The sequence below is a fragment of the Silvimonas sp. genome (genome assembly GCF_031291215.1).
GTDB lineage: Bacteria > Pseudomonadota > Gammaproteobacteria > Burkholderiales > Chitinibacteraceae > Silvimonas > Silvimonas soli.
This window is the reverse complement of record NZ_JARLJK010000144.1, coordinates 169147-224660: the sequence shown is the minus strand read 5'-3', so window position 1 is coordinate 224660 and position 55514 is coordinate 169147. Positions and strand designations below refer to the sequence as shown.

General features: G+C 57.8%; 61 protein-coding genes and 1 riboswitch (2 of these 62 only partly in view). Of the genes, 33 read left to right on the top strand and 28 right to left on the bottom strand.

What is annotated here, in order from left to right; translation table 11 throughout:
* On the bottom strand, nt 1–191 hold the start of the coding sequence (locus tag P4L78_RS20340) for an acetate kinase (RefSeq protein ID WP_309330316.1). Its footprint begins 1003 nt before the window's first position; 191 of the gene's 1194 nt are visible here — the first part of the coding sequence; the start codon lies at nt 189–191; the stop codon falls past the left edge of the window.
* 373 nt (nt 192–564) lie between these two features.
* Here P4L78_RS20340 and P4L78_RS20335 point away from each other — a divergent pair, with 373 nt between their 5' ends.
* Nucleotides 565–1050, top strand: coding sequence for an E3 binding domain-containing protein (locus P4L78_RS20335; protein WP_283151331.1), 486 nt, complete (start codon nt 565–567; stop codon nt 1048–1050).
* Between the two features lie 18 nt (nt 1051–1068).
* On the opposite strand, the gene P4L78_RS20330 is transcribed toward P4L78_RS20335, so the two are convergent.
* The 4 genes from P4L78_RS20330 to P4L78_RS20315 all read right to left on the bottom strand — a co-directional run bounded on the left by P4L78_RS20330 (nt 1069) and on the right by P4L78_RS20315 (nt 4573).
* Complete coding sequence (locus P4L78_RS20330; protein ID WP_309330314.1) at nt 1069–2133, bottom strand: FUSC family protein; 1065 nt, start codon at nt 2131–2133, stop codon at nt 1069–1071.
* Between the two features lie 162 nt (nt 2134–2295).
* A complete protein-coding gene (aroG, locus tag P4L78_RS20325) occupies nt 2296–3366 on the bottom strand; it encodes a 3-deoxy-7-phosphoheptulonate synthase AroG (protein WP_283151329.1) in 1071 nt (356 codons plus the stop codon).
* Between the two features lie 301 nt (nt 3367–3667).
* On the bottom strand, nt 3668–4084 hold the full coding sequence (dksA, locus tag P4L78_RS20320; RefSeq protein ID WP_283151328.1) for an RNA polymerase-binding protein DksA: 417 nt from the start codon (nt 4082–4084) through the stop codon (nt 3668–3670).
* 180 nt (nt 4085–4264) lie between these two features.
* On the bottom strand, nt 4265–4573 hold the full coding sequence (locus P4L78_RS20315; protein ID WP_283151327.1) for a c-type cytochrome: 309 nt from the start codon (nt 4571–4573) through the stop codon (nt 4265–4267).
* A 164-nt stretch (nt 4574–4737) separates the two neighbouring features.
* Here P4L78_RS20315 and P4L78_RS20310 point away from each other — a divergent pair, with 164 nt between their 5' ends.
* The 3 genes from P4L78_RS20310 to ruvA all read left to right on the top strand — a co-directional run bounded on the left by P4L78_RS20310 (nt 4738) and on the right by ruvA (nt 6797).
* Nucleotides 4738–5601, top strand: a complete 864-nt coding sequence (locus tag P4L78_RS20310; protein WP_283151326.1) for an energy transducer TonB — start codon at nt 4738–4740, stop codon at nt 5599–5601.
* On the top strand, nt 5601–6122 hold the full coding sequence (ruvC, locus tag P4L78_RS20305; RefSeq protein ID WP_283151325.1) for a crossover junction endodeoxyribonuclease RuvC: 522 nt from the start codon (nt 5601–5603) through the stop codon (nt 6120–6122). The genes P4L78_RS20310 and ruvC overlap by 1 nt, the downstream gene beginning before the upstream one ends.
* Nucleotides 6123–6197: 75 nt before the next feature.
* Nucleotides 6198–6797 (top strand): Holliday junction branch migration protein RuvA, encoded by a 600-nt coding sequence (gene ruvA, locus P4L78_RS20300; protein WP_283151324.1) that lies wholly within the window; start codon nt 6198–6200, stop codon nt 6795–6797.
* Here ruvA and ribB read toward each other — a convergent pair.
* Entirely contained in the window at nt 6763–7449 is a 687-nt protein-coding gene (gene ribB, locus P4L78_RS20295; RefSeq protein WP_309330310.1) for a 3,4-dihydroxy-2-butanone-4-phosphate synthase, read from the bottom strand. The two genes, ruvA and ribB, sit on opposite strands and share 35 nt — an antisense overlap.
* Nucleotides 7450–7611: 162 nt before the next feature.
* A riboswitch (FMN riboswitch) is annotated at nt 7612–7923 on the bottom strand.
* 107 nt (nt 7924–8030) lie between these two features.
* Between ribB and ruvB the strand changes: the two genes are divergently transcribed.
* From ruvB to queC, 10 genes are all read left to right on the top strand, one after another.
* On the top strand, nt 8031–9077 hold the full coding sequence (ruvB, locus tag P4L78_RS20290) for a Holliday junction branch migration DNA helicase RuvB (RefSeq protein WP_283151322.1): 1047 nt from the start codon (nt 8031–8033) through the stop codon (nt 9075–9077).
* A gap of 132 nt (nt 9078–9209) precedes the next feature.
* Nucleotides 9210–9866, top strand: a complete 657-nt coding sequence (tolQ, locus tag P4L78_RS20285; RefSeq protein ID WP_283151426.1) for a protein TolQ — start codon at nt 9210–9212, stop codon at nt 9864–9866.
* Nucleotides 9867–9878: 12 nt separating this feature from the next.
* Nucleotides 9879–10292: a protein TolR gene (gene tolR, locus P4L78_RS20280; RefSeq protein ID WP_283151321.1), complete on the top strand. Its 414-nt coding sequence runs from the start codon at nt 9879–9881 to the stop codon at nt 10290–10292.
* Complete coding sequence (locus P4L78_RS20275; RefSeq protein WP_309330308.1) at nt 10292–11176, top strand: energy transducer TonB; 885 nt, start codon at nt 10292–10294, stop codon at nt 11174–11176. Before tolR ends, P4L78_RS20275 begins: the two co-directional genes overlap by 1 nt.
* A gap of 42 nt (nt 11177–11218) precedes the next feature.
* The gene (tolB, locus tag P4L78_RS20270; RefSeq protein ID WP_283151319.1) at nt 11219–12505 is read left to right on the top strand and encodes a Tol-Pal system beta propeller repeat protein TolB; all 1287 of its coding nucleotides are present in this window, start codon (nt 11219–11221) and stop codon (nt 12503–12505) included.
* 103 nt (nt 12506–12608) lie between these two features.
* Nucleotides 12609–13145, top strand: coding sequence for a peptidoglycan-associated lipoprotein Pal (pal, locus tag P4L78_RS20265; RefSeq protein WP_283151318.1), 537 nt, complete (start codon nt 12609–12611; stop codon nt 13143–13145).
* Between the two features lie 92 nt (nt 13146–13237).
* Nucleotides 13238–13960, top strand: a complete 723-nt coding sequence (locus P4L78_RS20260) for a YbgF trimerization domain-containing protein (protein ID WP_309330306.1) — start codon at nt 13238–13240, stop codon at nt 13958–13960.
* A 156-nt stretch (nt 13961–14116) separates the two neighbouring features.
* Nucleotides 14117–14770, top strand: coding sequence for a 7-carboxy-7-deazaguanine synthase QueE (queE, locus tag P4L78_RS20255; RefSeq protein WP_283151316.1), 654 nt, complete (start codon nt 14117–14119; stop codon nt 14768–14770).
* Nucleotides 14771–14780: 10 nt separating this feature from the next.
* The gene (locus P4L78_RS20250; RefSeq protein WP_309330303.1) at nt 14781–16130 is read left to right on the top strand and encodes a chloride channel protein; all 1350 of its coding nucleotides are present in this window, start codon (nt 14781–14783) and stop codon (nt 16128–16130) included.
* Between the two features lie 5 nt (nt 16131–16135).
* The gene (gene queC / locus P4L78_RS20245; RefSeq protein WP_283151314.1) at nt 16136–16837 is read left to right on the top strand and encodes a 7-cyano-7-deazaguanine synthase QueC; all 702 of its coding nucleotides are present in this window, start codon (nt 16136–16138) and stop codon (nt 16835–16837) included.
* A gap of 93 nt (nt 16838–16930) precedes the next feature.
* Here the strand turns inward: queC and P4L78_RS20240 are convergent, their stop codons facing one another.
* The 3 genes from P4L78_RS20240 to rsmD all read right to left on the bottom strand — a co-directional run bounded on the left by P4L78_RS20240 (nt 16931) and on the right by rsmD (nt 18206).
* Nucleotides 16931–17182 carry a YfhL family 4Fe-4S dicluster ferredoxin gene (locus P4L78_RS20240; protein WP_283151313.1) on the bottom strand — a complete coding sequence of 84 codons (252 nt, stop codon included), beginning with the start codon at nt 17180–17182 and terminating at the stop codon, nt 16931–16933.
* A gap of 115 nt (nt 17183–17297) precedes the next feature.
* Entirely contained in the window at nt 17298–17621 is a 324-nt protein-coding gene (locus P4L78_RS20235) for an excalibur calcium-binding domain-containing protein (protein ID WP_283151312.1), read from the bottom strand.
* Between the two features lie 36 nt (nt 17622–17657).
* Nucleotides 17658–18206, bottom strand: coding sequence for a 16S rRNA (guanine(966)-N(2))-methyltransferase RsmD (gene rsmD, locus P4L78_RS20230; protein WP_309330301.1), 549 nt, complete (start codon nt 18204–18206; stop codon nt 17658–17660).
* 68 nt (nt 18207–18274) lie between these two features.
* Here rsmD and ftsY point away from each other — a divergent pair, with 68 nt between their 5' ends.
* The 4 genes from ftsY to rpoH all read left to right on the top strand — a co-directional run bounded on the left by ftsY (nt 18275) and on the right by rpoH (nt 22057).
* Nucleotides 18275–19381 (top strand): signal recognition particle-docking protein FtsY, encoded by a 1107-nt coding sequence (gene ftsY, locus P4L78_RS20225; RefSeq protein ID WP_309330299.1) that lies wholly within the window; start codon nt 18275–18277, stop codon nt 19379–19381.
* A gap of 52 nt (nt 19382–19433) precedes the next feature.
* Entirely contained in the window at nt 19434–20087 is a 654-nt protein-coding gene (gene ftsE / locus P4L78_RS20220; RefSeq protein WP_283151309.1) for a cell division ATP-binding protein FtsE, read from the top strand.
* A gap of 12 nt (nt 20088–20099) precedes the next feature.
* Complete coding sequence (gene ftsX / locus P4L78_RS20215; protein ID WP_309330296.1) at nt 20100–21005, top strand: permease-like cell division protein FtsX; 906 nt, start codon at nt 20100–20102, stop codon at nt 21003–21005.
* 197 nt (nt 21006–21202) lie between these two features.
* Nucleotides 21203–22057 (top strand): RNA polymerase sigma factor RpoH, encoded by an 855-nt coding sequence (gene rpoH, locus P4L78_RS20210; protein ID WP_283151307.1) that lies wholly within the window; start codon nt 21203–21205, stop codon nt 22055–22057.
* Between the two features lie 81 nt (nt 22058–22138).
* Here rpoH and P4L78_RS20205 read toward each other — a convergent pair whose 3' ends face one another.
* From P4L78_RS20205 to P4L78_RS20175, 7 genes are all read right to left on the bottom strand, one after another.
* A complete protein-coding gene (locus P4L78_RS20205; RefSeq protein WP_283151306.1) occupies nt 22139–23269 on the bottom strand; it encodes a M14-type cytosolic carboxypeptidase in 1131 nt (376 codons plus the stop codon).
* A gap of 59 nt (nt 23270–23328) precedes the next feature.
* Nucleotides 23329–24723 (bottom strand): FAD-binding oxidoreductase, encoded by a 1395-nt coding sequence (locus tag P4L78_RS20200; RefSeq protein WP_309330294.1) that lies wholly within the window; start codon nt 24721–24723, stop codon nt 23329–23331.
* Nucleotides 24724–24763: 40 nt separating this feature from the next.
* Complete coding sequence (locus P4L78_RS20195) at nt 24764–24961, bottom strand: zf-HC2 domain-containing protein (RefSeq protein WP_283151304.1); 198 nt, start codon at nt 24959–24961, stop codon at nt 24764–24766.
* Nucleotides 24962–24989: 28 nt separating this feature from the next.
* Nucleotides 24990–25559, bottom strand: a complete 570-nt coding sequence (locus tag P4L78_RS20190) for a sigma-70 family RNA polymerase sigma factor (RefSeq protein WP_283151303.1) — start codon at nt 25557–25559, stop codon at nt 24990–24992.
* A 136-nt stretch (nt 25560–25695) separates the two neighbouring features.
* On the bottom strand, nt 25696–26637 hold the full coding sequence (locus P4L78_RS20185; RefSeq protein WP_309330292.1) for a homoserine kinase: 942 nt from the start codon (nt 26635–26637) through the stop codon (nt 25696–25698).
* A 95-nt stretch (nt 26638–26732) separates the two neighbouring features.
* Nucleotides 26733–27074, bottom strand: coding sequence for a DUF2782 domain-containing protein (locus P4L78_RS20180; RefSeq protein WP_283151301.1), 342 nt, complete (start codon nt 27072–27074; stop codon nt 26733–26735).
* Nucleotides 27075–27114: 40 nt separating this feature from the next.
* Entirely contained in the window at nt 27115–27849 is a 735-nt protein-coding gene (locus P4L78_RS20175) for a TIGR00730 family Rossman fold protein (protein ID WP_283151300.1), read from the bottom strand.
* A gap of 121 nt (nt 27850–27970) precedes the next feature.
* On the opposite strand from P4L78_RS20175, the gene polA reads away from it, so the two are divergent.
* The 6 genes from polA (at nt 27971) to P4L78_RS20145 (ending at nt 35460) form a co-directional block, all read left to right on the top strand.
* On the top strand, nt 27971–30709 hold the full coding sequence (polA, locus tag P4L78_RS20170; RefSeq protein ID WP_309330290.1) for a DNA polymerase I: 2739 nt from the start codon (nt 27971–27973) through the stop codon (nt 30707–30709).
* Nucleotides 30710–30892: 183 nt separating this feature from the next.
* The gene (locus tag P4L78_RS20165; protein ID WP_309330288.1) at nt 30893–31423 is read left to right on the top strand and encodes a hypothetical protein; all 531 of its coding nucleotides are present in this window, start codon (nt 30893–30895) and stop codon (nt 31421–31423) included.
* A 90-nt stretch (nt 31424–31513) separates the two neighbouring features.
* On the top strand, nt 31514–32461 hold the full coding sequence (gene hemC, locus P4L78_RS20160; RefSeq protein ID WP_309330286.1) for a hydroxymethylbilane synthase: 948 nt from the start codon (nt 31514–31516) through the stop codon (nt 32459–32461).
* Nucleotides 32462–32465: 4 nt separating this feature from the next.
* Nucleotides 32466–33227 carry a uroporphyrinogen-III synthase gene (locus tag P4L78_RS20155; protein ID WP_309330284.1) on the top strand — a complete coding sequence of 254 codons (762 nt, stop codon included), beginning with the start codon at nt 32466–32468 and terminating at the stop codon, nt 33225–33227.
* Nucleotides 33224–34270, top strand: coding sequence for a uroporphyrinogen-III C-methyltransferase (locus tag P4L78_RS20150; RefSeq protein ID WP_309330282.1), 1047 nt, complete (start codon nt 33224–33226; stop codon nt 34268–34270). Before P4L78_RS20155 ends, P4L78_RS20150 begins: the two co-directional genes overlap by 4 nt.
* The gene (locus P4L78_RS20145; RefSeq protein ID WP_283151294.1) at nt 34267–35460 is read left to right on the top strand and encodes a heme biosynthesis HemY N-terminal domain-containing protein; all 1194 of its coding nucleotides are present in this window, start codon (nt 34267–34269) and stop codon (nt 35458–35460) included. Before P4L78_RS20150 ends, P4L78_RS20145 begins: the two co-directional genes overlap by 4 nt.
* Nucleotides 35461–35536: 76 nt before the next feature.
* Here P4L78_RS20145 and P4L78_RS20140 read toward each other — a convergent pair whose 3' ends face one another.
* From P4L78_RS20140 to P4L78_RS20130, 3 genes are all read right to left on the bottom strand, one after another.
* On the bottom strand, nt 35537–36007 hold the full coding sequence (locus P4L78_RS20140; protein WP_283151293.1) for a histidine phosphatase family protein: 471 nt from the start codon (nt 36005–36007) through the stop codon (nt 35537–35539).
* A gap of 17 nt (nt 36008–36024) precedes the next feature.
* A complete protein-coding gene (gene ppk1 / locus P4L78_RS20135) occupies nt 36025–38106 on the bottom strand; it encodes a polyphosphate kinase 1 (RefSeq protein WP_390901580.1) in 2082 nt (693 codons plus the stop codon).
* Between the two features lie 215 nt (nt 38107–38321).
* On the bottom strand, nt 38322–38594 hold the full coding sequence (locus P4L78_RS20130; protein ID WP_283151292.1) for an oxidative damage protection protein: 273 nt from the start codon (nt 38592–38594) through the stop codon (nt 38322–38324).
* A gap of 256 nt (nt 38595–38850) precedes the next feature.
* Here P4L78_RS20130 and ugpQ point away from each other — a divergent pair, with 256 nt between their 5' ends.
* A complete protein-coding gene (ugpQ, locus tag P4L78_RS20125) occupies nt 38851–39597 on the top strand; it encodes a glycerophosphodiester phosphodiesterase (RefSeq protein ID WP_309330280.1) in 747 nt (248 codons plus the stop codon).
* Between the two features lie 498 nt (nt 39598–40095).
* Here ugpQ and P4L78_RS20120 read toward each other — a convergent pair whose 3' ends face one another.
* Nucleotides 40096–40917, bottom strand: a complete 822-nt coding sequence (locus tag P4L78_RS20120; RefSeq protein WP_283151424.1) for an SAM-dependent methyltransferase — start codon at nt 40915–40917, stop codon at nt 40096–40098.
* A gap of 262 nt (nt 40918–41179) precedes the next feature.
* On the opposite strand from P4L78_RS20120, the gene P4L78_RS20115 reads away from it, so the two are divergent.
* Nucleotides 41180–42553: an HD-GYP domain-containing protein gene (locus P4L78_RS20115; RefSeq protein ID WP_283151290.1), complete on the top strand. Its 1374-nt coding sequence runs from the start codon at nt 41180–41182 to the stop codon at nt 42551–42553.
* Here the strand turns inward: P4L78_RS20115 and P4L78_RS20110 are convergent.
* A complete protein-coding gene (locus tag P4L78_RS20110; RefSeq protein ID WP_309330277.1) occupies nt 42550–42858 on the bottom strand; it encodes a GIY-YIG nuclease family protein in 309 nt (102 codons plus the stop codon). The genes P4L78_RS20115 and P4L78_RS20110 overlap by 4 nt on opposite strands.
* A gap of 76 nt (nt 42859–42934) precedes the next feature.
* Between P4L78_RS20110 and P4L78_RS20105 the strand changes: the two genes are divergently transcribed.
* Both P4L78_RS20105 and P4L78_RS20100 read left to right on the top strand, forming a co-directional pair.
* On the top strand, nt 42935–44329 hold the full coding sequence (locus tag P4L78_RS20105) for an MATE family efflux transporter (RefSeq protein ID WP_309330275.1): 1395 nt from the start codon (nt 42935–42937) through the stop codon (nt 44327–44329).
* A 33-nt stretch (nt 44330–44362) separates the two neighbouring features.
* Nucleotides 44363–44854: a M48 family metallopeptidase gene (locus P4L78_RS20100; protein ID WP_283151287.1), complete on the top strand. Its 492-nt coding sequence runs from the start codon at nt 44363–44365 to the stop codon at nt 44852–44854.
* 94 nt (nt 44855–44948) lie between these two features.
* Here P4L78_RS20100 and P4L78_RS20095 read toward each other — a convergent pair whose 3' ends face one another.
* From P4L78_RS20095 to P4L78_RS20075, 5 genes are all read right to left on the bottom strand, one after another.
* Nucleotides 44949–45266, bottom strand: coding sequence for a BON domain-containing protein (locus tag P4L78_RS20095; RefSeq protein WP_309330273.1), 318 nt, complete (start codon nt 45264–45266; stop codon nt 44949–44951).
* 205 nt (nt 45267–45471) lie between these two features.
* Nucleotides 45472–46083 carry a DUF1294 domain-containing protein gene (locus tag P4L78_RS20090; RefSeq protein ID WP_309330271.1) on the bottom strand — a complete coding sequence of 204 codons (612 nt, stop codon included), beginning with the start codon at nt 46081–46083 and terminating at the stop codon, nt 45472–45474.
* Between the two features lie 136 nt (nt 46084–46219).
* Nucleotides 46220–46747 carry a BON domain-containing protein gene (locus P4L78_RS20085; protein WP_283151284.1) on the bottom strand — a complete coding sequence of 176 codons (528 nt, stop codon included), beginning with the start codon at nt 46745–46747 and terminating at the stop codon, nt 46220–46222.
* Between the two features lie 265 nt (nt 46748–47012).
* Nucleotides 47013–48380, bottom strand: coding sequence for an amino acid permease (locus P4L78_RS20080; RefSeq protein WP_309330269.1), 1368 nt, complete (start codon nt 48378–48380; stop codon nt 47013–47015).
* 138 nt (nt 48381–48518) lie between these two features.
* Nucleotides 48519–48752: an RNA-binding S4 domain-containing protein gene (locus tag P4L78_RS20075; RefSeq protein WP_309330267.1), complete on the bottom strand. Its 234-nt coding sequence runs from the start codon at nt 48750–48752 to the stop codon at nt 48519–48521.
* 254 nt (nt 48753–49006) lie between these two features.
* Here P4L78_RS20075 and P4L78_RS20070 point away from each other — a divergent pair, with 254 nt between their 5' ends.
* The gene (locus P4L78_RS20070) at nt 49007–50023 is read left to right on the top strand and encodes a class I SAM-dependent methyltransferase (RefSeq protein WP_309330265.1); all 1017 of its coding nucleotides are present in this window, start codon (nt 49007–49009) and stop codon (nt 50021–50023) included.
* 245 nt (nt 50024–50268) lie between these two features.
* Here P4L78_RS20070 and P4L78_RS20065 read toward each other — a convergent pair whose 3' ends face one another.
* Nucleotides 50269–51882, bottom strand: coding sequence for an NAD(P)/FAD-dependent oxidoreductase (locus tag P4L78_RS20065; protein ID WP_309330263.1), 1614 nt, complete (start codon nt 51880–51882; stop codon nt 50269–50271).
* A 327-nt stretch (nt 51883–52209) separates the two neighbouring features.
* Here P4L78_RS20065 and P4L78_RS20060 point away from each other — a divergent pair, with 327 nt between their 5' ends.
* Both P4L78_RS20060 and P4L78_RS20055 read left to right on the top strand, forming a co-directional pair.
* Nucleotides 52210–52626: a YccF domain-containing protein gene (locus tag P4L78_RS20060; RefSeq protein WP_283151279.1), complete on the top strand. Its 417-nt coding sequence runs from the start codon at nt 52210–52212 to the stop codon at nt 52624–52626.
* Nucleotides 52627–52696: 70 nt separating this feature from the next.
* Nucleotides 52697–53527 (top strand): DUF1223 domain-containing protein, encoded by an 831-nt coding sequence (locus P4L78_RS20055; RefSeq protein ID WP_309330261.1) that lies wholly within the window; start codon nt 52697–52699, stop codon nt 53525–53527.
* A gap of 365 nt (nt 53528–53892) precedes the next feature.
* Here the strand turns inward: P4L78_RS20055 and P4L78_RS20050 are convergent, their stop codons facing one another.
* On the bottom strand, nt 53893–54444 hold the full coding sequence (locus P4L78_RS20050; protein ID WP_283151277.1) for a hypothetical protein: 552 nt from the start codon (nt 54442–54444) through the stop codon (nt 53893–53895).
* Nucleotides 54445–54733: 289 nt separating this feature from the next.
* On the opposite strand from P4L78_RS20050, the gene P4L78_RS20045 reads away from it, so the two are divergent.
* Both P4L78_RS20045 and P4L78_RS20040 read left to right on the top strand, forming a co-directional pair.
* Entirely contained in the window at nt 54734–55120 is a 387-nt protein-coding gene (locus P4L78_RS20045) for a hypothetical protein (RefSeq protein WP_309330259.1), read from the top strand.
* Nucleotides 55111–55514, top strand: partial view of a hypothetical protein gene (locus P4L78_RS20040; RefSeq protein WP_309330257.1) — the 5' portion only. The gene runs 82 nt beyond the window's last position; only the first 404 of its 486 coding nucleotides appear in the window; its start codon is at nt 55111–55113; the stop codon falls past the right edge of the window. The genes P4L78_RS20045 and P4L78_RS20040 overlap by 10 nt, the downstream gene beginning before the upstream one ends.

Below are 55514 nucleotides of genomic sequence, written 5' to 3'. Positions count from 1 at the left end.
GGGGAATCCGCTGGCAGTTTTTCATCGGCCAGTTTGTCGCCAGCGGCATTCTTGGCAGAAAATTGCGGGTCGACGTAAATGCCTTCAACCTGACCCTTGTACAACAGCTCTGGATCAGCAGATGTTTGTGCAAACAGGGAAAACTTGATGCTGGATGAACCAGCGTTGATGATCAGAATCAGGTCATTCATGAGGCATTTCTCCTGGTTGGCATGCGGGCAGCTGGTGCTCCGGCATTCATGCCCGCGCCGCATGTAGCGGCGCATTGGGTGAGTTCCGCGATAAATCGCGCCAGCATCGCGGGTTGAACTGCTAAATCCAGTCGAACTATCGACCTTCGCCTGGGCATTACGGCGGCGATTCGCGGTCTGTAGGGCTGGCCCGGTTATACTGGCGCCTGATCGGTGAAGCTGATTTGCCATGCGCGCGTGTAATGCGATGGCATAAAATTACCGCTGCATATTTTATGACGCCATCAGAAGCAAATATTGGTACAGATCAATGCGCTTTGCGTAGATTTTTACCACGTCCAATGCGGGATACGACCGTTTACAGCGCCGAAGAATGATGACAAAAGAATATACGACCCATCTCATCTGTGCTCCCGAATTTGCGGGCCAGGCGCTGGTGGCCGAGCTGCATTCGGCCGTGGGCGCCGGTGTCAGTGCCGATGACTTGCTGGTGACCTTGCGCGCTGGCGATGACGAAATCGCCATCCACGCGCCGGCTGCCGGTTTTGTTGACCGCTATCTGGTCGAGACCGGTGATCAGATCGAGTCCACGGGCTTGCTGCTGATGATGGAAGTCGAGGACGAAGACGGCGACTGGCTGGAAATCTTGCCGCCGCCGGTGCAGCCCGGTGACGACGAACCGCCGGCGCTGGTGGCTGCTTATGTGGCCCGCCGGGATTACCTGGTCGCCAGCCTTAAAGCCGCACAACTGGCCGCACGTTTGGGTGTAGATCTGGCGGAAGTAGCAGGCACCGGTGCGCAAGGCGAAATCGAAGAACACGATGTGGAACGCCATGTGCGGGGCTTGTTGCGGCGCTAGCTAGTGCCGGGCAGCGCGTTATTTGCCAGGCAATCGATCGCGGACCTGTTGCACGAAATAACGCCGGGCTTGCTGGTTGAACGTCACCATGCCGATCAACGCGATCAGCGCACCCAATACCACGCCATGCAAACGGATTGCCAGGATGGCAACCCCCGCCGCCTGACCTTCCGGTAGCAGCAGAATATCGAACAGGATCATCAACATGGCGGTCATGAGGGCGTAGTGCGCCCAGAAATTGCGGGCCAGCGCCAGAGGGCGCAAAAACGCAAATAGCACAGCCCAGCCATACAAGGCGTAGGTTTCCGGGGTGAGATGCGTGACCAGCCAGGCCAGCGCCACTCCGATCAACGCGCCAAAGACACTGCGAAACAGCCGGGTGAGGCTATCGAGCCCGTCGGGCCGCGTGACAAACAACACCACTGCGGCCACCCAGGCGGGGCGCGGATAATGCGTGTGCTGGGCGATCCACAGCGCGGCGCAGGTCGTCACACTCAGGCCAATGGCATGCAGCAGTCCGGCACTGTGCCCGGAGCGGAGTTGGCGAAACGCATTTTTCAGACCGTTATGCTGCCGTGGTAGCGCGCGGGGCCACAGGCGGTCGTCGATCAATACACTGGCAACGCCCACGCCAATACCAATTGCCAGAAAGATAAATGCGGCGCCAGGTGGTGCGGGCAGATAGGCGTACAGCACCAGGGCCAGTGCGGCGAAGCGAAAGATGTTGTCCATTGCAACACCCAGACCGTCGCTCCAGCCGATAGCAAAAGTGAGCAACGCCAGCAGCACAAACATCATGACGTGATGCGGCCCCAGCCACAGACCCAAAGCGCCGCAGCCCAGGATCAGGCACAGGCCAAATGCCTGAGTCAGTAGTCGATGCCGTGCCGTGCCGCCGTAATCCAGCAACGTGGCATACAAGCCCCCGACTGCGCCCAGCAAGGCGCCAACAGGATTATTGGTAAGCAGGCCGATCAGCGCGGGCAGCCCAACTGCAATGCCCGACGATACGGCCTGGCGCCACGGCAAGGTGGCGTCGGCATTCAAGGCCAGCAGGTGAAGTGGAACGAGTGGTTGGCGCATCTCTGGGTAGCTGGGTATTGGCGGTTCACCATGAAACTACACTATCGACCACCGCACCGTGGTTCTGCTCACAAATAAACCAACCGGTAACGAAGCGTTGGCCAATAAAAAAACGCCCCTGACGAGGCGTTTTGTCGTGCGAGCTAATCGGCAACGTCCCGATCAGGCGCCGATTTTGCCCAAGGCGCGACGTTGTGCCACGGCGTTGGCCAGTTCTTGCAGGGTTTTTTCGGTGTCGCTCCAGCCGATGCAGGCATCGGTAATGGATTGGCCGTAGCACAGTGGCTGGCCTTCAACATGATCCTGGCGACCTTCCACCAGATGGCTTTCGATCATCACGCCGAAAATGGCTTTGTTGCCTTCGCCAATTTGCGCGCTGATATCTGACGAGACTTCCATCTGCCGGCGATAGTCTTTGCGACTATTGGCATGACTGAAGTCGACCATCAGTTTTTCTGGCAAACCGACTGCAGCCAGATCGGCCATGGCAGCGCGCACGTGGTTGGCGTCGTAATTCGGTTCTTTGCCGCCGCGCAAAATCACATGGCAATCCGGGTTACCGGCGGTGGCGACGATGGCGGAATGGCCCATCTTGGTTACTGACAAGAAATGATGCGGTGCCGAGGCGGAACGGATGGCATCAAGCGCAATACGCAGATTGCCGTCGGTACCATTCTTGAAGCCGACCGGACACGAAATCCCCGAAGCCAGTTCGCGGTGAACCTGAGATTCGGTGGTACGTGCACCAATGGCGCCCCAGCTCATCAGATCAGCCACATATTGCGGGGTGATCATGTCGAGGAATTCGCCAGCAGTAGGCAAACCGGTGTCGTTCAGATCCAGCAGCAACTTGCGTGCAATGCGCAGGCCTTCATTGATATTGAAGCTGCCATTGAGAAACGGATCATTGATCAGGCCTTTCCAGCCTACGGTAGTGCGCGGCTTTTCAAAGTACACGCGCATGACCACTTCAAGATGAGCTTTGTGCTGTTCACGCAACGCGATCAGCTTGCGGCCATATTCCAGTGCCGCAACCGGATCATGGATGGAACAGGGGCCAATGATGACCAGCAGGCGGTCGTCGCGATCATGCAGGATATTCTGGATGGCCTGGCGGCTCTGGAAAGCGGTCCTGGAGGCTGTTTCGGTGACCGGATACTTTTCCAGAACGGCAACCGGAGGCAGCAACTCCTTGATTTCACGGATACGTACGTCGTCGGTCTGGTATTGCATAAACAGTCCTGGAGGTCGGCCGGTGCCAAGGCTTGCTGCACCGCAAGATTTTTGGGAAACCACTAGAGTAGCTTGCCCGCCAGCGCGGAACAAGAGTGAAAGCACGTATTCGGGGCGATGCGCGGCCGTGGCGCACGGATGTTGTGCCGGATTTGGCGTTACCGCGTCAGTGCACGCGATCATAAACAGCGGGTGCAGAAAACAACAACGCACCCGGCCGGGATGGCAGCGGGTGCGATGCGCATGAAACAGCAAAGCGAACTAGTGCCCGCTCTGCGTAATGGCCGCAGCCAGTTGCAGATCAGTCAGCGAACTGCTTTTTCAGGCGTTCGCGGCGTTCCTGGGCTTCCAGCGACAGCGAAGCGGTCGGACGGGCAACCAGGCGGGCCAGACCAATCGGCTCGCCAGTGTCTTCGCAGTAGCCGTAAGAGCCATCATCCAGTTTGCGCAGCGTGGAGTCGATCTTCAGTAGCAGCTTGCGTTCGCGATCACGCGTGCGCAGTTCCAGTGCGTATTCTTCTTCCAGCGTTGCGCGGTCAGCCGGATCCGGTGTCGCTTCCTGCTCTTGCAGGTGCTGACTGGTCTGGTTTGCGTTCGCCAGCAGTTCCACCTTCATTTTCTGGAGCAGTTCCCGGAAAAACTGAAGATGGTCCTGATTCATGTAATCCCCTTCCGGACCGTTCCAGCTGAGGATGTCTTGTTCGGTGAGTTTGGCCATTGTCGTGCTCGCTTATCAGAACCGGGTGGGCCGGTGGTTAAAATGGCAAGAGGCTTACAAAACCCGGCCCGCCAAATGGGCATGGAGCTTAATCAACTCATGCGCCCAATGCAATATCAGCCAATCCACAATAAGACCGCCGGTGCAACACAAAGTGCGCCTTGTCACTGTGCTGACTGACTATTTTTGTACCAGTATCCATTTGATTATGGTGCGCAAATCTTCATCGCCAATTTGCTGCGCCGGCATCGCGATGGTGCCCCAAGTGCCGCCACCGCCTTCTTTTACTGTCTTCATCAGCTTGGCCTCTGCCCCTGGCTGCCCGCGATACTTGGCCGCCACATCCTTGTAAGCCGGGCCGACAATTTTATGATCGACCGCATGACAGGCCAGACAATTGTACTTGGCGGCGACTTTGGCGCCGTCTTCTGCATGGGCCAGAGTTGTGGCGGCAAGCAGACAGGTGAGCAGAATCGGGGTCAGACGCATTTTGATTCACATCCATATATGGGCGACGCAGCATATTAACAATGCCGGTCAGGCTTGCAAACGCCGCGCCAGGCGGCTCGTTCTTGTGAATAAGACTGCTATGCTACACTCGGCGGATGACTTCCATGACAGGCGAATTGGCAATGATGCGCGGTGAACGGTTCATGACGACAGCAATCGTCGTGTCGGCGCTCGCTCATGCCGCAATCATTATTGGCATCAAAATCGTTCGCCCCGATATGTTGCCTTCAGTTTCAACCGAGTTCATGCAGGTGGAACTCGTCAACAAAGCCACCGCCACTGCGCCCACCAAGGCCAAAGTGCGGGCCCAGGTGGACCAGGATGCCGGCGGTAACACCGATGCCGACAAACAGGTGTCCAGCCCGTTGCCTGCCAAGTCGGACCAGTTCAATACCGAATTGCAACAGGTGATGCGCCAGGAGCAGGAGCTTGAGCAAAATTCGGCTCGCTTGATGGCGCAGATCAAAAGCCAGGTTCCGGCCACCGTGCAGCAATTGCAGGATGCTGCGGATAAATCGCAACAGACCCATACGACTGGCGTCGATCACGAAAAGCTCAATCAGCAGATCAAGGATCTGAGCGGCGCGATGGGCAAGATCGACCAGGAAAACCAGGAATATCAGCAACGCCCGCGCAAGGCGCGCATTGGCTTGCCGGCCAACAAGAGCCTGACTGCAGTGTGGGAAGACCAGTGGAAGCTCAAGATTGAGCGCTTGGGTACCACGTTGTACCCGGCCGATGCCAATGGCAACAAGCTCTACGGCAAGCTGACGCTGACTGCTGAAATCAATGAAGATGGTTCGCTGCGCTCGGCCACCATCGATAGCAGTTCGGGCAATCCGAAGCTGGACGAAGCGGCGCTGCAGATCGTGCATCGTTCGGCGCCATTCAGCCGCTTGCCCAAGGGCCTGGTTGATGAAAACGGCAACCGCGCCACCGTCTTGGTGGTGGTGCGACGTTGGTCGTTCACCAAAGATCTGGCACTGCAAGCGGCGAGCGGCCGGTAATGCGCATCCTGGGTATTGACCCCGGTTCGCGGGTCACCGGGTTTGGCGTACTGGATATTGCCGGGCAGCAACGCGCGTATGTGGCGTCTGGCTGTATACGCACCCCGGTCGGTGGCACTTTGCCCGAGCGCATCGCCAGCTTGCTCGAAGGCATTGCTCAGGTCGCCGCCACTTACCAGCCTGATGTAGCTGCCGTTGAACAAGTGTTCGTGAACGTGAATCCGCAATCGACACTGATGCTGGGCCAGGCCCGCGGCGCCGTGATCTCGGCGCTGGTCATCGCCAAACTCCCCATTTCTGAATACACCGCTCTGCAGGTCAAACAAGCGGTGGTTGGCAATGGCCATGCTGATAAAGATCAGGTGCAGCACATGGTGCAGCGGCTGCTCAAGCTTAATGGCTTGCCGCAGGCTGATGCGGCCGATGCATTGGCAGTGGCGCTGACCCACGCCCAACATGCGGGCAGTGCACTCAAGCAACTTGGCGCGGGCTTGAAGATCAAGCGCGGCCGTCTGGCTTGATGTGTCCAGTGCTGTGCTGGCGCACGATCCCGCTATACTCCTCTTTTTCCCGTTCCCCTTTTCCGGATTGCACAGATGATAGGACGCCTGAGCGGCACGCTCGTCGAAAAACAACCTCCGCAACTGGTCATTGACGTGGCCGGTGTCGGCTATGAAGTCGACGTGCCAATGAGCACAATCTACGTGCTGCCGCATGTGGGCGAGCCAGTCACCCTGTTTACCCACATGGTGGTGCGTGAAGACGCCCAGTTGCTGTACGCCTTCGCCACGCGGGACGAACGCGATCTGTTCCGCGCCCTGATCAAGATCACTGGCATCGGCGCCAAGATCGCGCTGGCGATCCTGTCCGGCTTGTCTGCAGACGAACTGGCCGTTGCGATTGCTACCGAAAACATCACCCGGTTGTCCAAAGTGCCCGGCATCGGCAAGAAGACTGCAGAACGCTTGGTACTGGAACTCAAGGGCAAGCTGGGCAGCATGGCCGCCGCGACGACGACCACGGGCAAGCTGGCCGCCCCGCTGCTCGAGCAAGGCGGCCACGCCGATGTGCTGCACGCGTTGCTGGCGCTGGGTTACAACGAACGTGAAGCAGCGCAGGCCATGAAAGAGCTGCCCGCCGACGTTGAAGTGGCGCAAGGCATCAAGCTGGCATTGCGGCAACTGGTTCGCGGCTAACAGTCGTCTGCTGGGCCAGATAGCGAGCCAATGCGTCGATGGTGACCACCGGCATGCTGTGCCGTTGCGCAAATGCCATGATCTGTTCGCCAACTGCCATGGTGCCGTCCGGGTTCATTAGTTCGCACAGCACTGCGGCGGGTTTGAAGCCTGCCAGCCGCGCCAGATCAACGGACCCTTCGGTATGGCCCCGTCGTTCCAGCACGCCGCCATTGCGGGCACGTAACGGGAAGACGTGACCAGGCCGGGTCAGGTGTTCTGGCCTGGCGCCATCCGCTACGGCGGTGAGAATGGTGGTGGCGCGGTCGGCAGCAGAAACGCCAGTGGTTGTGCCCTGCGCCGCTTCGATAGTCACGGTAAACGCCGTTTGGTAACGGCTCTGATTGGCGGGCACCATCGGCAGCAGGGCCAGTGCATCGGCCAGATCATTGCTCAGGCATAAACAAACAATGCCGCTGCATTCGCGAATCATCAGCGCCATGTTGGGGATATCTACCGCCTCGGCGGCCATGACGATATCGGCCTCGTTTTCACGATCATCGTCATCCAGCAGCAACACGGGTTTACCGGCTTTGATGGTGGCAATGGCGCCTTCTACCGCATGTAATTCGGCTGAAGTCAGACTGGAAAGAGATTGCTGTGGGGAATGCATGAGAAACGTCCTCGCAAGTGATCCTGGTGATCAATAAGTAAGTGCGATAAACGTTTCAGGGCTTTGAAAAAGACAAGAAGTAAAACCAACGAATACACACCACGCAGTCAGCAAACGGCACGCGCAAAATGGCATGCACGCAATCGCTGATCTGCGCGGTGAGCACGCTCTTCTTTCATCCGGACTCTAACCGTCGGCCCCGGAATCTCCTTTCGGGGCCGCACACAAAAACGCCCTGACTGTGTTGCCGAGCCTGGCCGTACCAAACATGTACTGTCGGCGGCTCGGCGTCGTGTCATGACGCTTTTGTGTACGGCCTTTGGGATAACCGGATCTGCTGACCTTGCCGACCCGGGCCATTGTCCCGGTGATCAGCAAGCGCTCGCGGGCTCAGCGCGGGACATCCGGCGTTGCCGCCAATCCATCCATCGCCATACCGCCGGTGGGGAATTTCACCCCGCCCTGAAGACGTACCTATCCGGCTACAATAGCCGGACTGCCAGTCTAGCACGCAGCGGATTTGCCTCTCTTGGGCCTTTCCCGCATGGGCCGTGCCCGACATTTGCCTGGAACCTGCACCGATGATCGAAACCGATTCCCTTTCTGCCGCCCCCGCCGAGCGGCTGATTACTGCCAAAACCATGTCGTCGCAGGAGGAGCAACTGGAGCGCGCTTTGCGCCCCAAACTGCTGGACGAATATGTTGGCCAGAAAAAAGCACGTGGCCAGCTGGAAATTTTTATCGAAGCCGCCAAGAAACGCGGCGAAGCGCTGGATCACGTGTTGCTGTTCGGGCCACCGGGTTTGGGCAAGACCACGCTCGCACACATCATCTCGCGTGAGTTGGGAGTGAATCTGCGCCAGACCAGTGGCCCGGTGCTGGAACGCGCTGGCGATCTAGCGGCGCTACTCACCAATCTTGAGCCGCACGATGTTCTGTTTATTGACGAAATTCACCGACTTTCGCCTGTGGTGGAAGAAATTCTCTACCCAGCGCTCGAAGACTTCCAACTCGATATCATGATCGGTGAAGGCCCGGCCGCGCGTTCGGTCAAACTCGACCTCCCCCCTTTCACCTTGATTGGCGCCACCACCCGCGCCGGCATGCTGACCAACCCGTTGCGCGATCGTTTTGGCATCGTGGCGCGCCTGGAGTTCTACACTGCGGAGGAGTTGACCCGCATTGTTGAGCGTTCGGCTGGGCTCATGGATGTCAACATTCTGGGCGATGGCGCGTTTGAAGTAGCGCGACGCTCGCGTGGCACGCCACGGATCGCCAATCGCTTGCTGCGTCGGGTACGTGATTACGCCGAAGTCAAAGCCGATGGCACCGTGACCCAGGAAGTGGCCGATGCCGCCTTGTTGATGCTGGACGTCGATCACGCGGGGCTCGATGTGATGGACCGCAAGCTGCTGGACGCAGTCATCAGCAAGTTTGGTGGCGGGCCAGTGGGCCTGGACAATGTGGCGGCCGCCATAGGTGAAGCCTCGGACACCATTGAAGATGTGCTGGAACCTTATCTGATTCAACAAGGTCTGTTGCAACGCACGCCGCGTGGTCGCATCGCTACTTTGCTGGCTTATCAGCACTTTGGTTTGACCCCGCCCAAGACAGATGCGGGGATTTGATTACTGCCGCGTGAATATTCACGTGTCATAGTTTCATACAAAAAATGGCCAATACCGGCCTAAAATGTTGCGTTTTGGCCGCAATGCTGGCCATAAAGGGAGAGAAATACCGTGGAAGTTGGCACCCAGGACATGTCGATTCTGTCGCTGATCACGCAGGCCAGTACGGTCGTGCAGTTGGTCATGGCGATTTTGGTACTGGTGTCACTGCTGAGCTGGTGGCGGATTTTCAGCAAGTATTTCACCATCGCCAAAGCCAAAAAGAGCACTGACGAATTTGAAGACCGCTTCTGGAGCGGCTCAGATCTGAACGCGATGTACGAACAGGTGCGGCGCGGCAATCCAAACGGCATTGAGCGGATTTTCATCTCCGGTTTCTCGGAGTTTCTCAAGCTGCGCCAGAAAGGCGGCATGGAACTGTCTGACGTCATGGAAGGCACTCGCCGCGCCATGCGGGCCAGCTACCAGCGCGAACTGGATTACCTGGACAAACACACCTCGTTCCTGGCATCAGCAGGTTCGGTCAGCCCTTACGTCGGCTTGTTCGGTACGGTGTGGGGCATCATGCATGCCTTCCGTGGTCTATCCAATGTGGGTCAAGCCACGCTGGCTAACGTAGCGCCAGGTATTGCCGAAGCGCTGGTGGCAACCGCCATCGGCCTGTTTGCGGCGATTCCCGCGGTGGTGGCGTACAACAGCTTTGCGCACGATGTGGATCAGCTCGCCAGCCGTTTTGACAGCTTTATTGAAGAGTTCTCCAACATCCTGCAACGGCAAGCGGCCAAATAAGGGGATTGCGAAATGGCAAGATCCCGACGCCCGCGCCGCGCAATGAACCAGATCAACGTCGTGCCATATATCGACGTGATGCTGGTATTGCTGGTGATCTTTATGGTGACCACTCCGATGATGCAAAGCGGTGTGGTCAACCTGCCCTCCGTGGGCAAAGCTGATAAACAGATGGATGTCGCGCCGGTGTTTGTTGAAATTGGCGCCGATGGCGCGATCAAGGTCAATGACAAGGGCAACACGGAATCGACGCCAGACGTAAAAGGTCTGGCCGATCTGGTTAAAACCCATCTGGCCGGCAATGCTGATCGCCCGGTCGTGATCGCCGCCGATAAATCGGTGCGCTACGAAGCCGTGATGAACGCCATGGACGTACTCAAGCAGGCTGGGGTTGCCCGGGTTGGCTTGAAGGTGAATACCCACTGATGAACGCAGTGATGGAACATCGCCCACCCAAACATCCGGAAGAAAAATCCACGCTATCGCTGCTTCTGGCGCTGGCGATGCACGGCCTGTTTGTGCTGTTTTTGCTGTTCTCAGTGAACTGGCAAACGCACAAGGCGCAACCGGTGGAAGTGGAACTTTGGGGCGGCCCGCCGCCGGCAATTGAAAAAATTCCGGAACCTCAGCCGGAAAAACCGGTCAAGCAACAGGTCATAACGCCCGAGCCCGTGGTCACGCCGGAGCCAAAGCCGGATATTCAGGAAGAAAAAGTGAAGGTTGTGCCTACGCCGCGACCGACGCCTAAACCTGCGCCGACCCCAACTCCCAAGCCGACGCCAACACCGAAACCGACTGCTGCGCCAACGCCAGCACCAACCAAGGCGCCCAAGCCGACGCCAGAGCCGAAGAAGGCTGAGAAAAAACCGCCCAAGGTCGATCCGAACTCGATGGATGCTTTGTTGTCGGCCAATACGCTGACCAATACGGCAGAGGCCAAGCCGAACGGCAAAGCGGGTGGCAAGGGCAATAACCCCGATGCCACCAGCAATACTGGCCCGGCAGGTGGTAAAGGCACTGGCGCCGGGGGGAGTGGTGGTTATCTGGCGAGCTTGAGCAGTCTGTTGCGGTCCAGAATTCATTACGTGCCTAACGGGGATGAAAACCCCGCGGTCAGCATGCGCATCACTGTTTTGCCTGATGGCACGGTGCAGGATGCGCAAGTGGTCAAGCCAAGTGGTAATTCGGCCTACGATGATGCAGTGAAACGCGCCATTCTGGATTTGGGGCGCTTGCCACCAAGACCGGGCAGCGTGCCGTTTACCGGCGAATGGCGTTCACTGACGGCGAATTTCCGGCTTAAAGACTGACGCATCACCAGCTAATACACATTGAACAAGGAGAACAAACCAGTGCTGCTACGCTTTGCCCGTTTTGTACTAGCCATGAGCCTGCTGGCCAGCGCCGCGGCGCGTGCCGATATCTCGTTCGATGTCGTGGGCGTGGGTGCCAATCAATACCCCATTGCGATTGCCCCGTTCCAGAACGAAGTGCAGCAGCAACAGCCGGTTACGACCGTCGTGAGCGATGACTTGACCCGCAGCGGCTTGTTCAAGGTGATTGGGGCCGGTGATCTTTCGCCGGTGCCATACCAACCCAGCCAGATCAATTTTGGCGCGGTGGCTGCCAAAGGCGCGCAAACCGTGCTGATCGGTAATGTTTCGCCGTCGAGTAACGGCCAAGTGTCGGTCAAGTTCTGGCTGATGGATGCCGCCAGCAAGCAACAACTGGTGGGTTACGAGTTGATCGTGCCGCCTACCAAAATGCGTTACGCCGCGCACAAGATTTCCGACATGATCTACCAGAAGATCACCGGCTTTGGTGGCATGTTCACTTCACGCATCGCCTACATTACCAAGCAAGGCAAGCGCTTCGAGCTACAAGTGGCCGATGCCGATGGTTTTGGCTCGCAAGCTATCCTGGCATCCAACCAGCCGATCATGTCGCCCAAGTGGTCGCCCGATGGCACCCGCCTGGCCTATGTATCGTTCGAAGACCAGAAACCGGTGGTGTATATCCAGGATCTGTTGTCTGGCAAGCGCTGGAAAGCTTCCAACTTCAAGGGCAGCAACTCCGCCCCGGCCTGGTCGCCTGACGGCTCAAAACTGGCGGTGGTGCTGACGCGTACTGGCGGCTCACAGATTTATCTGGTTGATGCCAGCGGCCCCAATAGCAACAGCAGTAATGCCCGTCAGCTGACCAACACAGGTGACATCAATACCGAACCGTCTTTTACTGCCGATGGCCAGATCATCTTCACTTCTGACCGTGGCGGTAGCCCGCAAATCTATCGGATGTCTGGCAACGGTGGCGCGGCCGAGCGTCTCACCTTTCAGGGCAGCTATAACGCCTCTGGCAAAGTCAGTGCCGATGGCAAGTCTCTGGTGTTTGTGACCCAGAGCGGTGGTTACAAGGTCGCTATCATGGATATGTCCACCCGCCAGGTGCAGGTGTTGACCGATAGCAGCCGTGACGATTCGCCCACATTTGCGCCCAATGGCCGGATGGTGCTGTACGAAACACAGGCTGGAGGTAAAGGAGTTTTGGCGGCAGTGTCCAGCGATGGACGCGTCAAGGCTCGCCTCAGAGCGCAAGCGGGTGATGTAAGGCAGCCGGCATGGGGACCCATGCTGAAATAAAACAGTCGGGACGCACACGCAGCCGTGCCATTCAAACAAGCGGGCTGCGGCAACTCGTTGCTGCCAATGGGTTGCAGATGCACACTTTTGGAGATAATTGAATATGAAAAAAATCTTGATGAGCGCATTGCTCACTGCCTTGCTTGCCGCGTGCGCTTCTTCGCCCAAGCCAGCTCCTGTCACTACCGGGACCACCACTCCGCCTGCTGCTGATACCAAGCCAGCTACCGTTGACCTGACCCAGGGCAAAGCATTGCCTGCCGGCTACAGCGCGCTGACTGACCCGAACAACATCCTGTCGCAACGTAACGTTTACTTCGCATTTGACTCGTACGTGGTCGACAGCAAGTTCAGCGACCTGGTCCAGGCGCATGCCAAGTACCTGCTGGAACACAAGGATGCCAAGATCATCCTGCAAGGCAATACCGATAACCGCGGTACTGCCGAATACAACATGGCGCTGGGTCAAAAGCGTGCGGAAGCTGTCAAGAAACAGCTGAGCGCGCTGGGTGTACCGGATAGCCAGATCGAAACCGTGAGCTTCGGTAAGGAAAAACCGCTGGAACAAGGCGATACCGAAGAAGCATGGTCGCGTAACCGTCGTGCCCAGATCGTTTATAACGGCGAATCGGCACAGTAAGGCTTGCCCGCAGGCATAAAACTGCCTATCGTGCAGCGTTGGACCGGCAGGCGCTGGTTCAACGCTGTTTTCACATTGAAACCCGGAAAACGATGAAACGAATCGCCGCCCTTCTCGTTCTGGCTTTTGCCACCACCCATGCCAACGCTGGTTTGTTCAGTGACGACGACGCCCGCAAGCAGATTGTCGACCTGCAGACCCAGGTGAGCTCGCAAGATCAGCGCATCCAGTTCCTGGAAGCCGCCAACAAACGCATGCTTGATCTGGTCAACCAGCTTGAACAACTCAAGCAGGATCTGGCTACCTTGCGTGGGCAGAATGAAACGCTGCAATACAATCTGGATGAAGCCACCAAGCGCCAGAAAGATTTGTACGTTGACCTGGACACGCGTGTTCGCACGATCGAACAAGCCAAGGCTCAAGCCGTACAAGAGCAGCAAGCCAGCAATCAGCAATCGCTGGATGCTGCCATCGCGCTGGCCAAAGGCGGCAAGAACAAAGATGCGGTCAATGCACTGACGCAGTTTATCCAGGCCAATCCGGACAGCGCACATACCGCCACCGCCCAATACTGGCTGGGCGTGAGCCAGACCGGCCTGAAGAACTACAAGGCGGCGCAAGCTGCTTATGGTGCCGTGCTCGACCAGGCGCCGGATGATCCCGTTGCGCCGGATGCACTCTATGGCCGCGCTGTCGCTGCCAATGCCGCGGGCGATAAAAAGGGTGCGCGCGCCTATCTGCTACAATTGCTGGAAAAGTATCCCTCATCGGATAAAGCCGCCATCGCCAAGAAGGCGTTGCTGACCACCAACTGAGGTGGGCAACACAAGATTGACGCGGCGTCGGTCATGGCCGACGCCGTTTTCATTTCCGCCGGACTTTTATCTGGCTCGGAAAACCCGGCTGCGTTACTGCTGTAATGCGCCATCTGCAATCCGCTGGACTGTGTTTCCGGCACGGAGTATTCATCAATGGCTGAACAAGCACCCTCTTTACGTATTACCGAAATCTTTTTCTCGCTGCAGGGCGAAACCAGCCGCATGGGCGTGCCCACGGTTTTTGTACGTCTGACAGGCTGTCCTTTGCGCTGTGGCTATTGCGACAGCGCGTATGCATTTCATGGTGGCGAAACCCAGAGTTTTGACACCATCCTTGAGAAAATCCGTTCGTTTGGTGCCAACGTCATTTGCGTGACTGGCGGCGAGCCGCTGGCGCAGAAGCACAGCCTGGCGTTCCTGCAGCGACTATGCGACGAGGGCTTTGACGTCAGCCTGGAAACCAGCGGTGCTTTGGCCATTGAAGGCGTGGATGCGCGCGTGTCCCGCATCGTTGATATCAAAACCCCAGGCTCGGGTGAGCTGGCCAAAATGCGCTGGGAAAACCTGGACGCCATCAAAACCGGCGACGAGGTCAAGTTCGTATTGGTTGACCGCGCAGACTACGAATGGGCGCGTGACTTGTTACGCGATAAAAAACTGAACGAACGCGCCCCGGTACTGTTCTCACCGGTCTGGGAAACACTCAAACCGGCCGATCTGGCCGCCTGGGTGCTGGAAGACCATCTGCCGGTGCGCATGCAAGTGCAGTTGCATAAAATTCTTTGGGGTGATCGCCCAGGCGTTTAAACGAACCCCAATGTCCGACTCTCCACAATTACACGGCCATTTGATGAAGCTGCGTATCCTCGCTATCCGCATTCTGGTTCGACTCAAGGAACTGCCCTATCGCAGCCGCTCTACGCTGGTGTTCTGGGGTGGCGCGGCAATGGTGGGGTTGGTAGCCGTATTGCTGGCCAAATGCGCGGAATGGGCTTTTCTGGGCTTTCAGCATCTCACCGCGCGCTGGTTCTGGTGGCCGCTGCTGGCGCTGCCATTGGGCGGGATGGGCATTCGCTGGTTGATGTCCCGACTGGGCCGCGGAGCGGAAGGCAGCGGCATCCCGCAAGCCATGGCAGCCATCAAGGTCGCCGAAGAGCCAGAACAAGCGGAGAGGCTTCTCTCGCTGCGTATTGGGGCCATCAAGTTTCTCGGGATTGTGCTGGGTGCGGGCAGCGGTTTTGTGCTGGGGCGCGAAGGCCCGACGGTGCAGATTGGTGCCAGCATCATGTACGCCTGCCGCCGCTTTTTACCTTTGGCCGATCCGGTATTCCAGCGCCAATTGATTCTGGCGGGCGGCGCAGCGGGTATCGCGGCTGCCTTCAACACGCCACTGGCGGGGATAGTGTTTGCCTTTGAAGAACTGGCGCGCTCGGTCGAAACCGAAACCAGCGGCAAGTTGATTGGTGCCGTCATCCTGGCTGGTGTGGTTTCGCTGGCGCTGATTGGCGACTACACCTACTTTGGGCGGATTCACGTACCGGAGTTCGAGTACAGCATCCTCCCGCCGATGATATTGGTAGCGGTGGTGGCCGGACTGATTGGCGGGCTGTTTTCCTGGCTTTGTGTGCATCAAACGCGCTGGTTACCGGGCCCAGTATTGCATTTCCGGGTGGCCCATCCGTACTGGTTCATCGCCCTGTGCGGGCTGGCCATTGCCTTGTGTGGCCTGATCCTGCCGATTTTTGGCAGCGGCGCCGATGAAACCAGCCGGGCCATCAGCGGACATGGCTTGTTGGCCTGGTATTACCTGCCGCTCAAGTTTGTCAGCCTGCTGGCCACTTTCCTCACCGGTTTGCCGGGCGGCATTTTTGCCCCGTCCCTGGCTTTGGGCGCAGGCGTCGGTAGCTGGTTTGCGCCGCTGTTTGCCGACACCATCCATATCAAAATTCTCGCCATCGGCATGGTTGCCATGCTGGCGGCGGTGACGCGGGCGCCGATTACCTCGGCCATCATCATGATCGAAATGACCGATGGTCACGCCATGGTGATCTCCACGCTGGCAGCCGCAATGGTGGCTTCCAGCGTGGCCCGTATCTATCGAACCAATCTTTATCACGATCTGGCTGCCAATATCCTCAAGCAAATGGCTGCGCAGAAACGGGAGTAACGCATATGACTACACAATCTTCGTCACTCAAACCGGCTGTCATTCTGTTGTCCGGCGGACTGGATTCGGCTACTTGCCTGGCGATTGCCAAAAGCCGCGGCTTCGCGCCGTATTGCTTGTCGTTTGATTACGGCCAGCGCCACAACGCCGAACTCAAAGCCGCAGCGCGCGTGGCCAAGTCGCTCGGCGCAGTTGAGCATCGCATCATCAAGATTGATCTGGCGGTGTTTGGTGGTTCGGCGCTGACCGATGCGGCCATTGAAGTGCCAACAGATGGCAAGACTACTGAGAACGAGATTCCGGTTACCTACGTGCCCGCACGCAACACCATTTTGTTGTCGTACGCACTGGCGTGGGCCGAAGTACTGAAGAGCGATGATATTTATATCGGTGTAAACGCGGTGGATTACTCCGGCTACCCGGATTGCCGCCCTGACTATATCGCCGCCTACCAGCAAATGGCCCGACTGGCGACGCGTACTGGCGTGGAAGGCTCCCCGCTGACTATACACACCCCGCTGATTACCTTGTCCAAAGCTGAGATCGTACAAGCCGGGCTGGCGCTGGGTGTGGACTACAGCCAGACCGTGACGTGCTACAAAGCGGATGAGGATGGCCGTGCTTGTGGTCAGTGCGATGCCTGCCGTTTACGTGCAGCCGGGTTTGAAGCCGCGGGGGTGGCTGATCCGACCCGTTATCAAGGCTGATGTTGCCACCTTGGGTGGCGCGAATCACTGGCGTAAAAAAACCGGACGTATCACCGTCCGGTTTTTTTATTGGCATGCGGTCTGCGAAGACGCTTATGCCTTGCCCGAGATGATCAGATATTTTTGATACAACTCTTCTTTCGATTCTTTTGCTTCCGGATTGAACGGAATGCAATCGACCGGACAGACCTGCTGGCATTGCGGTTCGTCGTAATGGCCAACGCACTCGGTACACAGGTTCGGATCGATCTCGTAAATCTCAGCGCCTTGCGAAATTGCGCTATTGGGGCATTCGGGTTCGCAGACATCACAATTGATGCATTCATCCGTGATCATCAGCGCCATGGCGATATTCCTTCAAAATCAGCTACGTTTAGAACGGCGGCGATTGTCCCACGTTCCTTACTACGGGACAACGGCATATCTGTTGGACGGCAGTGCGGGTGGATCGTTTCGTGAATTAGTGGCACCACTGCTGTTCGCATGGGACACCATCGTGATTACCGTCCATTTTCGGGTTAGGGCAGTTGTTAAGGTAAAACTTTGCCTCCTCGCATGACCTCATTTCGCTGCAGTAGTGCTTGTCTTCGCACTGAAACACGGCCTGTGTTGCGCGTACCGGCAAATCGTTAGCAGCTACCCGGTCATCGCCGGGAGCAACCCGTGGTAATGCACGGTTGGTGCTGGCCAAGGCCGCGGCGTCGACTGCTTTGGCCTCCTGGTAGTGTTGCCAGCCGCGCACACCAACAAACGCGAGCAATAGCAATACGATGAGTTTCTTCATCTATTGTTGCCCTATTGTGATGATTGGATCATTTGTTCAACCAACTCGCCGCAGCAAACCACAACGCACCGCGCCCGCTTTCAGTTCCCGCGTCACTTCCCAGCCCGGCAAATCTGGCCACTGCCCGCACTCGGCATAAACCACCGCGTCATCATTGAGCAGGCCCGCCACCAGTTCCAGCGCCTGGGGTAATAGATCGGAGGCGAAGGGCGGGTCAAGAAACACCACATCAAACTTGCCGGATGCATTTTTCAACCAGGTGATGGCATCGGACCAGATCAGTTCGACGTTGGTCATACCCAATGTTTTGTGGTTATCGGACAACGCGGCATACACCGGCTTGGCTTTTTCCACCATCACCACACGTTTGGCATTGCGTGATGCGGCTTCAAAACCCAGTGCGCCACTGCCCGCAAACAGATCCAGACAAACCTGTCCGGTCAGATCCTGGCCGAGCCAGTTGAACAGTGTTTCGCGCACGCGATCCGGCGTCGGACGCAGGCCATCGCCGTCCGGAAAATGGACCATGCGGCGCTTGTATTCGCCCCCAATTATGCGAACCTGGTTTTTATGCTGTCCTGCCATGCCTCACCCGCGCTAAAATCGCGCCAAATCAGATATTTTCCGCCATTGGCGACGCGACGCAAACACCTATGTTCGATTTTTTCCGCAAGAAACCCAAAACCGACCCGACAACACCTGTTGCCGAACCGGTATCCACGCCGCTTGAGCCCGTCGAGCCGCCTGCTACGGCGCCAATTGACGTTGTCATCGCCCCGGAAGCCATTGTAGCGGTCGAAGTGCCTGTTCCGGCACCGGAACCGCCGCAACCGCAACCGCAAGAAAAGCCCAAAATGTCTTGGGCAGAGCGGCTGAAGGCCGGTCTGGCCAAAACCCGGGATTCGCTGAGCAAGAATCTGGCTGGCTTGTTTGGCGGCGGCCAGATCGATGAAGAGTTGTATGAAGAGCTGGAAACCGTGTTGCTTACCGCCGATATGGGCGTGGAGGCTACCAATACGCTGCTGAAAGATGTGCGCGACCGGGTGTCGCTGCGTGGCCTGAAAGACGCTTCCGAATTGCGCCAGGCGCTGAAAGAAGCGTTGCTTGAACTGATTCAGCCGCTGGAACAGCCGCTGGTTATCACTCCGCAAAAACCTTTTATCTTGATGGTTGCCGGTGTTAACGGCGCCGGTAAAACCACCAGCATCGGCAAACTGGCCAAGTACTTCCAGGGCCAGGGCCATAGTGTGCTGCTGGCGGCCGGTGATACCTTCCGCGCTGCGGCACGCGAACAACTGGTGGTCTGGGGCGAGCGCAATGGCGTGCAGGTGATCTCCCAGGCATCCGGCGATGCCGCAGCGGTGGCGTTCGATGCGGTCAACGCCGCCCGCGCCCGCCAGTGTGATGTGATCATTGTCGATACCGCCGGCCGCCTGCCGACTCAGCTGAACCTGATGGAAGAAATCAAAAAGGTGAAGCGTGTGGTGCAAAAAGCAGACCCGACTGGTCCGCATGAAATCATGTTGGTGATCGACGCCAATACCGGCCAGAATGCAGTCAGCCAGGTCAAAGCCTTTGACGATGCGCTGGGCCTGACGGGGCTGGTGCTGACCAAGCTGGACGGCACCGCCAAGGGCGGCGTGATTGCGGCGATTGCCAAGCAACGGCCAGTGCCGATCCGCTTTATTGGTGTAGGTGAAACCATCGACGATCTGCGCCCGTTTGTGGCGAAGGATTATGTTGATGCGTTGTTTGATTGACGATTGATATATCCGGTCCCCGCGGCATGGTTACCCTGATAACGGACGGCGCATGATCCAGTTCCAGCAAGTCACCAAGCGATACCCCGGCGGCTTTGATGCCGTCAAACAACTCAGTTTTGAAATCCAGGATGGCGAACTCGTCTTTCTGGCTGGCCATTCGGGCGCAGGTAAATCCACCTTGCTCAAGCTCATTGCCGGTATCGAGCGCCCAACCCAGGGCGCGGTACTGGTGAACGGCCAGAACCTGGCGCGCATGCGCCGCGCGTCCATGCCGTATACCCGCCGCCATATCGGGCTGATTTTTCAAGATCACAAAATCCTCTACGACCGCAGCGTGTTTGAAAACGTGCGCCTGCCGCTGGATATCATCGGCTTTGATCACCGCGAAGCCAAACGCCGTGTGCAGGCCGCGCTGGATAAAGTTGGTCTGTCTGGCAAAGATGCCCTCAACCCGGTGAGTCTGTCGGGTGGCGAGCAGCAACGCTTGTGCATTGCCCGCGCCGTGGTGCACCGCCCCTCCATCCTGCTGGCCGATGAACCCACCGCCAATCTGGATCGCGATTACGCCAACGACATCCTCGAATTGTTCAAGTCGTTTCACCAGGTGGGCGTGACGCTGGTTATTTCCGCCCACGATGAAACGCTCATGGCCGACTATGGTCGCCGCATCCTGCGCCTGAAAAACGGCCAGTTCTCCGCATAAGGTGGCGCACGCATGAAACACTGGATACGCCTGAACTGGATCGCTTTTCAACGCACGCTCGGCGGCATTGTCCGTGCGCCGCTGTCCAGCTTGCTCAATCTGTTGGTGATCGCCATTGCAGCGGCCTTCCCGCTTGGGTTTTATCTGCTGATTGCCAGCGCCCAAGGCGTCATCGGCAAGTTGCCGGTGGAACCGCAGTTATCCGTCTATTTGCGCACTTCGGTCACAGCGGACGAGATCAACACACTCAAGCAACATTTGCAGGCGGATACGCGGCTGGCAGGCGTGCGCTTTATTGGTAAAGACGAGGCCCTCAAACAGATGCAAGCCAGTGTGGGCAGTGGCGATTTGCTGGCCGGGCTCACTGATAATCCGTTGCCCGATGCCTTTGTCCTTACCGCGCATACCGATGCCTCGCCAGAAGCGCTAGAAGCTTTGCAAAAAGAACTCACCGCCAGTTCTGGCGTGGATCAGGTGCAGCTTGATTCAGCCTGGGCGCGGCGGTTGCAGCAGCTAATTGCCGTGGGTAAAGGCCTGTTGCAGATCATTCTGGTGTTGCTGGCCGTCGCTTTGGTACTTATTACCGGCAACGCGATCCGGCTGCAGATTCTGACCCGTCGCGATGAAATCGAGGTGGCCAAGCTGATTGGCGCAACCGATACCTTTATCCGCCGTCCGTTTGTTTATTTTGCGGCGATGCAGGGCGTACTGGGCGGCTTGCTGGCTTGCGCGATTGTCTGGGGCGCCCGCACCTGGCTGAACCCAGCGGTTGAAGCGCTGGCACGCAGCTATGGTCAGCAATTCAGTCTGGCGCTGGCAGATTGGCGCGTGGTGGTGGTGACCTTGGTGGTGACCACACTGCTATGCCTGTTGGGCGCGTCGCTGGCAGTCGGCCGCCATCTGCGGCAATTTCACTAACCTGGCGCTGCCGCCTGTCGGTTGAGGCGACCGATTGGTCTAGCCTATCGGGTAGATTGAAAATATTGCCGTGCAACAATGATTCTTCTGTGCTTGAATTCATAAGAACTTTTTGCATCGTTAGCACTCTGAGGGATGGAGTGCTAATATCTAGCGTCGTCGTTTGAAACGACGCAGAGCAACACAGGAGAATATTCATGGTAGATAGCGTTGCATTGCCGGTCATCACTGGTGGCGACAGCATTGAGAGCTACATTCAGCGTGTCAATGCCGTGCCCATGCTCACTCATGAGCAGGAAATTGATCTGGCCAACCGCTACCGCAATGACAACGACCTGGAAGCCGCCGGCCAGTTGGTGATGTCCCATCTGCGCGTAGTGGTTTCCATTGCGCGTGGTTATGCCGGTTACGGTTTGCAGCAGGCAGACCTGGTACAGGAAGGCAATATTGGCCTGATGAAGGCTGTGAAGCGGTTCGAGCCGAGCCGTGGCGTGCGCCTGTTCTCGTTTGCCGTGCACTGGATCAAAGCCGAGATTCATGAGTACATTTTGCGCAACTGGCGTCTGGTGCGTATTGCCACCACCAAAGCCCAGCGCAAGCTGTTCTTCAACCTGCGTTCCAAGAAAACCGGTTTTTCCGCGTTGACTCAAGCGCAAGCGCAAGTGATTGCCGAAGACCTGGGCGTGAAGCCGGAAGAAGTCCTCGAAATGGAAACCCGCATGACTGGCCAGGATGTGGCCTTGATGGCGGACGACGGGGACGACGACGGTTACGCACCAATCGACTGGCTGGCTGATAGCGAAAACGAACCAGTTCGCCAGATCGAACGCCGCGCCTACGACAATCTGCAATCGGAAGGGCTGCAGCAAGCCTTGGGTACGCTGGACGCACGTAGCCGCCGCATTATCGAAGCGCGCTGGCTCGGTGACGATGGCAGCACTACGCTGCATGAACTGGCCGCCGAATTTGGTGTTTCGGCAGAGCGGATTCGCCAGATTGAAGCCAAGGCGCTGCAAAAGATGAAAGACGCGCTTGAACCAGCCATGGCTTGATTGCCGGGGATTGATCAAAAAAGGCACGCTACGGCGTGCCTTTTTTATTTGCTGCGTTTCGCGCAGTGGCGTGGGAAGTATTTAACGCAGGCGATCAATCACTCCATTGAGTGCTGTCAGCATGGAAACGCCCAGTTGCATGCTGCGCTCACCATTCCAGCCTACGTCGGGCTCTGGGTGATTGGCCGTGTCTTTGAACGGCATTTCCAGAGTAAAAGCCAAGCAACCAAAATGATCGCCGACCCAGTTGGTGGCTAGCGTCAGGGTCTCCGGGCCAAACTGGCTATCGCCGTAGCCGTACTCGGTCTGGAAATCTGGTGAGACCGCCACCCACAAGGTTTTGAAGGCGTCTTGCAGCGCGCGTTGATGTGCCGAGAACGAAGGGTTGTCTTCACAGCCAGCCACAAAGTTGTGCGGAATGCTTTCGTCGCCGTGCATGTCAAAGAACGCATCCACGCCGGTTTCCTGCATGGCCTGGCGAACCAGAAACACCTCAGGGCTGGTTTCCATGCTCGGGGCTTGCCACGCACGATTCAGGTTGGTGCCAGCCGCGTTGGTGCGCAGATTGCCGCGTACCGAGCCATCCGGGTTCATATTGGGAACAATGTAAAACACGGCTTTATTGAGCAAGGTCCGGCCCACGGCGTGCTGGGTATCGAGCAAGGTGCCGATAACGCCTTCGGCACACCATTCGGCCATGCTCTCGCCTGGATGCTGGCGGGCAGTGATCCAGATGGTTTTCTTGCCCGGTTCCGGCGTACCGATGCGCAGCATGTCCAGCGGGCGACCATCGACAGTCTGACCAAGTTCACGGATCACGCAATCGGGCGAAATCTGGGCGTGGCCGAGCATTTGCAGATGACGCTCCCACGAATACGGCTCGAAGTACGCGTAGTAAACCGTGTCACGTTGCGGCTGGTGGCGAATGGTCAGCACGCCGTTTTCGTATTCGGTCGGTACGCAGAACCATTCAATGCCGTCATATGAGGCGCGTGCGGCGTAGCCATCCCAGCCGCCTGGATAAGCCGATTGCCCGGCGTTTTCAATGTGCATCACGCATTCGCGAAACGCGGTGCCAGACAAGCGGAAGTGGAACCATTGCTTGAAGGCAGAGGCGTTATCCGCGCGCAGGTTCAAACGGATATTGGCGTGATCTTCCAGTGAAATAGTTTCAATTGCACCGGAATCAAAAGCGGTGGAGAGCGTGAGCATGCGGGCACCAAAGAGGATGGGTTGGATTGAGTCGCCCGCCGCGTTGATCCCGGTAAGGATCAGTCCGCGAGCAACTTGCCGGGATTCATCAAATTGTTTGGGTCGAGCGCACGCTTGATGTCATGCATCAGCGCCATTTCCACGTCACTGCGAAAATGCGGCAGCAGGTTGCGTTTGAGCTGACCAATGCCGTGCTCGGCCGAGATGGTGCCATTGTGCCGCTGTACCACCGCGTAGACCAGTTCATTAATTCTGGGCTCGTGCGCATAGGCAGCCTTGGTGACATCCTGCATGAATACGTTGTAATGCAGATTGCCATCGCCCAAGTGGCCAAAGGCAATGATGTCAGCTTCGGCAAACTCGCTTTTGAGGGCCGCTTGCGCCTCAACCAGAAACTGCGGGAAAGCCGAAGTCGGGACGCCGATATCCTGCTTGATGCTCACGCCTTTGCGCTTTTGCGCTTCGGGAATGGCCTCCCGCAGTTGCCAGAAATCTTCGGCATCGCTGCGGCTTTGCGCAATCAGCGCGTCGTCGCCACCCAGGGCGATCAACGCTTCAGCGAAACGATCCAGCAAATGTTCATCCGCACCGCCGTCGGAAACCTCCACCAGCACAGTCCATTGCGGCAGCTCGGCAAATGGCTTGGGTAGTTCGGGGCAGTATTGCGCCAGCAGTTCCCAGCAGCGCTGCGAGATCAGCTCGAACGAAGTAATCCGGTCACCGAGTTCATGCTGCAAACCGCGCAACAAATCGACTGCACCTTGCGGATTGGTCACTGGCACCAGCGCGGTGGATTGCGCGGTGGGTAACGGGAACAGCTTGAAGGTAGCGCGGGTAATGATGCCTAACGTGCCTTCAGAGGCAATGAACAACTGTTTGAGGTCATAACCAGTATTGTCTTTGCGCAGGCCGCGCAAGCCGTTCCAGATGCGGCCATCGGCCAGCACCACCTCCAGCCCGAGCGTCAGCTCGCGCATATTGCCGTAGCGCAGCACATTCAGGCCGCCCGCATTAGTGCCCAAAGCGCCGCCGACGCGCGCCGAACCCTTGGCGCCCCAATCGGCCGGGAACAAGCGCTTGGCGTTGAGCGCGGCCATTTGCACATCGGCGATGATGGCCCCCGCTTCGGCGGTAATGGTGTTGTTGCCTTCATCGACGCTCAGCACGCGGTTCATGCGCTCCATGCTGATGACGACCGCGTGGCCGCTTTCGTCGGGCGTCGCACCGCCGCACAGGCTGGTATTGCCGCCCTGCGGCACCATCGCCACGCCGTGCCGGGCACAGGCTTTGACCACGGCGGCGATTTCCTCGGTAGAACGCGGGCGCAATACCGCCAGATTCTGGCCGTGATAGCGCCGCCGCCCGTCGATCATGTAGCCCTCGGTGGCAGGCCCGGTGAGGATGCCGGCAGCGTCGAGGAAAGTAGCGAGTTCAGCGAGTAACGGATGCGACATGGCGGGACTTCTCTATCGGGAATACGGCTTGAAGGCGCGGTTATAACGTAGGGTCAGACTCGGTCCGCTCGCTACCTTGGCGGGCGATACGGCGCAGCATTTGCAGCTGGCGCGAGAAATTGCGGCATTTGTCGCACAGGCTCAGATGAAAGCGCAGCTGCAGCCGCTCGCCAAAAGTCAGTGGCAAGTCTTGCGCTTTGGACAGCAGGCGGCTGGCCTGTTTGCAGGCTCCCAGCATTAAGCGAACTCCTTGTTGGCCGGTGTGATCATTCGGTGGCCTCGTCAAACCAGTTTTTCTGCAAGCACAACCGCAACGCCATGCGGGCGCGATAAAGCAGTACAGAACAGTTAGTCGCGGTGATCTCTAATTGCTGACAGATTGTTTCAATCTCAAGACCGGTAATTTCTCGCAAACAGAACACCAACGCCGTACGGGCGGGCATGTTCTTGCGGCAGGCCTCAAACGTGCTCCAGAACTGTTTGTCCTGCAAGCTGGCGTCCGGATGCGCCCAGTGGCGCGGGCCATCGCTGCCCCAGTGGCCGGTGCGATCAAACATATTGTCGAAATCAGAGAGATCGTTTTCTTCATCCAGATGCGGATTGACCAGCACCGGGTCGCGATACCGGCGGCGTTGGGCGTCGATCACCTTGAACTTGAGAATAGCTGTAACCCAGGTACGCAGGCTGGATTGCCCGCTGTACGAGTCAGGTTTTTCCAGCGCGGCTAGCAACGTTTCCTGGACGACATCCTCGGCGGTTGTGTCGTCGCCCAGCTGATAGCGGGCGTAGCGCAACAGGTCCGGGCGCAGCTGGTGGAGTGATTCTGAAAATGACATTAATGCGCCAGTTATAGTCAGTAGATAAGTAGTAGGGTTTGCACGCTTAGCGTGCGAACGCGTTCAACTAGAGTCCGACTTGCATGGTGCGCATGAATGCACACCCTACTTTTTATCTCGATGCGCTACGGCCTGATCAATTGAGCCAGAAATCCTGGCGCCCGGTGTGCTGCTGAATCACCCGCTGGAAGTGTGTCGGATCTTTGGCGAAGGTCATTTCACCGGCAGCGGGTTTGTAGAAATCAAGCAGTCGGGACGTCCAGAAGCGCAGCGCCGCGCCGCGCAGCATAACGGGCCACGCGGCGATTTCTTCTGCCACAAACGGCCGCACACCCTGATAACCGCGCAGCAAGGCACGGGCGCGTACTGGGTCGATTTCGCCATCCGCCAGCGCGCACCAATCATTCAGTGCAATGGCGACGTCGTACAACAGGGCGTCATTGCACGCGTAGTAAAAGTCGATAAAGCCGCCAACCCGATCGCCATCCATCAATACGTTGTCGCGGAACAGATCGGCATGCACCACGCCAGCGGGCAAGCTGCGATAGTCCTGTGACTGTTGCAGCGCCACTTCAGCGCGCAGCAGTGCAGCGTCGGCCGGGGCAAGGAATTCATCAACAGCCGCAGCGGTATCGGCCCACCATTGCACGCCGCGCGGGTTTTTCATGTAGCCGCCATAGCTGCGGCTGGCCAGATGCATTTGCGCCAGCATTTCGCCGACTTGGGCGCACTGGGCTTCATTGGGAGTTTCGGCAACGCCACCGGGTACGCAGGTCACCAGCAAGGTGGGGCGGCCATTGAGCGTATCGATATATTGATCGTCCAGATTGGCGATCGGCGCGGCCACGGCAATGCCGTGATGCGCCAGATGTGCCAGCAGATTGACGTAGAACGGCAGCTCTTCAGCTTGCAGCGTCTCGAACAGCGTCAATACGTAACGGCCATGCGTGGTGGTGACGAAATAATTGGTATTGGTCACCCCGGCCGCAATACCTTTGAGTTCGACCAGTTGCCCGATCGAATAGCGTTTCAGAAATGGCGCCAGCTCATCCGGCGTAACGGTGGTGAATACAGACATAGCGCTTCATTTCTTCTGGTGGGTTGGCCGACGCCGGGCATTGTTTCAAAGGCGCGATCAGAATTCAATCAAAACCCGGCGTTAAGGATGGATTGTTACCACTCCAGCAAAACCCAGCGTGGCGGGGACAGGTTATCGCCGCCATTATCGGCCAGTTGCGAGAAGCGGCCATTGCCTTCGCGATCAATCAGGTAATACGGCGCGCCCACCTTGGGCACCACGCGCATCATGTACAGCTTGCCCTTCATGCGGTACTCGGAAATGGTGGCATCGGCTTTTTCAACGATGGTCACTTCGGGTTCGGGTGCCGCTGGCGAATCGGTTGCGGGCATCGGCGGCGGCGGCGGGCCTTCCGGCTCGCGGTTGTTGTCGGGGGCGGCAGCCTGAGCCAGGCCTGCCACCAGCATCAAGCCGGCAAACAGGGTAGTGAAACGCATGAGCAGGTCTCCTTTATATTTGTGTGGTGCACGTATTCGCTTAGAGGCTGAATTGCATTTCGCGTTCAGCCGGCGACATCTCAAAGCCGCGCGTTTCGTAATAATCAAAGATAGCCGTCACAATGGCAGCCGGGTCATCAATCAACTGAATCAGGTGCATATCGGCGGCGGCGATCATTTTTTCGTTAACCAGCGTGGTGCGGAACCAATCCACCAAGCCACTCCAAAACGCGGCACCGACCAGAATGATCGGAATCTTGCGTGACTTGCCAGTCTGAATGAGAGTGAGCGCTTCGGTGAGTTCGTCCAGCGTGCCAAACCCGCCGGGCATCACAACATACGCTGTAGCGTGTTTCACGAACATGACTTTGCGGGCGAAAAAGTGCCGAAAACTCTGGCTGACATCCTGATAGGGGTTCCCGCCTTGTTCGTGAGGCAGCTGGATATTGAGGCCCACCGATGGGCTTTTGCCGTAAAACGCGCCTTTATTGGCCGCCTCCATAATGCCCGGGCCGCCGCCGGAGATGACCGAAAAACCGGCATCCGATAGCAAACGGGCAACTTGCTCGGTCAGCTTATAATACGGATGATCTGGCGGGATGCGGGCAGAGCCAAAGATCGACACCGCAGGCTGTATCGGTTGCAGCCTTTCGGCGGCTTCGACAAACTCTGCCATGATTTCGAATACGCGCCATGATTCGCGCGCGCGCCAGGCATGAATGTCGGCGTGAACTGCGCTCTCAACCAGTGTGGGCACTTTATCTTTGAGGCTCATGGTGGCTTCTTTTCAAGTGGTGGATTTTAGATAGAGTCGCTACCAAAAACCGTTCTGGTTAGAGACTCTTCCCGGGCCGCGAGGCGCCGCCGCTTTTTTTCAGTATAGAGGGTTTCCCCTGATGCCTAAGCTTTTGCTCATTGACGGTTCGTCTTATCTTTACCGCGCCTTTCACGCGATTCGCGAACTGTCGGCACCGGACGGCACCCCCACCAATGCCATCTACGGTTTTGTGAACATGCTGCGCAAATTGCGCCAGACCACTCCCGCCGATTACATCGCCTGCGTGTTTGATGCCAAGGGCAAAACGTTTCGCGACGATATTTACGTCGAATACAAAGCCAACCGCCCGTCGATGCCCGACGAGTTGCGAGTGCAGGTAGAACCCATACACGCGGCAGTACGCGCTTTTGGTGTGCCAATTCTGTGTATTGAAGGGGTTGAGGCCGACGATGTGATCGGCACATTGGCCGTCATGGCGTGTGCTCAAGGTATTGAAACCATCATGTCTACCGGCGACAAAGACATGGCGCAGCTGGTCAATGATTGCGTGCGCATCGAAAACTCGATGACCGAAGAAGTGCTGGATGAAGCTGGTGTCTTCAACAAATTCAACGTGCGCCCGGATCAGATCGTTGACTACCTTTCGCTGATTGGCGATACCGTCGACAACGTGCCGGGCGTGCCTAAAGTCGGCCCGAAGACTGCCGCCAAGTGGCTGGCCGAATACCAGACGCTGGATAACATCGTCGCCAACGCCGACAAAATTGGCGGCGTGGTCGGTGAGAACCTGCGCACTTCGCTGGAGTGGCTGCCCACGGCCAAAGCGCTGGTCACCATCAAATGCGATGTCGATCTGACCCAGGAATTGCCCAACGCGCTGCCCGATCTGACGCCGCGTGCGGCCAACTGGGTAGAACTGGAAGCGCTGTTCCGTCGCTATAACTTCCGTACCTGGTTGCGTGAGGCTGAAGAAAAGCTGGCAGCGGGCGACACGGGCGGTGATGCACCGGCAAACGCGGACGGCGTTGCGGCACCAGCCGCTGGCAAGCTGGAACGCAACTACGAAGCCATTCTGACCAACGAACAATTGCAAAACTGGCTGGCCAAACTGACCGCTGCTGACGTGGCTTCGGTCGATACCGAAACCACCAGCCTTGATCCGATGCAGGCACGCATCGTTGGCATGTCGTTCTCGGTCACGCCGGGCGAAGCCGCCTATCTGCCGCTGGCGCATCGCGGCACCGACGCGCCCGATCAACTGCCGTTTGATGCCACGCTGGCGCTGCTCAAGCCGTGGCTGGAATCGGCTGAACACAAGAAGCTTGGCCAGAACCTCAAGTACGACCAACACGTATTTACCAATCACGGCGTAACGTTGCGTGGCATTACCGATGACACCATGCTGATGTCCTACGTGCTGGCCAGCCACGAACGCCACAATATGGACGACCTGGCCGAACGTGAGCTGGGCGAAACCACCATCAAGTTTGAAGACATCTGCGGCAAAGGCGCCAAACAGATTGGCTTTGAAGAAGTCGGCGTTGAAGCCGCCACGGCCTACGCAGCAGAAGATGCCGACATCACTTTGCGGCTGGCGCATTCGTTGCATGCCCGGCTGGCTGAACTGCCCAAACTGGACAAGCTCTACCGCGAAATCGAGTTCCCGGTGCGCGAAGTGCTGTACCGCATGGAGCGCAACGGCATTTTGCTGGATGGCCCCAAGCTCAATAAACAGAGTCATGAGATCGGCCTGCGTTTGCTCGAACTGGAAAAAGAAGCCTACGTGCTGGCTGGGCAGCCGTTCAATCTGGGCAGCCCCAAGCAGATTGGGGAGATTTTCTTTGAGCAACTGAAGCTGCCTGTCATCAAGAAAACCCCAAAAGGCGCGCCGTCGACCGATGAAGATGTGCTGCAAGAGCTGGCCAAGGATTTTCCGCTGCCCAAGGTGCTGCTGGAGCATCGCTCGCTGTCCAAGCTCAAATCCACCTACACCGACAAACTGCCGTTGATGGTGAACCCGCAAACCGGGCGCGTGCATACCAGCTTTAACCAGACGGTGGCGGTCACCGGGCGGCTGAGTTCTACTGACCCCAATCTGCAGAATATTCCGGTGCGCACGGCAGAGGGTCGCAAGATTCGCGAGGCATTTATTGCGCCGCCGGGTCATCACCTGGTTTCGGCCGATTACTCGCAAATTGAATTGCGCATCATGGCGCATTTGTCGGGTGATGCTGCGTTGCTCAGGGCCTTTGCGGAAGGCCAGGATATTCACCGCGCCACCGCAGCGGAAGTATTTGGCGTGACGCCGCTGGAAGTGAGTTCCGAACAACGTCGCTACGCCAAGACCATCAACTTTGGCCTGATTTACGGCATGAGCGCGTTTGGCCTGGCGCAATCGCTGGAAATCGAACGCAGCGCGGCGCAGAACTATATTGATCGCTACTTTGGTCGCTTCCCGGGCGTGGCGGCGTATATGGAACGCACTCGCGCTGAAGCCAAGCGCGTCGGTTTTGTTGAAACGGTGTTTGGTCGCCGCTTGTGGCTGCCGGAAATCAAAGCAGCTAATCCGATGCGCCGCGCCGGTGCCGAACGCGCCGCCATTAACGCGCCGATGCAAGGTACAGCGGCCGACCTGATCAAACTGGCCATGTTGGCGGTGCAAGGCTGGCTGGAGCGCGATGGCTTGGCATCAAAACTGGTGCTTCAGGTGCACGATGAGCTGATCCTGGAAGTGCCAGATGCCGAACTGGAGCTGGTCCGCACCGAATTGCCGAAAGTGATGGCCAGTGTCGCCAGCCTGAAAGTGCCGCTGGTGGCCGATACAGGGGTAGGTATGAACTGGGAAGAAGCACACTAAGTCTGCCCGTTCAGAATCCAGACCTCCGACACATCCTGCTTTGAATAGGCGCATTCTTATAGGAAACGGTTCCTCGCCTCAATAAACTGGTCGGCTTGCAATTATTGTCAGCCCGCTGGGCTATTGGATCGCGACAACATGCAAAGAAACGCTGCTCAAGCGACCGGGAGGCTTCGGCTGCTAATGATAAGCATCGTTCTGCTGGGCTGTGTGGGCACCGGTGGAACGGCGCAAGCGGATGAGGAGGTATACGTTGGTGAACAACGGATACCTCTGATGCTGGATGGCCGGCTTTCAGACCCGGCAGCGCTGCCGCCTGCCGTTTCATCGCCGCAACTGGATGCCTCGCTGGCGCAATTGCGGCGGGACAAAAATGCGCTTGAGTTGCGTATGACGCTGCTGGAACGGCAATGGCGTGGCACCGTGCAGGCGCGGGCGATACCTGCCGTGGCGGACAGGGCAGCACCCATGATCCAGAAGCCAGACACCGGGACATTCTGGCCATTTGCATTAGCCGATGAGGCCTCCGGTTTGTTATCGAGCATCCTGCAATGGAGCGCATTGGCGATGCTGGTTGCGGGGGCGCTATTCATGTTGTTGCGCCGTCGGGCGCCTGTTGAACAGGCTCAGGTCCCGCCGGTTCTGTCCGCGCCCCAGCAGTGGCAGGATATTGATTTTGACCTGTCGTTGATCGGGCCGAACGATTTGGGCTGATTCGTTCGCGGGCATATTTCCCGGTTGCGGCCGCCGTCTGGCTTTAACTACGCGTTAGAATGGCGGTTTCCCCCGAACTTGATGCACGCCATGACTGCAGCCGCACCCGCCCGCCTTGTTATTGCCACTCGTGAGAGCCCGCTTGCCTTGTGGCAGGCCCATCACGTTCGTGACCGCCTGCAAGCGCTATATCCCGGTCTGGTTGTGGAGTTGCTGGGTATGACCACTCAGGGCGACCGCATCCTGGATCGCACGCTCAACAAGATCGGCGGCAAGGGCTTGTTCGTTAAAGAACTGGAAACCGCGCTGGAAGAAGGCCGAGCCGATCTGGCCGTGCATTCCATGAAAGATGTGCCGATGGTGTTGCCGGAAGGCTTTGATATCGCGGCCATCACTACGCGTGAAGACCCGTTCGACGCGTTTGTTTCCAACAAATACAGCTGCCTGGCGGATTTGCCCGATGGCGCAGTGGTTGGGACATCCAGCCTGCGTCGGGAAAGCCAGCTGCGCGCGCGCTTTCCGCACTTGGTGATCAAACCGCTGCGCGGCAATCTGGGAACACGTCTGGGCAAACTGGATGCCGGTGAATACGACGCCATCATCCTTGCCGCAGCGGGGCTCAAGCGCCTGGGCTTTAACCAGCGGATTCGCGAAACGCTGAGTGCGGAAGACAGCTTGCCTGCGCCAGGTCAGGGTGCCCTGGGTATTGAGATTCTCGCCGGGCGGGATGATCTGAAAGCGCTGCTGGCGCCGTTGAATGATGCGGCATCTGCCGCGTGTGTGAAGGCTGAACGTTCCCTATCGCGGCGTCTGGGTGGTTCTTGCCAGGTGCCGCTGGGCGCGTTTGCGGAAGATGACGATGGCTTCTTGCGGCTGCGCGGCTTTGTGGCCAATCCGGATGGCAGCGACATTGTTTACGCCGAATCCAATGGCTCACGGGCTGCGGCCGATGGCTTGGGTCTGCAGGTGGCCGATTTGCTGCTGACGGAAGGCGCGGCCGAAATTCTCACCGCGTTGGCCGATGCGGCCCAAGACTGATCCGATGACATCGCTGGCAGGCAAGCGGATCTGGGTCACCCGGCCCGCCACGCAAGCACTGGCGCTGATTGCACTGTTAGAAGCGCAAGAAGCGCACGCGGTGAGTTTGCCGCTGCTGGAAATCGCCCCGCCGCTTGACCTGGTCACACTGGACGACGCACTGATGCGTTTGGCGCAGCTAGACCTGGCGGTGTTTGTCAGCCCTTCGGCGCTGGATGCCGTATTTGCCCGTTTGCAAGGCGCGTGGCCGTCGCATGTGCCGGTCGCGGTGGTCGGGCCGGGCAGTGTGCAGCGGGCACGCGAGTACGGTATTGCCGATGTCATTGCACCGGCGGAAAAGTTTGATAGTGAAGGCTTGCTGGCGGAACCGCGTCTGGCGCAGCTGAGCGGGCAAAGAGTCATGTTGTTCAGAGGCGATGGCGGACGCGATATCTTGCCGCAAGGGTTGCAGGATCGTGGCGCGCAGCTGGAAAAAATCGCGGCTTACCGGCGCTTGCCCCCGGCGTTTGATGCGGTGCAGCTGGGCCAGCAACTGGCGGCGGGATGCGATGGTGTCATTGTTTCCAGCTCCGAAGCCGCCCATTATCTGTTCACCCGATTTGGAGCCGACCACATCCAGCGGCTACAATCCCTTTTATATTTCACGCCGCACCCGCGGATCGCTGCCGCACTGGCAGAACATGGCGCCACGCAACTGGTTGCCACCGACGCGGGTGATGCTGGCATCGTGACTTCGCTGTGCCGTCATTTCAACAGGACGCCATGAACCAGGACCAAGACTCCCTGTCGGCAGCGCTGACAAAAACGCCAAAGCCGCGCCGCCGCTTTGCCATTTCACAACCGGGTGTGTTGCTCGCTATCGTCGCCATTCTGGCGGCTGGTGGCGTGTGGCTGCATCAACAGCATCAGGTGGATGTGCTCAAGGCCAGCCTGGCGCAGCAAGTTGAACAGCAAACCCTGCGCGCCGAACAAGCGCAAGCGGCCAACGCGGCGGCACAACTGCAACTGCACACTGTGCAGCAGCAAATTGCCCTGGTGTCGGCAAAAGAAGCCGAAGCGCAGAGCCAGCAGGCCTCGCTCACCACCATGTACGACGCGCTCACCCGCACAGACACCCAGCGCTCACTGGCCGAGATTGAACAGAATCTCACCTATGCCAGCCAGCAACTGCAATTGTCCGGCAGCGTTGCGTTGGCGCTGACGGCGCTGGATAGCACTGATCGCAAGCTGCAGGAGCTGAACAAGCCCGAGCTGATTTCACTGCGCCAGGCCGTCACCCGCGATATGGACCGGCTCAAAACCCTGCCCGCACTGGATACCGTTGGCATCGCCGCGCGTTTGAACAGCCTGATTGATGAACTGGACCAATTGCCACTGGCTGTAGACGTAAACCGTCTGCCAGAACAACCCAAGACTGTGCCTGCCAGCTCCAACTGGGCCGGTAACTTTGGCGCCGAATTGTGGGCTGATCTGAAGACGCTGATCCAGATTCGCCGCATGGATAAACCTGATGCCGCGCTGCTGACTGCCAATCAAACCTTCTTCTTGCGCGAAAACATGAAGCTACGTTTGCTGGATGCGCGTACGTCCTTGCTGACGCGTGACCAGAATGCCTTCCGCGCCGATCTGGTTTCGGTCAGCCATTACCTGCAGCAGTATTTTGATGAGACGGCCAAGCCGGTGCAGCAAACCAAGGCGAGCCTGGATGAGTTGTCACGGATCTCGCTCGCGCAAAGTGTGCCGACGCTGGATGCCAGCCTTGCCGCTGTCCGCACTGCCCGCCAGGCTGCAGAAAGGACCAAACCGTGAGAATTCTGGTCTGGTTGATTGCCCTGTTTGCTTTGGCGGTCGGCGTCACCTTGTTTGCCCAAGTGAACACCGGTTACGCCCTGCTGTTTGTGCCGCCGTGGCGAGTGGAAATCTCGCTCAACGTATTTATCTTGCTGGTACTAATCACCGTGGCCGTGATTTATGCGGTGACACGGCTGGTGCGCGAGCTGGGTGGTTTGCCGGTCCGCGTAAAGCGCTATCGTGAGCGCCAGGCACAAGACGCTTCGATCAAGCTGGAGCGCGAATCACGCATTGCGTTTCATGAAGGCCGCTATCAACGCGCCGAACGCCTGGCGGGAGAAGCGTTTGCCGCCAGCCGCAATCATGAAGCCATTGCCGTCAATGGCCTGCTGGCAGCGCGGGCGGCGCATGCCATGCGTGATTTCGGCAAACGTGATCGCTACTTTGCCGATCTCAAACAAAAGCTGTCGCCGCAGCATCTGGCGCTGGCCATGACCATGGCCGAACTTTACCTGGACGAGCGTCGTTATGCCGATGCCGATGCCGCCATTGCCGAGGCCCGTGCCGTTTCGCCCAAGCTGACCGCCGCCATGCGCCTGGAACTGCGTTTGCGCCAGCGTGAAGACAATCCGCAAGCCATCTTGCGGCTGTGCGAGCAACTGGCCAAGACCGATGCGCTGGACGCGGCCCAGGCTGCACGCATTCGGGCTCAGGCGTTATTGTCGTTGCTGGCCAGCCATGCGTTGGCCGGACGTGAGCTGAAAAACTGGTGGGCCAAACTGTCGGCGGAAGACAAAGCGCTGCCGCAAATTACCACCGCTGTGGTGGATCAATTTGCCGAGCAAGGCGCACCGACCGAAGCACGTTCGGTGATTGAAGATGCGCTGGGCAAACGGTGGTCGAGCGAACTGGTCGAGCGTTATGGTCGGCTGGATTTGCCAGCTGAAGACCGCGTGGGCCAGCTGCAACAAGCCGAAGCGTGGCTCACCTCACATCCGGAAGACAGCCAGTTATTGCTGACGCTGGGCCGTTTGTGCCGGGCGCGTGGCTTGTGGGGCAAGGCGCAAAACTATCTGGAAGCATGTCTGGCCGTTGAAAAAACTGCCGTGGTCCATGCCGAGCTGGCTGAACTGCTGGAGCGGCTGGATCGCCACGATGATGCCGCCCGCCATTACCGCGCTGCGCTGGATCTGGCCCTGGCACGTTAACCCTGGCGCTGGAATACGCAGCAGCAATATAAAAAGGCCACCTGCAGGTGGCCTTTTTCATGGGCGTTAAATGCGCTTAGCTTTCCAGCAAATCCGGTGACAAGGTTGCCCGCAAGCAATATTGAACCGCACCGCCACGCACGCGCCGCTGAATCCACCAGATTGCGCCTTTGCGGGTCGACAAGTCCTGATCCAGGCCGGTCAGCAACAGGCCAGCCAAGCGGCCAATAGTAGGCTGATGGGCCACGATAACGGTGATGTCGCCTTCGTTACCGGCTGGCCAGCCAGTCACATCCAGATAATCTGCCGGGCCGCGTACATCCGGGTTCAGTCGGGCATCTACCAGAAAGTCACTGGATAGCGCCGCAGCCGTTTGCTGGGCCCGCAAGGCCTCGCTGGCGAAGATGCGTACCGATTGTTTGGCCAGGCGCGGCGTCAACCACCGCGCCATCTGCCGGGCTTGCTCCTGACCATGGCGCGTGAGTGCGCGTTTGAGGTCAGGTGAGCCATCTTCGGCCTCGGCATGCCGCCACAAAATCAAATCCATACTTGATCCTTGCGTACTCAATTGCGCTGCTTGGCCGCCATATCAGCCAGCAGGCCCGCCTGGGCGGAGCGCGGTTTGGCGGCGCGGGACGTCTTGCGACGATAGCGACCGTCCGATTGCATTTCCCAGGCCTGAACGTTATCGACCAAGTACGGGCGCAGGCTTTCACGAATCACCCGACGCTTGATCTTGGGGTCGAGGATCGGGAAGGCGATTTCGATACGGCGGAACAGGTTGCGGCCCATCCAGTCGGCGGACGAAAGATACAAATCTTCCTGGCCATCGTTGTAGTAGTAGAACACGCGATGATGTTCCAGGAAGCGCCCGACAATCGAACGCACGCGGATGTTTTCCGAGATGCCTGGAATCCCCGGACGCAGCGCGCACACGCCACGCACGATCAAGTGAACGGTGACGCCAGCCTGCGAGGCTTCGTAGAGCTTCTCGATGATGGTCGGTTCCAGCAACGCGTTCATCTTGGCAATCAACACGGCCTTGCGACCCAGCCGCGCGTGGGAAATTTCGCGGTCAATGGCTTTGAGGATGTTTGGTTGCAGCGTGAACGGCGCTTGCCACAGCTGATAGTGATCGCCAGCCAAGCCAAGGCCCGTGAGCTGCATGAACACATCGTTCACGTCGCTGGTGATTTCTTCATTGGCCGTCATCAGGCCAAAGTCGGTATACAGCTTGGCGGTACGCGGATGGTAGTTGCCGGTGCCAACGTGGGCGTAGCGGCGCAGTTTGCCTTCTTCGCGGCGCACGATCAGCAGCATCTTGGCGTGGGTCTTGTAGCCATAGACGCCGTATACGACGTGCGCGCCGGCGCGTTCCAGTTTGGCCGCCCAGTTGATATTGGCTTCTTCGTCAAAGCGCGCCATCAACTCAACCACGGCGGTCACTTCTTTACCGCGGCGGGCGGCTTCAACCAGCGCATCCATCAAGGCGGAGTCTGAACCGGTGCGATACACGGTCATTTTGATGGCAACGACACCCGGGTCCAGCGCTGCTTGCTGCAGTAGGTCGATCACCGGCGTGAAGCTTTGGTACGGATGGTGCAGCAACACGTCGCCGTGGCGGATGGCGGCAAACAGATCGGACTGCTTGCGCAACTCCACCGGGGTGCCCGGCATGAACGGCTCGAACTTGAGGTCCGGTCGATCGACCTGATCGGGTACCTGCATCAGGCGCACCAGATTCACCGGGCCGTTGACGCGATAGACGTCCACGTCTTCCAGGCGGAACTGCTCTTTGAGGAAGTCCTGCAGTTGCAGCGGGCAGTTGTCAGCGACTTCGAGACGTACTGCGCTGCCAAACGGACGTTGCGACAACTCGCCTTCCAGCGCCGCGCGCAGATCTTTGACGTCTTCGTCGTTATCGACCGACACGTCCGAATCACGCGTAACCCGGAACTGATAGCAACCCTTGGCCTGCATGCCGGCGAATAGCTCATCCACATGCGCATGCAGGATGGACGACAGGAACACAAAGCCGTGATCCACGCCGCATACTTCAGACGGGATTTTCACAAAGCGCGGCAAAATGCGCGGCGCTTGCACAATGGCGATGCCGGAATTGCGGCCAAACGCATCGCGCCCTTCCAGTTCGACGATAAAGTTGAGCGACTTGTTCAGCACGCGCGGGAACGGATGCGATGGATCGAGCCCGATGGGTGTGAGCACCGGCATCAGTTCACGGAAGAAGAAATCGCGCACCCATTCTCGCTGCGCATCAGTCCACAACGTGCGGCGGAAGAACTGGATGCCTTCAGCGGCCAGCGCGGGCAGCAACACGTCACCAAACACGCGGTACTGGCGCTCTACCAGATCGTGGCATTCGCGAGTGATGGATTCAAACGCCTGCAGCGGCGTGACGCCTTCCGGCAAGAGCCGGGTGGCGGAGAGCTTCATGTTCTCTTTGAGCCACGCCATGCGCACCTCGAAAAACTCGTCGAGGTTGGAAGACACAATACACAGAAACTTGAGGCGTTCCAGCAGCGGATTGGCCTGGTCCTCAGCCTGTGCAAGCACGCGGCGGTTGAACTCCAGAAGGCCCAGCTCACGGTTGAGCATCAACTGGTTGTCTGCGGGTTTATAGTTCATGTTCATGGCATCGACTGACTGCATGGCGGTGGAGAGGATCAGCACAAAGTGTGCCGGGCGCAGGCTTGCTTTCGGTAAACACGGGTAAAGCCGGTAATACACCAAGACAAAACACGTTGCCGGAACACTTGGGGCGGTACGCTTGAAAACAGTTTGCCGCGTCAACGGCAGTCACAAAGGGCCGCTAGTGCGGCCCGAATCCATACCGCGTGCGCTTAGTGCGCTGGCGGAACGTAACCCTGTACGGAGTCCGCGCCAGAGCCAAAGAAATAGTTTTCAAGCTGCTGTTGCAGATACTTGCGTGCGCCAGGGTCTGCCAGATTCAAACGGTTTTCGTTGATCAGCATGGTCTGGTGTTTCACCCAGGCTTGCCATGCTTCTTTCGACACGTTTTCCCACAGACGCTTGCCCAGATCACCCGGCACTGGCGGAAAATCCAGACCTTCTGCCTCGCGGCCCAATTTGACGCAGTTGACGGTTCTGCTCATTTTGCTCTCACTAAATGCGATATTGAATGACACCCATATTGCCGCAGCATGACAAAACCACGCTATCAGGCAAAAACCATAGCCCCATACAGGCGGCAGTGCAGTTTCGGGTAAGCCTGCCAGTATACACCGCGTACCCGTTCAACTTGGCATGGCACGCGCCACAGCGCTAGTCCGGGCAAAGGCACCGACACGGCAATGGAACAATCCGTGCGGCATAATCGTCTCACCCTCTTTTGCTGCGCGTGGAATGATCATGAGCACATGGCCTTATCCGTTTCTGTTTGCCCACCGTGGTGGCGGCGATCTTGCACCGGAAAATACCCTTGCCGGCATGATCAAAGCCGTTGAGACCGGTTTTGGTGCAGTGGAGTTCGACGTCAAACTCACCGCGGACGACGTCTGCGTGCTGTTGCATGACGATACGCTGGAGCGCACCAGCGACGGCTTTGGCGCCATGGCGAGCAAGCGCTTTGCCGAATTAAGCGGCATCGATGCGGGCAGCTGGAAAGACCCGATCTACGTTGGCACGCCTATCCCGGCATTTAGCGACATCGGCTTGTATTGCGTGCGCAATGGTTTGCACGCCAATGTAGAAATCAAACCCTGCCCCGGTCGCGAACTGGAAACCGGCCGGCTGGTGGCGCAAGACGCCGCGTTGCTCTGGCAGGGTGAAGCCGTGCCGCCGCTGCTATCGTCGTTCTCGTATGAAGCCTTGCAGGCCGCCGTGGCGGAAGCGCCGTGGTTGCCGGTGGGGTGGTTGATCGATGAATGGGAGTACGACTGGCGCGAGCGCTTGCAGGCGCTGGAAGCGGTATCGCTGCATTGCAATCAGCGCTTGCTGAATGCGCAGCGGGTGGCTGAGGTACGGGATGCGGGGTATCAGTTGCTGGCGTATACGGTGAATGGGCCGGAGCGGGCTTTACAGTTGAAGAATTGGGGAGTGAGCGGAGTGTTTACGGATGCGTTGGGGGTGATGCGGGGTGTTGAGGGGTTGGAGTGAGGTAAATGGGATGCGGGGCGCAACGACAGTCCGCGCATCCTTATATGTTTGGATTCAAACCTGATATCAAAAGATCGTTTTGTTAGTGCCTGCGGCACGTTTGCGAAAAACATTTGATACCCGGGGGTGCCCGGGAGCACGTTACCTTTCTTTGCTTCGCCAAAGAAAGGTAACCCAAAGAAAGGCGACCCGGGACGCTAGCGTCCGACGGGGCCCAAGGTCAAAAGCCGAGCAAACCATCTGTTTGCAAGGGGCCTTTGTGCGCATCCACCGTTTGCAAACCCAATCCCCGTAGCCCGGATGGAGCGCCAGCGGGAATCCGGGGTGACCAAGCGTCAACGAACCACAGACATTTGAAGTTGCCGATACCGTTCCCCGGATTCTCGCTGCCCCGCTGCAACTGTCATATGTAATATGCTGGAGCTTTGTGGGCGTACCCCAGAAGAGCACGCTTCATCCGGGCTACATCACTACTTGCCGACCCCGCTCAACCCTCAATCAATACACAAACCGATACCGCATTTCCCCCAGATTCAACTCATCCAGAATCGCTTCGGATCGTTCTCTGGCGTTGCGCGGACGTTGGGTGGTTTTGCTGGCGATGATCAGTTCGTTCTTCATTGAATGCTCCCAACCCACCAGTTCGGTCACCGTGACTTGGTAGCCGTGGGCCTCCAGCAGCAGGCAACGCAATACATTGGTGATCTGGCTACCAAATTCACGGGTATGGATCGGGTGGCGCCAGATTTCCGAGAGCGCGGTTTTGCCGAAGGACTGGTTTTTCAGCTTGCGCAAAGTGGCGGCGACTTCGGCCTGGCAGCAGGGCACCAGCACGATATGGCGGGCGTTTTTCTGCAGCGCGAACTTGATGGCGTCGTCGGTGGCGGTGTCGCAGGCGTGCAATGCGGTGACCACGTCCACTTCAGCGGGCATGGCGGTGGAGGTCATCGATTGCTCGACCGATTCATGCAGGAACGACATGCGTGGAAATGCCAGCCGTTGCGCCAGCTCGCGGGAGCCGCTGACCAGCGCTTCGCGGGTTTCGATGCCGTAGATATGGCCGCCGCTGCGTTCCTTGAAGAACAGGTCGTACAGGATGAAGCCCAGATACGACTTGCCCGCGCCGTGATCCACCAGCGTTACATCGTCGTGTTGTGCGAGCACGTCTTTGAGCAGCGGCTCGATAAAGTTGAACAGATGGTAAATCTGCTTGAGCTTGCGGCGGCTGTCCTGGTTGAGTTTGCCGTCGCGGGTCAGGATATGCAGTTGCTTGAGCAGTTCGACCGACTGGCCGGGGCGAATTTCGGGGATGGTGTTCACAGCGATCTCTTTAAACGACAAGACCGGCAGCCGGCGCCGGTCGGTCAGACATTCCATAATCTCGAATGTCGTTGGGATAGCCATGAATTATAAAGGATTTCTTGCAGGCACCGCGCATAACCGCTGGTTTACCAGGGTTGGCGGCGTAACCGCCGGTCTGTCTGTAAGTAAAAAACGGGTTTTTGCTGCCAACCACATCATGACAAGTGTATAAGCTGACAAAAAAGATGTTCAGTACATTCCCGCTACCGGAGCCCTTGCCATGAACGATCAGTTCGTCCTTTCTCCGCCCACGATCCCGGTGGCCGAGCTCAAGCTGGCTGATCTGATGGCATCCTTGAGTTATGCACTCGATATCACCGAAGGCCAGCCCGAGGGGCATTGCATCCGCTGCTGCTGGATCGGCTTGAACGTCGCCCGGACGCTGGGTGTGAGTGAGCGCGAACAATGGGATCTCTATTACACGCTGCTGCTGAAAGACCTGGGCTGCAGCAGCAACGCCGCGCGCATTTGCGAGCTGTATCTCACCGACGATCTGGGCTTTAAACAAAGCTTCAAACTGGTTGGTCCTGGCTTGCCGCAGATTCTGGGCTTTGTGTTCTCACACACCGGCAAGAACGCGCGTTGGAGTGCTCGGCTGCAAGCCATTCTGAACGTGCTCAAGAATGGCGGCGAGATGTCGCAAGAGCTGATCCAGACTCGCTGTGATCGCGGAGCCAGCATTGCCAAGCGCTTGCGTTTTAATGATCAGGTGGCCAACGGCATTCGTTCGCTGGATGAACATTGGGATGGCTCGGGTCGCCCCGGTCAATTGGTGGGCGATGCCATTCCGCTGGCTTCACGCGTGGCGCTGCTGGCGCAGGTCATCGACGTATTTCATTTTTCTAGCGGCCGCACGGCGGCGCTGCGTGAAGTGCGCAAACGCAATGGCAAATGGTTTGATCCGGAATTGTGTTCCGCATTTGAGTCGGTGGCCAAAGATGCCGCGTTCTGGAAAATGCTGGAGTCCGATCAAATCGGCAAAGCCGTGCTGGCGCTGGAACCCGCCCAGTTTGCCGTACCGGTAGATGAAGATTATCTGGACGACATCGCCGAAGCCTTTGGCGAGGTGGTTGACTCCAAAAGTCCGTTCACCGCCGGGCACAGCCAGCGCGTCGGCTTGTATACCGATGCCATTGCGGCGGCGATGCAAATCCCGGAACCGCGCCGCCGCTGGTTACGGCGGGCGGCGTTGCTGCACGATGTTGGCAAGCTGGGCGTCAGTAATTCCATTCTGGACAAACCCGGCAAGCTTGATGCCGCAGAATGGGAAGCGGTGAAGATGCACGCCAGTTATACCGAGGCGATTCTGTCGCGCATTACCTCGTTCAGCGAACTGGCCTCGCTGGCTGGCGCGCATCATGAACGGCTGGATGGCACGGGTTATCCACGTGGCCTGAAGGGCGACGCCATCAGCATTGAAACCCGCATCATCACCACCGCCGATATCTTTGACGCCATTAGCGCTGAGCGCCCGTATCACCCGGCCATGTCGATTGAAGAAACCCTGAAGATCATGCAAGGCAGCGTGGGCCCGGCGATTGATCCCGCCTGTTACGACGCCCTGTGCCGCGTGGCGCGAGAGACTGAGGGTTAATCCGGCAAGGCGACGAACGCGGGCGCCGGATGCTGCAGGCACAAGGCGCGTTTGGCGGCAGGCGTGAGTTGCTTGATGGCGTATTCAGCCTTGGCGGCGCTGACCCGATCCGGATGGCTGATCACAGCGGCCAGCCGCACTGGCGGATTGGCCCGGGTGTAACGCGCGCCCTTACCGCTGGCGTGAGCGGCGTAGCGGGCAGCGACATCATTGGTGATGCCGGTATACAGCGCGCCATTGCGGCACTCCAGCAAATAGACAAACCAGGGTTCGGCGGCGGGCGCGGGTGGCGGGGATGTCGTCATAAAGTGTTTGCGTTCGCGCTCAAACCAGCCAATATTCGATGACCTTTGATCATCACATAAAAGTGGCCCGTCGCCCATGAGCAAATCCCGCATGAACCTGACCACGGGGCCGGTGGCGCGCACGCTGTTTTTTTTCTCGCTACCGGTGCTGGGCAGCAATGTGCTGCAGTCGCTCAATGCCTCGATCAACTCGATGTGGGTCGGCCATTACCTTGGGGAAGCGGCGCTGACCGCCACCTCCAACGCCAATATCGTGCTGTTCTTTCTGCTGGGCGTTGTGTTTGGTTTATCGATGGCCAACACCATTCTGGTCGGGCAGGCGGTCGGCGCACGCAATATTGATCAGGCCAAGCGTGTGGTCGGTACCAGCGCGGTGTTCTTTATTGCGGTGTCAGTGCTGCTGGCGCTGGCAGGTTATATCTTTACCCCGCACATCCTGGATGCTATGGGCACGCCAACGGATGCCCGGCCGTATGCAGTGTCTTATCTGCGGGTGATCTTTATCGCCGTGCCGTTCATGTATCTGTACAACGTGATGATGATGACGCTGCGTGGTACCGGCGATTCACGCACTCCATTCTGGTTTATGTTGTTGTCGGCGGTGATCGACGTTGCGCTTAACCCGGTGTTGATGTTTGGCTGGGGGCCATTTCCGGCCATGGGCATTGCTGGTTCGGCCACAGCCACGCTGATCGCGCAGAGTTTCAGTCTGTTTGCCATGCTCTGGCACTTGAAGCGCCGCCATTACTTTCTGCTGTTGGGCAAACACGAACTGCATTACCTCAAACCCGATCTGGCCATTCTGCGTTCGCTGGTGTTCAAAGGCTTGCCGATGGGTTTACAGATGCTGGTGATTGCCTCATCCGCCATCGTCATGATCAGCCTGGTCAACCAGCACGGCTCGACCACGACCGCCGCCTATGGCGTGGCCTCGCAGTTGTGGAACTACATCCAGATGCCTGCACTGGCGCTGGGAGCCGGGGTGTCGTCTATGGTGGCGCAGAACGTGGGCGCGGGGCTGTGGGATCGCGTCTCGCGCATTACCCGCGTCGGGGTGCTATTCAATTTTTTGATGACTGGCGTGCTGGTCGCCGTACTGTTGCTGCTGGACAGGCTGGTGCTGGGTCTGTTTTTGCCAGATGACGCCCACGCGCTGGCCATCGCCCGGCATATTGATCTGACCGTGTCCTGGTCATTCATCCTGTTTGGCGTAACCATCGTGCTGTTTGCCACGGTGCGGGCGACCGGTGCAGTGGTGCCACCGCTGATTATTCTCATCATCTCGATGTGGCTTACCCGGCTGCCGTTTGCCTCATTCATGAGCAAGCTTTACGGCGCGGAGGCAATCTGGTGGAGTTTTCCGGTGGGCTCAGTGGTGTCGCTGGTGCTGGCGCTGTTGTACTACAAGTTTGGCGGCTGGCGCCGGGCGCGCATGGTGAGCAAACCAGAGCCCGCATCGGCGAGCGCCTAAGCAGCAGGCAAAGCACCGCGTTACAATGAGCGGATGACCGAATTACGCTACCTGGCGGCCTATCCGCCGCATCTGCAAGAACGCGTTGCCACGCTGTTGAGCAACGGCGAGCTGGGGCCGTGGCTGCAGCAACGCTACCCGGATCGCAATGACATCCAGACCGACAAAGCGCTGTACGACTATGTCACTGACCTGAAACAGCGCTACCTGAAAAACGCGCCGGTGCTGTCGCGCGTGCAGTACGACAACCAGCTTGATCTGATTGGCGGCACGCTGGGCACCAATACGTTTACGTCGCGCGTGCAGGGCAGCAAGCTCAAGCGCAAAAATGAAATCCGCGTTGCCACCTTGTTTCGTGAAACACCGCCCGAGTTTCTGAACATGATCGTGGTGCACGAACTGGCGCACCTGAAAGAAAAGGACCACAACAAGGCGTTTTACCAGCTGTGCTGCCATATGCAGCCGGATTATCACCAGCTTGAGTTCGACTTGCGCGTGTGGCTCACGCTCAAAGAACACAGCTGAACCGCTGGCGCGCTCCTGGCACAAATAAAAACGCCCGACCGATTAACCCGGCCGGGCGTTGTGTTTGGTGCAGCAGCTGCTTTAGACCTGATACTTAGTCTTTTGGTGTGATGTTGTTGATGACGTATTTCACGCCAGGTACTTTTTCGGCGATCTGGCCGGCTTGGGCCATTTGCACGCCGTGATCAACAGTACCGTCGATCGAGACTTCCGCTTTCTTGGAAGCAACAACCAGGTTGAATGCTTTCAGCTCTGGATCAGCATCCAGAGCCGATTTAACAGCAGCGGCCAGCGCTTCGTCGGAAACCGGAGCAGCTGCTGGTGCGTCAGCGGCGATGGCGCCGGTGGAAACCAGGGAAGTGCCCAGGGCCAGAGCGGTGGCGATAAGAGTGCGTGCGAGCAGTTTGTTCATTTCTTTTTCCTTGTTAACCGGATTGGGAGCAGTTGAAATCAGATCGGCAAGCACCGCGCGCGGCGCGATATTTTCCGACTCAGGCGGAAATGTATGAAGAGATCATTGCGTTTTCATGACAACTGCCGGATTTCGGCCAACAAAAATGACAATCGCGACCTCGGCTCGCTTGATAAGCGCTGCAGAAAAAGCGCGCCAGGCCGCGTCAATGCGGCATTAAGCCCATGCCGACGACCGATCCGACCTGCAACACGACCGCGATGGCAAAAACCAGCCGGAAAGAGGTCTTTACGCTTTTGTGGTTAAACAGCCGCTGCGCCAGCCAGGCGCCTGGCCAGCCCCCTGCTAGCGCCAATACTTGCAAAGTGCGCTCCGCAATCCGTCTGCCGCTACGGCGGGCCTGATGCTTGTCGATGGCATATAACACCAGGCTTAGTCCACTCAGCGCCGCCATGATTTGCAACAGCTGCATGCCATGCGGCCAGCGCAAGCAGACTGCTCCCAAAATCAGCAAACCGCTAACTGCGAGCAAATCGAGCCAGCTCCAACTGGGGCGCTTTTCTGATCGGACCGGGCGCGAGCGCGCGGGCGGCAGCCGACCTGGCCTGCTGGTGCCGATCGTCGCGGCGCTCGCCACTGGCCGACCTTGCGCATCTTTACCCGGTGCAAAGATCACCTCATCGCCAACTTGCGGGCGCCCGTTACCGGTACGTTTGATGCTCTTGATATGCAGGAAATAGCGGGCGCGTTCGGGTGTTTCGATAAACCCGAAGCCTTGTGCGTCTTGCCAGATAACCAGCGTGCCGTGTTTGAGCATGAAAAACAGATGAGAGTGGCTAAAAGTCTGCAGATGCTAGCAGAGCGCCACCGTATCGGCAGGGCCACGCCTGTCTGGCAGGCAAAAAAGAAGCGGCCCCGCAGAGCCGCTTCCTGATCTTGCAGATGTGGCCGACTCAGTTGGTTTGCATCACATTGATGTGATTGACCACGCTGGTCACGCCCGGTACGCCTTTGGCGATAGTGACTGCTTTATCCGACTCAACCTGTTCTTCAACCGAACCGGAAATGGTCACTACACCGTCTTTCTCGTGAGTTTTCAGATTAAACGCATGCAGGCTGGCATCTTTACCCAAGGCCATTTTGACCTGACCAGCCAGTGAATCCTGCGTATCGATATGGTTGACCACGCTTTTCACGCCAGCCACTTTGCCGGCGGCATCAACAATCTGGTCTGCCTGTGCTTTGGTGGGGACCGTACCGCTCAGAGTGATCACACCCTTTTTGTTGCTGACCTTGATTTTCTTGGCGCCCAAAGCCGGATCTGCCAGTGCTGCCTTCACTTGCTTGGCCAGCGACGGGGCCGGTGTGGAACTGGTATCGGTTGCCGGCATATTGCTGTCGGCCACCGCGTTGCTGGCGAACATGGCGCAGCCAAGGGCAAGAGCCGCAGTCAACGTGGTGTGAAGAAGAAGCTTTTTCATGTTTTTTTTCCTCGAAATGCATGGACTGGAGTTGGGATTGGGCTGGATTGGTGCTTTGTGACATCGCGGCTTATAAACCAACCCAAAGTTATGCATAGGTCATGCCGTCGGGGAGTCAATCAGTATCAGCGTTCCCGGGGTGAAGGGTGGTCGTATAGGCCCCGCCACAATGAAATACGGCAAAAAATAAAGGGTTAACGCTTTTGACGTTAACCCTTTACCAGTCAATTGGCGGAGATGACTCAAGCCATTGAGCGCTGCGCGGTCAAACTACGGCCTGCCTCGCCACACGTTTTTTCCAGGCATAGCCACCCCACAACAACAGCAACCACAGTGGCACCAGATACACCGACACATCCAGCCCGGGCGTGAACAACAAAATGCCCAGAATCATCAGCATGAAGACCAGGCAAATCCAGTTGGTGAGCGGATACCAGAATGACTTGAAGGCGATTTCTTCGCCCTTGGCGACCATGGCCTGGCGGAACTTGAAGTGTGTCAGGCTGATCATGGCCCAGTTGATGACCAGCGCGGCGACAACCAGCGCCATCAGCACACCCAGCGCTTCTTTCGGGATTACATAATTAACAATGACGCAGGCAAAGGTCGCCAGCGCTGACAAACCAATCGCCAGCGTCGGCACGCCGCGCTTGTTCACTTTCAGCAGCGCTTTTGGCGCATTGCCTTGCTCAGCCAGGCCATACAGCATGCGGCTATTGGCATACACGCCGCTGTTGTAGACCGACAATGCGGCGGTGAGCACCACGATGTTCAGGATATTGGCCGTCAGCCCCGAGCCGATCTGCGAAAAGATCATCACAAACGGGCTGCCGCCCGCGGCGACCTTGCTCCACGGATACAGCGACAACAACACGGTGAGCGCGCCGATGTAGAAAATCAGAATCCGGTAGATCACCTGATTCACCGCTTTGGGAATGCTCTTGCGCGGATCATCGGCCTCAGCAGCGGTAATGCCGATCAACTCCAGTCCGCCAAACGAGAACATGATCACCGCCAACATCATGAACAAGCCGCCAAAGCCATGCGGAAAGAACCCGCCGTCGTTCCACAAATTGGAGAACGACGCTTGCGGGCCACCGTGGCCGCTCAGCAGCAGATAACCGCCAAATACGATCATGCCGATCACCGCCACCACCTTGATGATGGCAAACCAGAATTCCATTTCACCGAACAACTTCACGTTAGCAAGGTTGATGGCGTTGATCGCCACAAAGAACACCAGCGCAGAAACCCAGGTGGGCACGCCGGGATACCAGTACTGAATGTACTCACCCACGGCGGTCAGCTCGGCCATGCTCACCAGCACGTACAACACCCAGTAATTCCAGCCCGACAAAAAGCCGGGGAAATCTCCCCAGTATTTATACGCAAAGTGGCTGAAGGTACCGGCCACGGGCTCTTGCGCCACCATCTCGCCCAACTGGCGCATGATCAGAAACGCAATAAAGCCGCCAATGGCGTAGCCCAGAATCATGGAAGGACCGGCGGCTTTGAGTACGCTGGCCGAACCGAGGAACAAACCGGTGCCAATGGCGCCACCCAGCGCAATGAGCTGGATATGCCGGTTTTTCAGCCCGCGCTTGAGGCCTTCTTGTGGTTGAGATGTTTCCAAAACAGGGTTCCGTTCAAGGTGAAAACCCCGGCTACTTGGGTCGTAGGCGGGGCTTTTTTTAATGTGGCACGCGTTGTGCACAATGCCCAGTCGGGATTACGAGTACGCACGGCGCCGGATATTGATGACGATCAAGCATTACTCTTCTGCGGGTGCAGCGACGACCTGGATCAACACCTGGTCTTCTACCTGCACCTGCATGCCGGGGCGAATCTTGTTGGTTTTGCGCAGTTCCTGCACGCCGTTAACCATAACGATGCCACTGGCCACCATGGCTTTGCCCGCGCCGCCGCTATCGACCAGACCGGTGATTTTCAGCACATCACACAGGGCGATGTATTCGGTGGAAATTTCGACTTCAAAAGTTTGCATGGTGATCTGCGCTGGGCAAAAGAAAGAATGGTAACAGGATCAGGCCGGATATTTGCGCCTCTGCCGACGTAGCGCCTGCCGCATATCTGACCAACAATTGCACATAAATACCGGTTTTTATTGCGAAACATGCGACCAGCGTGGTCCATCAAACCAGTTTGTGCGAGCGATCCCTGTTAAAATGCCCGGTTCGCGCGTTGTCAGCAAAGTCTGGCGCGTTGCTGGACTTCTTTCACTCGCCCACGGCTTACCGCATGACATCTTCCTTTACCGACCTGCTTTCCGCCGCCCTGACGGCCCGCTCCGAACTGGTTGCCCGGTTACACGCAGAACAAACCGATGCCTACCGCATGTTTCATGGCAGCGTAGAAGGCGTAGCGGGTTTGACGGTGGATCGATACGGCAATCTGTTGTTGGTGCAGAGCTTTCACGAGCCGCTGACCGCCGAACAACTGACCGAGCTTGAGACGTTTTACCATCGCAGCTTTCCTGGCTTCGACATCATTTACAACGACCGCAGCCAGCCGAACTCGCGCATTGCCAACAAGCTGTCCAATGAACAAATGGACGCCGCCTTCGAGCCGCGTGAAGCGCAAGAACTGGGCGTGACTTACCGCATTCAGGCGCGCCACGCTGGACAAGATCCGTGGCTGTTCCTTGATCTGCGCGCTGGTCGCCGCCGTGTGATGCAAGAAGCCGCTGGCAAAACCGTGCTGAACCTGTTTGCTTACACCTGCGGCGTGGGTATTGCCGCCGCCAAAGCCGGTGCCAAGCAGGTAGTGAATGTGGACTTTGCCGAATCCAGTTTGCTGGTCGGTAAAGAGAACTCACGCCTGAATCACCTCGGTCACACGCTGCGCTATGTTGAAAGCGATGCCTTCGCCGCATTGCGCCAGTATTCCGGTCTGGGCCAGCCACGCGTAGTGCGTGGCAAGCGCCTGCCACCGTTCCCCAAGCTGGAGAAACAACAGTTTGATCTGGTGGTGCTCGACCCGCCGCGTTACTCCAAGAGCATCTTTGGCGTGGTCGATCTGGTGAACGACTACTCCGCGCTCTTCAAACCGGCGCTGTTGGCCACCGCAGAAGGCGGCACGCTGATTTGTACCAACAACGTGGCCTCGGTGGATCGGCAAGACTGGTTTGACCAACTGCAACGCAGTGCCAAAAAAGCCGGCCGCGAAATTCGCGATATGGAATGGATCACGCCTGAAGCCGACTTCCCGACGCTGGATGGCAACCCGCCGCTGAAGATTGCGCTGCTGCGGGTGTAATTCGTAGGGTGGATTCGCCGCCAGGCAATCCACCATGCAATTATCGCCAACACATAAACAATAGACCCGTAGCCCGGATGAAGCGTTAGCGAGAATCCAGGGCGCGATGTTGGCTAGATCAGAAATGCATCTCATCTGTGCATGGCGGCCCCGGATTCCCGCCGGCGGCTCCATCCGGGCTACAAAAGCAAAAAGCCGCCATCCTTTAAGGAATGCGGCTTTTTGTTTGCCCTACGTTTAACGGCTTATTTGCGGCTTTGCATGATGCTCAAGGCCACCGCTTCGGCAATCTTGATGCCATCCACGCCTGCCGACAAAATCCCGCCCGCATAGCCAGCACCTTCACCGGCCGGGAATAAACCCTTGGTGTTGATGCTTTGCAGCGTCTCGTTGTCGCGCTTGATGCGAACAGGCGACGAGGTGCGCGTTTCCACGCCAGTCAGCACCGCATCGTGCATGCCAAAACCTTTGATGGTCTTGTCGAACGCGGGCAGTGCTTCGCGAATCGCGCTAATGGCAAAGTCCGGCAATGCAGTCGCCAAGTCAGTCAGATGCACGCCGGGCGTGTACGACGGTTGCACTGAGCCGAACTCAGTCGAAGCCTGGCCTGCGATGAAATCGCCCACCAACTGGCCTGGCGCGCTGTAGGTACCGCCGCCCAGCTCAAACGCGCGGGATTCCCATTTGCGCTGAAAATCCACGCCGGCCAGCACATGTTGCGGGTAATCCACTTCGGGTGAGATGCCGACCACGATGCCCGCGTTGGCATTGCGTTCGTTACGCGAGTACTGGCTCATGCCGTTGGTGACCACGCGACCAGGCTCGGACGTTGCCGCTACCACGGTGCCGCCCGGGCACATACAGAAGCTGTACACCGAACGCCCGTTGCTGGCGTGGTGCACCAGCTTGTAATCCGCCGCGCCCAGAATCGGGTGCCCGGCATTTGGGCCAAAGCGGGCGTTGTCGATCAGCGATTGCGGGTGCTCGATGCGGAAGCCAATCGAGAACGGCTTGGCCTCCATAAACACGCCCTGTTCGTGCAGCATCTGGAAGGTATCGCGTGCGCTGTGGCCAATCGCCAGCACCACATGGTCGGCCTCTATATGTTCGCCGCTGGCCAGCGTTACGCCAGTCACCTGGCCGTTTTCCAGCTGCAGTGTTTCTACCTTGCTGGAAAAGCGCACTTCACCGCCGAGCTTGGTGATGGTCTCGCGCATGGTTTCCACCATGCCTACCAGCCGGAACGTACCAATGTGCGGCTTGCTCACGTAGAGGATTTCTTCCGGCGCACCGGCCAGTACGAACTCCTTGAGCACCTTCTCGCCGTAATGCTTGGGATCTTTGATCTGGCTGTACAACTTGCCGTCCGAGAATGTACCCGCGCCGCCTTCGCCAAACTGCACGTTGGATTCCGGGTTCAGTTCCCGTTTGCGCCACAGGCCCCAGGTGTCTTTGGTGCGTTCACGCACGGCCTTGCCGCGTTCCAGAATGATCGGCTTGAAACCCATTTGCGCCAGGATCAGCCCGGCAAACAGGCCACAGGGGCCGGTGCCAATGACGATGGGGCGCTTGCTCAGGCCAGCAGGAGCTTGGGCGACGTATTTGTATTCGGTATCGGGGGTTGGGCCTACATGGCGGTCGTCATGAAAGCGCTTGAGCAGCGCCGCTTCGTTTTTGACGTCCACATCCAGCGTGTAGGTCAGCAGGATATTGTGCTTTTTGCGCGCATCGTAGCTGCGCAAAAAGATGGTAAAGCCGTTCACATCGCCAGCCGGAACGCCCAGTTTTTTCAGAATTGCGGCGGGCAATTCTTCTGGGGTGTGGTTCAACGGCAGCTTGATTTCAGTCAGTCGCAACATACTTGGGTCCGCATAAATGGGCGATCACAACGTCGCCAGAGCGCGCATTGTACCGGATGGCGGTTTTGACCGAAACCGAGAAATAGTTGTGTCGGATCAAGGGTGTAGAGTGAATCGAGAGCCTGTAGCCCGGATTCACAATCCGGGAGCAATGCCTGGATGTCGTGCGCCCAGTGGCGGGTCACACACGGCCATCCCGGATTATGAATCCGGGCTACGGTGGTACTTTCTGCCATTTGTGGCGTCCCAAACTGCAAATTTCCACAACCCCGCTATGATGCAGGTTTGTCGTTCATCACCAGAAAAACAGCAAAGGGGAAACGGGTCATGCGCTTCATCGGCAACGTGTTGTGGTTTGTACTGGGCGGGTTCTGGATGGGCCTGGGCTGGTGGCTGGCGGGGCTGATCGCTTTTGTCACCATTATTGGTATTCCTTGGGGCCGTTCTTGCTTTGTGATTGGCAGTTTTGCGTTCTGGCCGTTTGGCAAAGAAGCCGTGAGCCGCAGGCATGTGAACGGGTTTCACGATGTAGGCACCGGGCCGTTGGGCTTTATCGGCAACGTGTTGTGGTTTCTGTTTTTTGGCTGGTGGCTGGCCATTGGCCACGTCACTGCCGCGCTGGTTAACTTTATTACCATCATCGGCATTCCGTTTGGCATTCAGCATTTGAAACTGGCGGTAATTGCGCTGGCGCCCATTGGCCAGACCGTGGTGCCGGTCGGGCATCGCGCCACGGTGCGTTGATCCGGCCGATTGTCATAAAGAGCAGGCGCGCGCGACTAATCGGTCATGCTTTCATGCAAAGAGGTCCAACATGCGCGCGTCTTGCCCTTCCCGTTCCAACGCTATTTTCAAAACCTTGAGCGCCACGCTGGTGCTGCTGCTGGCGGCGTTAGCACCCATGCAAGCACTGGCTGCCGCCGTTGCGTGTACCGCCCAAAGCAGTCCGCATCGGGCCGCTTTGGTGCAGTTGTTTACCTCCGAAGGCTGTTCCGATTGCCCTCCTGCCGATCAGCGTTTGAATACGCTCGGCAATGCACCCATGGCCAGCAACAGCGCTCAGCAAGTTATCCCGCTGGCATTGCATGTTAACTATTGGGATAACCTGGGCTGGCGTGATCCGTTCGCACAGCCTGAGTTTGGTGATCTGCAAAGCTGGATGGTGGATGTCACCGGCGGCCACGTGGTGTACACGCCGCACTTCTTTGTGAATGGCACGCCGTATCTGGATTGGCGCAGCAAGCTCGATGCGGTGTTTGGGCAAACCTTTAGCCAAAGCGCGCCAGCCAGTGTGCAATTGCAGGTGCAGGCACTGGGCAATAATCAACTCAGCGTGCATACCGTGGTTTCTGCCATCAAAACCGCCAAACCAACAGAGCCACTGCAACTGCGGCTGGCGGTGACTGAGGGCAATCTGGTCTCGCATGTGCAGGCGGGGGAAAACGGTGGGGTCACGCTAAACCATGCGCACGTAACGCGAGTGCTGAGCCCCCCAATTGCACTGAGTGATCAAGGTGCCTCAATCCAGACTACGCTTTCGCTACCGCCTGCCACGGGCAAGATCGTCCGGGTGGTGGCTTATGTGCAGAACAGCAAAACGGCAGAGGTCTTGCAGGCGGTGACTACGGCGGATTGCGCGCGTTAACCGGTGAATAACATCCAGCAAAAAACCGGCGCATGGCCGGTTTTTATTGAAGCAAACTCCGCGCAATTACTTGCCTTTGGCGGGTTCTACTTTGGGCATGAAAGTGCCCGGAGGTGCTAGCGGGGTGCGGTCCTTTTTCGGTTTTTTGACTTCTTTGTTACCGCGAATTTGACCTTTGGCCATGGTAGTTCTCCTGGCAGCCCAGCCGATCTGGCGGCTGGTGATGCGGTTACAGGTTGATTCCTGCAGCTAGCCCGCCGTACAAAACAACGGGAGCATCTCGCCAGATGACTATAGGCTGATCCAGCGCCAGGCGGGCTTTTATCTTGTAGCGCCCGCCTGCGATCCCGCTAAAACGAGGCTAATTACCTGGCAGCAGTTTCTGTGCCGGAAGCGTCAACACCCTTGGGTGTTGGTTCTTCCTTGATTTGATAGCTGGGGTCGCTCACCCAGCGGCCCAGATCCTTGGCAATTGCTGTCGCGCTGCGGTCCAGAATGGAACACGTGCCTTTGAAGCCGCCGAACATGCCACCGGTAGTCCAGCGGTTAATGTTGGTCTGGCGCGTTACCTTGCCTTGGTCCAGCAACTCAGCCTTTACCGAGATGCTCTTGGGGCCAGACCACGCACCGCCGCCCACGCCCATTACATAAGTAATCTGCACGCGCAGCACCGACGCACCCTTGGCATCTGCCGCGCTGGCTGCCGTACCCACGCCAGTGCCATTGAGCTTGCCCAGCGTTGGGCCGATGTGGCTTTCCAGCATGTTTTCAATTTTGCATTCTTGCTTGACCTGTTCCACAACGCTGGCACCCGGCGCGTAAGCGATCGGCGATTCCAGTAATACCGGAGTGGACAAAGTAGAAGCCATGGCTTGCGCAGTGCAAGCCAGCAGAGCAACCGACAACAGTTTTTTCATTAGTCTTGAATCCGGTTTATAGGCAGAAAGCGCACCGGGCGAACGTAGAGATGCGCTAACGCACCAGCCCGCCAGTTGCTGATTATTTGAGCGGCGTATCTTACCCGAAAATTTCCTGATTCAAGCGGTGATTAACAGATAGATGTGAGCGGGTTGTATTGTTACCCAAGGCATAAGCGGCCCCAATCGACCATACGTGAGCGCAAATTCCCAAAATTTGACGGGATTGAATTACAGCTAGTCAGGCGGTACGGTGGAGCACCTTTTCAATCTTCCTGACCGATTCGAAATGAGTTCAAAACACGCCCACAACCACCGCCAGATTAAACACCGTAAAAGTCAGTGGTCAGAGAAAAGTCCGCTAACCGTACCCTACGAATCGCAAGAGGCCTTGCGTGAAGCGATGCGGCTAGAGGGGGTTTCAGCTGCTGAATATAACGATCTGCTGTGGATCATGGCGCAGGTGTCCGGTGGGGTGGTCAACGCTCATAACTCTGCGTCCTCCGCACGCGGATTATTCCAGTTGTTACAGGCGCAGTACGATCTCAACCCGCACGGTGCAAATTCATTTGGCAACCCGGTTGAAGAATGTCAAGGCGGTATTCATTACATCATGGGCCGTTACCATTCAGCCTCAAATGCGAAAGCATTCTGGCAAACCCACCATTGGTATTAAAAAATCATATGCGCCCGCTGATTTCCGCCGTTCTGTGCTACCTGCTGCACGTTACTGTCGCGAGTGCCCAAATCATTCCGGGTTTTGCAGATTATTCGGTAACGGTAATTCCCCCGAACAAGCCCGCTCAAGTGCAACTGGCCGACGCCCAGAGCCGTCGTTACGCGTCCCGGTTACGGGAAGCCGGACACAGTAAGCCCAACTTTGCCGGGCATTACGTGTTGGCTTCCTGGGGCTGCGGCGCTTCTTGTCAGATGACCGCCGCAATCGATGCGAAAACCGGCTCGGTAATCTGGCTACCGTTTACGGTCTGTTGTTGGGATATAAATATTCAGCAGCCGCTGGAATTCAAAACAAACAGCCGTTTGCTGGTAGTGCATGGCGCTCGAAACGA

Coding starts and splice junctions, on each gene's coding strand:
- P4L78_RS20335 (WP_283151331.1), top strand. CDS start 565: ATGATGACAAAAGAATATACGACCCATCTCATCTGTGCTCCCGAATTT.
- P4L78_RS20330 (WP_309330314.1), bottom strand. CDS start 2,133: ATGCGCCAACCACTCGTTCCACTTCACCTGCTGGCCTTGAATGCCGAC.
- aroG (WP_283151329.1), bottom strand. CDS start 3,366: ATGCAATACCAGACCGACGACGTACGTATCCGTGAAATCAAGGAGTTG.
- dksA (WP_283151328.1), bottom strand. CDS start 4,084: ATGGCCAAACTCACCGAACAAGACATCCTCAGCTGGAACGGTCCGGAA.
- P4L78_RS20315 (WP_283151327.1), bottom strand. CDS start 4,573: ATGCGTCTGACCCCGATTCTGCTCACCTGTCTGCTTGCCGCCACAACT.
- P4L78_RS20310 (WP_283151326.1), top strand. CDS start 4,738: ATGACGACAGCAATCGTCGTGTCGGCGCTCGCTCATGCCGCAATCATT.
- ruvC (WP_283151325.1), top strand. CDS start 5,601: ATGCGCATCCTGGGTATTGACCCCGGTTCGCGGGTCACCGGGTTTGGC.
- ruvA (WP_283151324.1), top strand. CDS start 6,198: ATGATAGGACGCCTGAGCGGCACGCTCGTCGAAAAACAACCTCCGCAA.
- ribB (WP_309330310.1), bottom strand. CDS start 7,449: ATGCATTCCCCACAGCAATCTCTTTCCAGTCTGACTTCAGCCGAATTA.
- ruvB (WP_283151322.1), top strand. CDS start 8,031: ATGATCGAAACCGATTCCCTTTCTGCCGCCCCCGCCGAGCGGCTGATT.
- tolQ (WP_283151426.1), top strand. CDS start 9,210: ATGTCGATTCTGTCGCTGATCACGCAGGCCAGTACGGTCGTGCAGTTG.
- tolR (WP_283151321.1), top strand. CDS start 9,879: ATGGCAAGATCCCGACGCCCGCGCCGCGCAATGAACCAGATCAACGTC.
- P4L78_RS20275 (WP_309330308.1), top strand. CDS start 10,292: ATGAACGCAGTGATGGAACATCGCCCACCCAAACATCCGGAAGAAAAA.
- pal (WP_283151318.1), top strand. CDS start 12,609: ATGAAAAAAATCTTGATGAGCGCATTGCTCACTGCCTTGCTTGCCGCG.
- P4L78_RS20260 (WP_309330306.1), top strand. CDS start 13,238: ATGAAACGAATCGCCGCCCTTCTCGTTCTGGCTTTTGCCACCACCCAT.
- queE (WP_283151316.1), top strand. CDS start 14,117: ATGGCTGAACAAGCACCCTCTTTACGTATTACCGAAATCTTTTTCTCG.
- P4L78_RS20250 (WP_309330303.1), top strand. CDS start 14,781: ATGTCCGACTCTCCACAATTACACGGCCATTTGATGAAGCTGCGTATC.
- queC (WP_283151314.1), top strand. CDS start 16,136: ATGACTACACAATCTTCGTCACTCAAACCGGCTGTCATTCTGTTGTCC.
- P4L78_RS20240 (WP_283151313.1), bottom strand. CDS start 17,182: ATGGCGCTGATGATCACGGATGAATGCATCAATTGTGATGTCTGCGAA.
- P4L78_RS20235 (WP_283151312.1), bottom strand. CDS start 17,621: ATGAAGAAACTCATCGTATTGCTATTGCTCGCGTTTGTTGGTGTGCGC.
- rsmD (WP_309330301.1), bottom strand. CDS start 18,206: ATGGCAGGACAGCATAAAAACCAGGTTCGCATAATTGGGGGCGAATAC.
- ftsY (WP_309330299.1), top strand. CDS start 18,275: ATGTTCGATTTTTTCCGCAAGAAACCCAAAACCGACCCGACAACACCT.
- ftsE (WP_283151309.1), top strand. CDS start 19,434: ATGATCCAGTTCCAGCAAGTCACCAAGCGATACCCCGGCGGCTTTGAT.
- ftsX (WP_309330296.1), top strand. CDS start 20,100: ATGAAACACTGGATACGCCTGAACTGGATCGCTTTTCAACGCACGCTC.
- rpoH (WP_283151307.1), top strand. CDS start 21,203: ATGGTAGATAGCGTTGCATTGCCGGTCATCACTGGTGGCGACAGCATT.
- P4L78_RS20205 (WP_283151306.1), bottom strand. CDS start 23,269: ATGCTCACGCTCTCCACCGCTTTTGATTCCGGTGCAATTGAAACTATT.
- P4L78_RS20200 (WP_309330294.1), bottom strand. CDS start 24,723: ATGTCGCATCCGTTACTCGCTGAACTCGCTACTTTCCTCGACGCTGCC.
- P4L78_RS20195 (WP_283151304.1), bottom strand. CDS start 24,961: ATGCTGGGAGCCTGCAAACAGGCCAGCCGCCTGCTGTCCAAAGCGCAA.
- P4L78_RS20190 (WP_283151303.1), bottom strand. CDS start 25,559: ATGTCATTTTCAGAATCACTCCACCAGCTGCGCCCGGACCTGTTGCGC.
- P4L78_RS20185 (WP_309330292.1), bottom strand. CDS start 26,637: ATGTCTGTATTCACCACCGTTACGCCGGATGAGCTGGCGCCATTTCTG.
- P4L78_RS20180 (WP_283151301.1), bottom strand. CDS start 27,074: ATGCGTTTCACTACCCTGTTTGCCGGCTTGATGCTGGTGGCAGGCCTG.
- P4L78_RS20175 (WP_283151300.1), bottom strand. CDS start 27,849: ATGAGCCTCAAAGATAAAGTGCCCACACTGGTTGAGAGCGCAGTTCAC.
- polA (WP_309330290.1), top strand. CDS start 27,971: ATGCCTAAGCTTTTGCTCATTGACGGTTCGTCTTATCTTTACCGCGCC.
- P4L78_RS20165 (WP_309330288.1), top strand. CDS start 30,893: ATGATAAGCATCGTTCTGCTGGGCTGTGTGGGCACCGGTGGAACGGCG.
- hemC (WP_309330286.1), top strand. CDS start 31,514: ATGACTGCAGCCGCACCCGCCCGCCTTGTTATTGCCACTCGTGAGAGC.
- P4L78_RS20155 (WP_309330284.1), top strand. CDS start 32,466: ATGACATCGCTGGCAGGCAAGCGGATCTGGGTCACCCGGCCCGCCACG.
- P4L78_RS20150 (WP_309330282.1), top strand. CDS start 33,224: ATGAACCAGGACCAAGACTCCCTGTCGGCAGCGCTGACAAAAACGCCA.
- P4L78_RS20140 (WP_283151293.1), bottom strand. CDS start 36,007: ATGGATTTGATTTTGTGGCGGCATGCCGAGGCCGAAGATGGCTCACCT.
- ppk1 (WP_390901580.1), bottom strand. CDS start 38,106: ATGAACTATAAACCCGCAGACAACCAGTTGATGCTCAACCGTGAGCTG.
- P4L78_RS20130 (WP_283151292.1), bottom strand. CDS start 38,594: ATGAGCAGAACCGTCAACTGCGTCAAATTGGGCCGCGAGGCAGAAGGT.
- ugpQ (WP_309330280.1), top strand. CDS start 38,851: ATGAGCACATGGCCTTATCCGTTTCTGTTTGCCCACCGTGGTGGCGGC.
- P4L78_RS20115 (WP_283151290.1), top strand. CDS start 41,180: ATGAACGATCAGTTCGTCCTTTCTCCGCCCACGATCCCGGTGGCCGAG.
- P4L78_RS20110 (WP_309330277.1), bottom strand. CDS start 42,858: ATGACGACATCCCCGCCACCCGCGCCCGCCGCCGAACCCTGGTTTGTC.
- P4L78_RS20105 (WP_309330275.1), top strand. CDS start 42,935: ATGAGCAAATCCCGCATGAACCTGACCACGGGGCCGGTGGCGCGCACG.
- P4L78_RS20100 (WP_283151287.1), top strand. CDS start 44,363: ATGACCGAATTACGCTACCTGGCGGCCTATCCGCCGCATCTGCAAGAA.
- P4L78_RS20095 (WP_309330273.1), bottom strand. CDS start 45,266: ATGAACAAACTGCTCGCACGCACTCTTATCGCCACCGCTCTGGCCCTG.
- P4L78_RS20090 (WP_309330271.1), bottom strand. CDS start 46,083: ATGCTCAAACACGGCACGCTGGTTATCTGGCAAGACGCACAAGGCTTC.
- P4L78_RS20085 (WP_283151284.1), bottom strand. CDS start 46,747: ATGAAAAAGCTTCTTCTTCACACCACGTTGACTGCGGCTCTTGCCCTT.
- P4L78_RS20075 (WP_309330267.1), bottom strand. CDS start 48,752: ATGCAAACTTTTGAAGTCGAAATTTCCACCGAATACATCGCCCTGTGT.
- P4L78_RS20070 (WP_309330265.1), top strand. CDS start 49,007: ATGACATCTTCCTTTACCGACCTGCTTTCCGCCGCCCTGACGGCCCGC.
- P4L78_RS20065 (WP_309330263.1), bottom strand. CDS start 51,882: ATGTTGCGACTGACTGAAATCAAGCTGCCGTTGAACCACACCCCAGAA.
- P4L78_RS20060 (WP_283151279.1), top strand. CDS start 52,210: ATGCGCTTCATCGGCAACGTGTTGTGGTTTGTACTGGGCGGGTTCTGG.
- P4L78_RS20055 (WP_309330261.1), top strand. CDS start 52,697: ATGCGCGCGTCTTGCCCTTCCCGTTCCAACGCTATTTTCAAAACCTTG.
- P4L78_RS20050 (WP_283151277.1), bottom strand. CDS start 54,444: ATGAAAAAACTGTTGTCGGTTGCTCTGCTGGCTTGCACTGCGCAAGCC.
- P4L78_RS20045 (WP_309330259.1), top strand. CDS start 54,734: ATGAGTTCAAAACACGCCCACAACCACCGCCAGATTAAACACCGTAAA.